Genomic DNA, 55,041 nt, shown 5'->3' with positions numbered 1-55,041 from the left:
CATCGCCACGGGCTGTGGTGGTGACCCCCCGAAGGAGCCCCTCTCCGTCGGCATCAAGTTCGACCAGCCCGGCATCGGCATGCGCGAGACCGACGGCACCTTCACCGGGTTCGACGTGGACGTGGCCCGGTACATCGGCAAGGAGCTCGGCTACAAGCCGAACGAGATCGTCTTCAAGCAGGTCTACAGCTCCGACCGGGAACTGCTGCTCCAGTACAACGAGGTCGACCTCGTCGCCGCCAGCTACTCGATCAACGACAAGCGTCGCGAGAAGGTGGACTTCGCCGGTCCGTACTTCCTGGCCCACCAGGACCTCCTCGTCCGCGCCGGCGACGGTTCGATCACCAAGGGCGAGGACCTCAACAGCAAGCGGCTGTGCTCGGTGACCGGTTCCACCTCCGCCGACAACGTCCGCCAGAAGCTCGCGCCGAAGGCGAGCACCCTGGAACTCCCCAGCTACTCCGAGTGCCTCGTCGCACTGGAGGGCAACATCGTCGACGCCATGACCACCGACAACTCGATCCTCGCCGGGTACGCGGCCCGCAAGGGCAACGAGGGGAAGTTCAAGCTCGTCGGGCTGAACCTGAGCAACGAGAGCTACGGCATCGGTGTGAAGAAGGGCGCCGCCGACCTCCAGCGCAAGATCAACACGGCGCTGGCGAAGATGGTCTCGGGCGGCGCCTGGGAAGTGGCCGTGAAGAAGAACTTCGGCACCGCCAACTACAAGTACGAGCCCGCGCCGCAGGTGACCACGGGCAGCTGACGCCCCCGGCCCCCGGACCCCCCGGGACGCGGCCGAGGTGGATCGAGGCCGACGGAGGGCCCCCGGGGCGTGTGCACCCGGGGGCCCTCCGTCGCGTCCCGGAGTCGGCTACGCGACGGGCGCCTTGGCGCGCAGGACCGTCAGGAACTCCCGCATCCAGGCGGAGTGGTCGGGCCAGGCGCGGGCCGATACGAGGGTGCCGTCGACCACCGCCTCGGAGTCCTCGAAGGTCGCCCCGGCCGAGGCCATGTCCGGCTCCAGCGCCGGGTAGGCGGTGACCCGGCGGCCTTCCAGGATCCCGCTCGCGGCGGTGATCAGCGGACCGTGGCAGATCTGGGCGATCGGCTTGTCGGAGCCCGCGAAGGCCGCCAGGATCCGCCGTACGTCGGGATCGTTGCGCAGGTACTCCGGCGCCCGTCCGCCGGGGACGACCACGGCCGCGTACTCCTCGGGGACGACCTCCGCGAAGGCGAGGTCGGCGGGCCAGGTGTAGCCGGGCTTCTCGGTGTAGGTGTCGAAGCCGTCCTCGAAGTCGTGGACCACGAAACGCAGCTTCTTGCGCGAGGGCGCCGCGATGTGGACCTCGTACCCCTCCTCGCGAAGGCGCTGGTAGGGATAGAGCACCTCCAGCGACTCCGCCGCGTCGCCGGTCACGATGAGGATCTTCACTGCCATGGGCTGCTCCCGTCGGGGCTGTTCACGGTCGGCGCGGCCGGGGCGGCGCCGACCGCTACAGTGCCCCTGCGCGAACGGCGGCAAACACCAGGGTTCCGCACTCCCGACACGTAGCCTTCACCTGTTGGGCGCATGACAATGTGACTCTCGCTCTGCCACCTGACACCCCACCAATTCCCCTGGTGGGCACGGTGCGTGTGGAGAGGCACCCCCACGTCATGAGAATCTCCCGAACGGCCCCCTGGGCCGGCGCCCTCGCGGCGGCCGCCCTGTTCCTGATACCCGCCACGGCCAGCGCCGGCCAACAGCGCGCGAGCGCTCCCGCGGCGACCGCGTCCGTGAGCGTGGACACCTACTACGCGTCCGCCGAGGGCAAGACCGGCGCGGCGCTCAAGACGGCGCTGCACGAGATCATCAAGACCCAGTCCAAGGTCACGTACGACGGCGTGTGGAACGCGCTGAAGGTCACCGACCAGGACCCGGCCAACTCGAACAACGTCATCCTGGTCTACTCGGGCCGCTCCCAGTCCAAGAGCACCAACGGTGGCGGGGTCAACGACTGGAACCGCGAACACGTCTGGGCCAAGAGCCACGGCGACTTCGGCACCGCCACCGGCCCGGGCACCGACCTGCACCACCTGCGGCCCGAGGACGTCACGGTCAACAGCACCCGGGGCAACAAGGACTTCGACATGGGCGGCGCCCCCGTCGCCGAGGCCCCGGGCAGCTACACCGACACCGACTCCTTCGAACCCCGCAACGCCGTCAAGGGCGACGTGGCCCGCATGCTGCTCTACATGGCCGTCCGCTACGACGGCGGGGACGGCTTCGCCGACCTGGAGCCGAACGACAAGGTCAACAACGGCAGCGCCCCGGCGATCGGTCGCCTGAGCGTCCTGAAGCAGTGGAACCTCCAGGACCCGCCGGACGCCTTCGAGCAGCGCCGCAACCAGGTCATCTACGACACCTACCAGCACAACCGCAACCCGTTCATCGACCACCCGGAGTGGGTCAACTCCATCTGGTAGCCCACCCCTTCACACCCCACCCCGTCACGGCCCGCGCCCCCACCGCGCGGGCCGTGACGGCGGTTGAGGCCGGCGGGACCCTGGACACAGGCGGCCCGATGTGCCTGTCGCGTCCTCGCCCCACCCGGCCCGGTCGGCCCTCCCGAGGTTGGCGAGTCCCGAGGCCGGACCGGTTACTCCCAGAGGCCGACCAGGTGGGCATGGAGGACGTCGTGTGCCTCTTGCGGGGCGAGGTGGCCGATGAGGACGTGCGCGGTGAGACCGTCCGCGAGGGCGAGGAGGGTGCGGGCCTCGCGTTGCGGGTCGAGGGGCACGGCGCGGTCGGCGTCCTCGCCGGCCTCCGAGATGAGGCGGGTGAACACCTCTTGCAGGGTTGCGTAGTTCGCCTTCAGCGTCGTCGCGAGCACCTTGCTGACCGTCGCCTGCGCGACGAAGGCGAGCCAGACCCTGGCCTCGGCGCGGCGCTCGTCCCGGAGCAGTGAGATCTCGGTGGCCGCGTGGCCGAGGGCGGTGCCGGCCGACTGGGCCGGGCTCCTGACGAGGCGGGCCCGTACGCGCTCCATGATCCGCTCGCCGATGTGCCCGAGAGCGAACACGAGCATTTCCTCTTTGGTGCGGAAGCACCGCTGAACGGCGCCCATCGACACCTGTGCGCGGGCCGCGACATCGCGAAGGGTCACACCCTCCAGCCCGCTTTCGTCGGCGAGATGGCAGACGGCCTCGGCGATGAGGCGTCGTCGGCCCACGTGATCCACCTGCCTGGGCATGCCCGGTCGCCTCCTCGTTCCACCACACTCTGCTCGCGCCGCACTTTATCCGATGCGTTCGCATCGGTTCCAGGGGTACGGTTCGGTTCCGATGCAAGCGCATCGGTACGGGACGGGGAGGGAAGAGCCATGCAGGATGCCCTGTGGAAGATGCCGGCCGCCGCGCAGGCCGAGGCTGTGCGCAGTGCGGAGGTCTCGGCCGTCGAACTGGTCGGCAGTCACCTGGAGCGGATCGCCGAGGTCAATCCGCGGGTGAACGCGGTCACGCAGCTCCTGGCGGAGCGCGCACGTGAGACCGCGGCGCAGCTGGACCGTCGGCGGGCCGCCGGTGAAACGCTGGGGCCGCTCGCGGGCGTTCCCTTCACGGTGAAGGAGAGCACCGCCATTGAAGGCGTGCCGACCACCTTCGGAACGGAGCGGTTCCGCGATCTGGTGGCACCGGCCGACGCACCCCCGGTGGCACGGCTGCGTGCGGCCGGGGCCATCCCCATCGGGCACAGCAACATCCCCACCCTGATCCTGGCGGGCATGCACACGCGCAGCGAGCTGTTCGGCGACACGGTCAACCCGTGGGACAGCGGCCGGACCCCGGGCGGCTCCAGTGGAGGCGACGCCGTGGCCGTGGCCACGGGCATGGCGGCACTCGGGCTCGGCAACGACTCCGGCGGGTCGGTGCGCATCCCGGCCCAGTTCTGCGGTGTGGCCGGGCTGAAGCCGTCCACGGGCCGGTTCCCCGCCGACCACCGCGTTCTCGGCCCGGACGACCCCGGTCCGGCGTCCCAGATGCTGGTCACCGACGGACCGCTGGCCCGGTGCGTGGGCGATCTTCGTCTTGCCTACGAGGTGCTGGCCGGGACCGACCCGCGAGATCCGCGCGCGGTGCCGGTGCCCGCCTACGGTGAACCGCTCGCCGGGCCGATCAAGGTCGCGGTCGTGGCGGACCCCGGCGGGCACGGCGTCCACCCGACGATTCGCGGAGCCGTCGCCACCGCGGCCGACGCGCTCCGCGACGCCGGGTACGACGTGCGCGAGGTGCGGGACGTGCCGCGGATGGACGAGGCCCTCGAGGCGTACGGCCGGATCACCGTGACCGAGTTCGCCCCGACCTGGCCGGTGGTGCGCAAGCTGCTCGGCAGGGGTGGGGACCGCTATGTCGAGATGATGATGGAGCAGACCCCGCCCGCAGGCGTGGACGAGTTCATGAAGTTGATGGGCACCTGGATGAACATCCGCCGCTCATGGGCCGAATTCCTCGACGCGTACCCGCTGTTGCTCGGCCCTGTCTTCACGGAGCCGCCGGTCGAGCCGGGGCTGGAGTCGCGTGACAGGGCCGGTAGGGACCGGGTCGGATCGGGAATGCGGCTGTGCACCGTGACCAGCTTCGTGGGCGTACCCGCTGTGGCCGTGCCGACCGGGGTGGTCGACGGACTGCCCTGCGGCGTGCAGATCGTCGGGCGCGCGTTCCGGGAAGACCTGTGCCTGGGTGCGGCCCAGGCGATCGAGGACCGGCTCGGAGTCCTCACACCGGTCGACCCGCGCGCGGGAGGCCGGGCCGATCGAGCCCTTGAGCCGTAGAGGGCGTGCGCTCTACGGCTCCCTGCGCGTAGATCCGGCGCGAGGGCGTGGCACCCGGGAGCGCACCCTCGACCGGCGGCGGCCCAGGCGGTTCTCCTGGACGGCCTAGGAGTGGTGGATTTCGGCGAGGGTGTCGATGGCACCCGCCGCGTTGAGGTGGTAGCGGAAGGGGAGGCCGGAATTCGGGTGGGCGAGCACCCACGCGACGAGTTGGTCGACGGTGATCGGCTTGCTCGCGGAGCCCGTGACGATCGGGGCCGTCGCGGTGATCTCGGCGCCGTCCGCGATCGGGAAGTAGGTCTCCTCGCCCACCGGGACGAAGGTGACCCCGGCCGCGTCGGGCGAGCCGCCACAGCTCCAATTGCCGTGCCTGACGATGAGGTTGTGCGAGCCGCCCTCGGGCGTGTAGCGGTAGAGCGCGATCAGGTCCGGGGCGATCGGCATGACGTGGTCGCAGGTCGGCTTGGGGGCCGCCGAGGTCGGCTTCTTCGTCGGGGTGCCGCTCGCCGAGGGTTTCGGGGCGGCCTTCGTGGGCGTCGGCGCGGGCGTGCTCGCCGGGGTGGGGACCGAGGGGCCCGACGGGCCGGCGGTGGGCTTCGAGCCCGCCGCCCCCGGGTCCGGCTCGTCGCCGCCCTGGCAGCCGGCCAGCGCCAGCACCCCGCACAGGGCGAGCGCGGCCAGTGCTCCGTGGGCCGGTCTGCGACTTCGTACCGTTCTCATGGCCGTCTCCCTCTGCCGCGATCCACCGTGTGCTCGTGAACGTAGCGCGCTGGTTTCGGCCAGGCGACGGCCGGATCCGGTTCGTCACCGGTCCGGGATCGGCTTGTTGCGGAGTGAGGACCTCCGTGACCGATCGGACGGAGATCGGACGGGCATCGGAGGCGGCCGACCCGTGTGCGTGATCACGCCGATGACATACGCTGCCGGATGCCGACGTGATCCGCGCGGCGAGCCCCGACCCGCCGCCGCACCACCGGCCGCAACGTCTAGATCGAACCGTTCACCCAGGCGCTCTACAACGCGCGCGAGCCGGCGATGGACCGCATGCGGGCGGAGGGCGAGGCCCTGGACGCCGAAGGGATCGTGGCGGTCCGACTGACGCAGCACGCCCACACGTGGGGGTCGCACACCACCGAGTTCTTCGCCATCGGGACGGCGATACGGCCGCTGCGCGACGACCATGTCATCGAACGACCGACGATGGTGTTGAGCCTCGATGCCTGAGGGCGAGGTGGAACGGTTGGCGGCGGCGCTGCGCCGGGACAGCGCCGATCTGAGGCTCTACGCCAACGTGCTGGCGTCGACGCTCGCCGACTCGCTGCCGCCCGGCGCGGTGCGGGTCGGCCGCCGGCGTTCCCTGACGGAACGGCTGGCCGGGCGCGAGGGTTCGGTCACCGAACTGGACGTCGCGCTCGGGGAGCAGCGGCTCTGGCTGCGGATGGACCGGGGGCGGTTGACCGGGGAGGTCCGCCACGAGGTACGGGGCGTCGTGCTCGCGCGGCGGCCGGTGGACCTGGACGAGTGGATCGAGGCCCTGGCCCGGTCCCTGGCCGACGCGGCTGCCTCGAACGCCCGCGCCCGCGAGGCCGTCGAGCGCTTCCCGGCCTGACCGGCGACGGCCTGGTGGACGGGGCCCGGGTCGTCTCTTAGGAGCCCAGGCGGTCGGCGAGGGACTGGAAGGTGGCCCACGGGGACTGCGGCGGGCGGGGGTCCCAGGTCTTCTGGGCGAGCGCGGCCATCGGGAGCCGGATGCCCGCCGCCACTTGGGCCGTGGTCTGGGCTCCGGCGAGGTCGCACCAGACGGCGAGGCGGGCGCCCAGTATCTGGGCGTCGTAGCGGGCGGGGACGGCGGTGGTGCCGCGCAGGACGAGCGGGGTCCACTGCTCGTAGATCCGCTTGCCGGTGGGGTACGTGAACTGGTTGGGCTCGCCGAGCACGTAGTAGAGGTACTCGTCGTTGAGGTTGACCACCTTGCGGCCCGCGCTCAGGTACTCCAGCGGCGGGCGCGCGCCGAGTTCCTTGCCGGTCCAGTACTCGGCCTGGATGTCCGGGGCGGCTTGGACGACGCCGCCCTTGAAGAAGCCGTCGTTCCAGGCCTTGAGGGCCTTCCCGGACGGGCGGACCACGTCGGCCCGGTCGTTGAGCCAGCCCGCCGCGAGGTCTTGGACCCGGGCGCCGGCCCCGTAGCGGGCCGTGGCGGCGGCGGCGAGTTGCGGGAAGGAGGCCTGCGGGTCGCGGACGACCAGGGCCTGGTACTCGTCGGCGCCCAGCTGCCAGGCCCCGGCGGGGAACAGGGGCAGGAACTCGCGGAGCAGTTCGTCGACGAGGGTGGCGGAGGCCGGCTTCGCTATGTCGACCACGCCCTTGACCGCCCGGCCGTTCACGTCCCGCAGTTGGAGGTCGGGGTGGGCCTTCAGGACGGCGCCGAGGTGTCCGGGCGAGTCGATCTCCGGGACGACGGCGATGTGCAGGCGGCCGGCGAGGGCGGTGATGCCGCGGACCTCGGCCTTGGTGAGGTGCGGGGTGGAGACGATCTCCGGGTGGCTGTCGGACTGGATCCGGAAGGCCTGGTCGTCGGAGAAGTGCAGGCCGAGCTGGTTGAGTTTGAGGTCGGCCATCTCGCGGAGCCGGTCCTCGATCCAGCCGGCGGTGAAGAACTTGCGGGCGATGTCGAGGTTGAGCCCTCGCTGCGGCTTCGCCGGGGTGTCGTTGACGGTGCCCTCGGGAGCCGAACCCGCCCCGCGTATCTCCTGCTTGAGGGTGCGGGTGCCGTAGAAGACGCCGGCCTCGTCGGGCGCGGTGATCGTGACCTTGCCGCCCCGGACCGTGAGGGTGTACGACTCCGGCGGGCCCGAGCCCTTGGTCCCGAGGGCCAGGCTCACGTCCCCGGGGCGGGCGTCGGTCGATTCCGCGTACCCGAGTTTCAGTTCCCCGGCGAGCAGCTTGCCCTCGTCGGCCAGGGCCGCCTTGTCGGCGGGCGCCACGAGCACGCGCGCCGAGGTGGCCGGCTTCCAGCCGGGGCCCCGAGCGGGTACGTGTTCCCGTACGGCCGGGACGGTGCGGGGGGCCGTGGAGAGGGGGAACGACTCCGGCGGGGTCGGGGGCGCGGTGGGCGTCGGCGGGGCGGGGGTGGCGGCCGACGGGGCCGGCGCGGTCGGGGAGCCGGGGGCGGAGCGGGAGGCCTCGGCTCCGGCCGAACAGGCGGGCACGGCGAGGGTGACCAGGGCGGCGGCCGCTGCCGTCGCGATGGCCCTGCCTCTGCGGAGATGCCCGGTCGTCTTCGTCATGGTGCTCCCGTGTCCCCCGTACCAACCTGGCACGGGGGACACCGGAGCGCGACCCGGGGCCGGAGCCCGGGGGATCAGACGAGTGCGCCCAGGGTGTCGAGGGCGGCGGAGGCGAAGCCGTGGTCCTGCTCGGGGGCGCCGCCGCCGACGCCGATCGCGCCGATGAGCCGGCCGTCGCGGTGGACGGGGAGCCCGCCCGCGATGAACAGCAGCGGCCGGTCGAGGGCGGTGGGGAGGGTGTGGAAGGGGGCTCCGGGCTGGACGGCGGCGACGAGGTCGGCGGTGGGGGCGTCGAGCTGGAGGGCGGTGTAGGCCTTGCGGGTGCTGGTCTCGCCGGAGATCAGGACGGCCCGGTCGTCGCGGCGGAAGGCCAGGAGGTGGCCGCCCGCGTCGAGGACGGTGACGCTGACCGGCACCCCGGCCGCTTCGGCGGCGGCGTGGGCGGCGCCGACGAGCAGTTCGGCGTCCTCGGTGGTCAGCGGGGCGACGGCGGCGCGACGGGCGGGGGCGGTGCCGGCGTTCGTGGTGTTCGTGGACATGCGGGTGCTCCTGGGCAAAGGGGGGTGGGAGTGGGGTGTGGAGTGGGTGGGCGTGGGGCGGGGTGTCAGTGCTGTCAGTGGTGCGCGGCCGCGGTGGCCGGGGCGGGTGCCCCGCTCGCCACGACGCGGCTCTCGGCGGCGCGGCGTCCCGTACGCCGTTCCAGGGCGCCGGAGAACAGGGCGAGGCCGAGCGCGGAGGCGGCGAGGGCGGCGCCGACCCAGTTCGGGGCGGTCCAGCCGAGTCCGGCGGCGATCACGAGGCCGCCGAGCCAGGCGGCGAGGGCGTTGCCGAGGTTGAAGGCGCCGATGTTGACGGCGGAAGCCAGGGTCGGGGCGCCGGCGGCCTGGTCGAGGACCCGCTTCTGGAGCGGCGGTACGGTCGCGAAGCCGAGGGCGCCGATGAGGACGACCGTGACGGCGGCGCCCGCTTTGGTGTGGGCGGTGACGGTGAAGAGGGCCAGCACCACGGCCAGCGAGCCCAGGGAGACGTACAGCATCGGCATCAGGGCGCGGTCGGCGAACCGGCCGCCGATCAGGTTGCCGGCGACCATGCCGAGGCCGAAGAGGACGAGGAGCCAGGTCACGGAGGTGTCGGCGAAGCCGGCGACGTTCGTCATCATCGGGGTGATGTAGGTGACGGCGGCGAAGACCCCGCCGAAGCCGAGGACGGTCATGGCCATGGCCAGGAGCACCTGGACGTTGCGGAACGCGGCCAGCTCGTGGCGGATCCTGACCCCTTCGGGGCGGGGCAGGTCGGGGACGAGGCGGGCGATGCCGAGCAGTCCGAGGACGCCGAGGGCGGCGACGCCCGCGAAGGTGACGCGCCAGCCGAGGTGCTGACCGACGAGGGTGCCGAGGGGGACGCCGACGACGTTGGCCACGGTCAGGCCGGTGAACATCATCGCGATGGCGCCGGCCTTCTTCTCGGGGGCGACCAGCCCGGCGGCGACCACGGAACCGATGCCGAAGAAGGCGCCGTGGGCGAGGGAGGCGAGGACGCGTCCGGCGAGCATGACGCCGAAGGCGGGGGCGAGGGCGGAGAGCACGTTCCCCGCGATGAACAGGCCCATCAGCAGCATCAGCATGCGCTTGCGGGGGACGCGGGTGCCGAGGACGGTCATCAGTGGGGCGCCGAGGACCACACCGAGGGCGTAGCCGGTGACCAGGAAGCCCGCGGTGGGGATGGAGACCCCGTAGCCGGCGGCGACCTCGGGCAGCAGGCCCATGATCACGAACTCGGTGGTGCCGATTCCGAAGGCCCCGATGGCGAGGGCGAGGAGGGCGAGAGGCATGAGGGGGTTGCCTTCCAGGGGTGGGGGGCGTGGGGCGGCGCACCGAAGGGGAACGATGCGTTCGCCGGTAGCGCTCGCCCACATTAATTGCAGACGCGGGATATTTGCAAGCGCGGGCTATTGCGCGAGTGGCCTATCCTGGCGGTACGCGCCTCCTGGTGGTGCGCGTCGAGGTCCCACCCCCTGGGACCGGCCCCGTGAACGCCCCTGTGACCACGAACGCCCCTGTGAACGCCCCTGGAGGAGCCCATGACGGCCACGGACAGCGCCCTGACCGCCCTCGCTCAGGGCTGGTGCGCCCTCTCCCTCCTGCACGGGCGCATCGAGACCCACATCGAGCGGGCCCTCCAGACGGGGCACGGGTTGAGCGTGCGGGAGTACTCGCTGCTGGACGTGCTCAGCCGCCAGCACAGCGGCCCGGGCGGCCACCTGCGGATGAACCAGGTCGCCGACTCCGTGGTGCTCAGCCAGAGCGCGACCACCCGACTGGTCAGCCGGCTGGAGGACCGCGGGCTGCTGAGCCGCTACATCTGCGACACCGACCGGCGGGGCATCTACACCGACGTCAGCGAGGCGGGCCTGTCCCTCCTGGACCTGGCCCGCCCCACCAACGACACCGCCCTGCGCGAGGCCCTCGACGAGGCCGCCCTCGACCCGGCGCTGGCCCCCCTGGTCGCCGTCATCGAAAACCCCGGCACGAGCGGGGCGTAGGCCCTGTCGTCAAAGCCCCGCCCGGCCCGCGGGGCCCGGCACCGCACCGCGCCTCGCGGCGTTGTCGGGCCGGCGAAGCGAGCGGGGGAAGGCACCCCTCCCATGGGTGGAGCCTTGGTCCACCTGGAGCGGGACCGGTGGGGGCTCAGGCGCCGGGGCCGGGCCGGCACATGACCCACCGCGGGGTCCGCGGCCACGGACCCGCGTGCACGACCACGGCGACGGCTACGGCTACGGGGTCGGTTGGGGGGCGCTGGAGGGTTTCGCGCCGGCGGGGCTCGCGCTCGGTCGGGCCGTCCCCGTCGGCGGGGTACCGGCGGAGGGCTCGCCCGTGTGCGGGGGTTCGCCCGCCGGTCGGGTCGACGGGGTGCGGGGCGGCGTGGGCTTGCCCGTGGCGGGGGCCGGCCCGGTGCCCGCGGTGGACGGTGACGCCCGGGGCTCCGACGGGCTCGGCTCCACGGAGGGCGCGGGCGCCGGCGAGAACACCCCGGGGGACGGCGTGGGCGTGGTCAGCTCCGGCGGGGCGGCGGGGGGAACGGGCCGCCCGTCCGGAAGCTGCCCGGGGCCGAGCACGAGGTAGCCGGCCAGGGCCGCCGCCGCCAGACCGCCGAAGCCCGCGAGGGTCCAGGCCGATCGGCGCCGCCACAGCGCCCGCGCCGAGAGCCGGCCCAGGTGTGGCCCGGGCGGGTCGGCCGGCCGCAGCAGGCGGACGGTGACCTCGTCGGCCCGCACGGACAGCGCCTCGCGCAGCAGGCGCTCCACCGGGCGTTCGCCGCCCGGCGGTACATCCGTAGAACCGCTCATACCCGTCCCTTCAGGATCTTCTCCAACGCGTCCAGCCCCCGGCTGGCGTTCGACTTCACCGAGCCCCGGCTGATGCCGAGGGTCTCGGCGATCTCCGCCTCGCTGAGTTCGGCCCAGTACCGCAGCACCAGCACCTGGCGGCGGCGCGGGGTCAGTCCGCGCAGGGCGACGAGCACTTCGCGGTGTGCCTCTCCGAGGACGACGGAGGCCTCGGCGGAGGGCATGTCGGCCGTCACCGGCGGGATCCAGGCGCGGGCCGTGCGCCGCCGGCGCAGCACGGAGCGCGAGGTGTTCACGACGGCCGTGCGCAGGTATCCCAGGGCGTTGTCGACCTCCGTGATGTGTTCCCCGTAGCGGCGGTAGAGGGCGGTGAAGGCGTCCTGCACCACGTCCTCGGCGGTGCCCAGGTCGTCGACGAGGAGCACCGCGAGGCGGACCATGGCCAGCCGGTGGGCGTGGTACAGCTCGGAGACGGTGGGCGTCTGCGGCGGCGGATCCGCGAGGACGCCCCCGTCGGCTCCGCCGCTTCCGTAGGTGTACGCGTACCGTGCGGGCCCCGCCGTGGAGCGGTCCGCGCGTGAGAGCCACCACCACAAGCCCCGCCACGCCCGGGCGAACCCGGGCGTGAGGGGGCTGGTGGACGGTGCGAGTGCGAGCACGGGGGTCCTCAGTTGGCGGCGCGGCGCCGCACGGTGTAGAGGGCTCCGGCGCCGACGGCGATCAGGCCGGCGGCTCCGCCGCCGAGGGCGATGGTGGTCGCCGAAGAGCCAGTATGCGCCAGCTCGGGGCCGCCGGCGGGCGAGGGGCTGCCCGACGGGGCGACGACGGACGGAGAGGAGGAGGGCTCGGCACCGCCCGGGGTGGCCGGGGCCGCGCTCGGCTGGGCGGTGCCCGTCCCCGGCATCACGCTCGGCTGGGCGGTGCCCGGGGTGGCGGGGGCCGAGCTCGGCTTGCTGCCGGCCGGGCCCGTGGGGCTGGAGCTCGGCTTCGTCCCGGCCGGGGTGGTCGGCGACACGCTCGGGGTGGCGGTCGGAGCGGAGGAGGGTCCCTGGGCGGCCAGGGCCGGTCCGCCCAGGGCGACGACCGCCCCGGCGGCGACGGCGAGGGCGACGGCCGCCCGGCGGGCGGACAGGGGAGCGCGCTTCAGGTTCTTCACGGTTGGTCTCTCCACTGCGGTCGGTTCGGGGGCGCGGAACTTCGCCCTTCACCCCCCACGACGCGCGACTCCCCCATCGGTTGTCGCCGTTGCCGAACTTTTCGAAAAAACTTCCGCCCGGCCGTCGGGGGCCCTGCTCAGCCGCGCGGCGGCGGCCAGGGCACCTCCTCCAACAGCGGGAGCAGGACCGCCTCCTCGTGGTCGAAATGGGCCGTCAGTTCCGCTGTCATCCGCGCGAGGCCGATGCGGAAGCGTTCGGGGTCCAGGTTCTCCAGACCGTCGAGGAGGGCGACGAGGTCGCCCTGGAGGCGGGCGACCGTGCGGTGTTCGGCGCGCAGCCGCTCGAAGGTCCCCGCCAGGTGCGGGTGGTGGTGGAGGGTGCCGGGGAAGACGTGCTCGTCCTCCCCGGTGTGGTGGAAGCGCAGGGCCTGGCAGAAGTCCAGGCAGCGCCGGCGGATCTGGAGTCCGAGGGCGGGCTTCGGGGGCGCGCCCTGGCCGTTCCAGGCGGCGCGGGCCGCGAAGTGCGCCTCGGTCTCGGTGCTGAGGTCGACGAGTTGGGCGCGGAGCCAGGTGTGGACCTCCAGGATCTTTCCGGCGAGCGTGCGGACCTCGCCGGGTGCCTGCCGTGCGTCGGGGCCGGCGGGCTCCAGGCGGACCACGGGCAGCGGGCGGGCGGTGCGGTCCTGGTACGCGCCGTAGCCGGGGGCGACGCGCAGCACGTGGGCGAACAGCTCCTCGCGTGCGCGCCCCTCGGTGGGCACGGCCAGCGCCTCGAAGGTGTCGGCGCCGAGTTCGACGCGGACCCGGGGGTGGGCGAGGAGGTTGTGGTACCAGCCCGGGTGCCGGGCGGAGCCGAGGTTCGAGGCGACGACGAGCGGTGTTCCGCGGTGGCGGACGTAGCCCAGTGGTGTGGTGCGCTCCGCTCCGGAGCGGGCACCGGTGGTGGTGAGCAGCAGCAGGTCCTGGCCTTCGAAGGGGCCTGCGACCTTGCCCTGGTGGGCGCGGAACTCCTCGATGACGGACCGGTTGAAGGGGTTGGGCACGTGTGTTCTCTCTCTGCGCGGACGGCGGCACGCCGAGGACGCCCGCCGGCCCGCGCGGCGAAGCGGTCGCCGGGGCGGGGCGGGGCGCGGTGGCGCTCGCCTGGGGAGGGGAATTGAAGGTGGGGGCACCGTCGAGGTGCCCGACGTGGGGCTCGGCCACAGGCGAAGTCGGAGCTTCGCGGATGCGGCCCGGGCGCTACGTCAACTGCGGGGCGCGGAGTGTGTGCTCATGGCGGTTCCTGGGGGTGAGGGGTGTTCCGCCCGACTGCCGGCCGGCCCACTGCTCAGTGGCCGGCGTCACGCGACACCGTCGCCCATCAGAACGCATCGGGCGCGGCGCTGTCAACGCCGTTGAGCGCGTGTCAGGTCCCCGAGGGCGTGGCGGTCAGGTCCCGGATGGCCCCGGCCGGCAGGGCGCGGAGGGCTTTGCCGTCAGGACGCGGAGGGCTTGGCCGAGGAGGGCCACTCCCTCCTCCGACTCCCCGGCGGGGCCGGCCGCGTAGCCCAGGATCAGGCCGGGCGGCCCCGGTCGCATCCGGTGCCAGGACAGGGGGTGCGCCTTGACCCCGAGTCCGAGGGCGGCGGTGGCGAGGTCGGTGTCGGCGAACCCGGCCCCGTCGAAGGTGACCATCAGGTGCAGACCGGCGGCCGCTCCGTGCACCCTGGCTCCGGGCAGTTCGCTCCCGATGGCCCGCAGCATCGCGTCGCGGCGGCGACGGTGGCGACGCCGGACGAAGCGGAGGTGACGTTCCAGTTCCCCGGACTCCATCAGGCGGGCGAGGACGAGCTGCGCGAGGACCGGGTTCCCGAGGTCGGCGAAGCGCTTCTCGGCGACGACCCGGTCCCGCAGCCGCTCGGGGACCAGCAGCCAGCCGAGCCGCAGGGCGGGGGCCAGCAGTTTGGACACGCTCCCGGCGTAGCAGACCTGTTCGGGCAGCAGGGCCCGCAGGGCGGGGACGGGCGCGCGGTCGTAGCGGTGCTCGGCGTCGTAGTCGTCCTCCAGGACCAGTCCCCCGGCCGCCGCCCAGGCGAGGAGTTCACGGCGGCGCTCCCCGTCGAGCACGACCCCGGTCGGGAATTGGTGCGCCGGCGTGACGAGCGCCGCCCCCGCCCCGCTCGCCCGCAGGGCCGCGACATCGAGGCCGGCCCCGTCCACGGGCACCCCCACGGTGTCCAGCCCGCTGTGCTCCAGCTGTTCGCGGGCTCCGAGCGAGCCGGGGTCCTCCACCGCGACCCGGCGTACGCCCGCCTCGGGCAGCACCCGCGCGAGCAGCCACAGGGCCTGGGCGACCCCGGCCACCACGATCACCTCGGCGGGGTCCGCGCGGATCCCCCGGTTGCGGGCGAGCCAGCCGGCCACCGCCTCGCGCAGGGCCGGAGCGCCCTGCGGGTTGCCGTAGCCGAAGTCGCCCGGGGTGAGGGCGGCGAGTACCCGGCGTTCGGCCTGGAGCCAGGCGGTGCGCGGGAAGGCGGTGAGGTCGGGCACGCCGGGCGAGAGGTCGATCCGGCAGGGCACGGCGCGCAGCGCGTCCACGAGCCCGCCCCGTCCGGCGGGGACCGTGGGCCCGGCCGGGTCCGTGGGGGCGGGGGGTGGGGCGGCGACGACGACCGTGCCGGCCCGGCCCCGTCCGGCGATCTGGCCGGTCTCGGCGAGGCGCTGGTAGGCCTCGGTCACCAGCCCGCGCGAGACCCGCAGCTCTGCGGCGAGGACCCGGCCGGCGGGCAGTCGGCTGCCGACCGGGAGGGTGCCGTCGGCGATGGCGGCGCGGAGCCGGGCGGCGAGCCATTCGGTGCGGGCGCCGCGCGGGGCTTGGCGGATGTCCAGCTGGAGGAAGTCGGAGCCGGCGGTGGGGTCGCCCGCGGGGCCGGCCACGGGGTCGGGCCGCTCTTTGGACCCCTCGTCGGCGTGCTCTTTGGACCTGCTCACCGGACCATTGTGCCTCCAGGCTGGACGGCATGACCACCTCTCCCCCGCCTGCCACGCACCGCCCGTCTTCCCTTCCGCCGTCCCCGTCCGCCTCCGCGACCCCGTCCGCGACCTCCCGCGCCGCCGGCTCGCCGCGCGATCTGGTGCCCGGCTGCGTCGGGATGGCACTGGTCGGCAGCAGCGTCACCGTCTCGCGTTCCCTCGTGGACGCTCCGCTGTTCGCCGCGCAGGCGGTGCGGTACGTGGCCGCCGCCCTGATCCTGCTCGCCGTGGCCCGCGCCGCCCGGGTCCCCCTGTCGTGGCCCCGGGGCCGGGAGTGGCTGTGGCTGGCGGGGATCGCGGGCACCGGGCTGGTCCTGTTCAACGTGGCCGTCGTACGGGGCGTCGCGCATGCCGAGCCGGCGGTGATCGCGGTGGCGGTGGCGTCCGTACCGGTGCTGTTGGGCCTGGTCGGACCCCTGTTGGAGGGGCGCGGGCCGAGCCGGCGGGTGCTGTGGGCCGCGCCCGTGGTGGTGGCGGGGGCCGTCCTGGTCGAGGGGACGGGGCGTACGGACGCCGCCGGGGTCGGCTGGGCGGCCCTGGCGCTGGCCTGCGAGGCGGGCTTCACCCTGCTGGCCGTGCCCGTGCTGCGGCGGCACGGCGCGTGGGGGGTGTCGGTGCACGCGGTGTGGTTGGGGGCGGTCATGCAGGCGGCGCTCTCCCTGTGCACGGAACGGCCCGACGCCCTGACGACGCTGACGGCGCGGCAGTGGGCGGCCGTCGGGTACCTGGCCGTGCTGGTGACGGCGGTGGCCTTCCTCCTCTGGTACCGCACGGTGGCCGCCGTGGGATCCGGCCGGGCGGGACTGCTCACCGGGATCGCCCCCCTCGCCGCGGCGGCGGCCGGGACGCTCACGGGCGGCGCGGTGCCCGGGCCCACGGTGTGGCTGGGCCTGGCGGTGGTGATCGTCGGCCTCGTCCTGGGGCTGCGGGACGGCAGGAACCGGGCCCCCGCGCCCCCTGCTTCCTCGCCCTGACCGTTGACGGCGGCAGTGGGGTGGAAGACCGGGCGCCGCCCCGGGCGGTGGTGTCGAGCGCCCCCTGCGGCAGCCGGCCTCCGGCCCGCGGCTCACCCCTCTCGTCCCCTCCGGATCACGCGGCTGGTCTTCGGCGCGGCTGGTCTTCGGCGCGGGTGCTCCGTCGACGCCTTCGGACCGCAGGACCCGGACGAGGTCCACGTGTTCCGACAGGCCCGCGGCCGACCTGGGCGAGCCCCGACGCGTGTGACGCATGAGGCTTTGGGACCTGTCTCCCCTCCGTGCGGCGGCTCCCTCGCGCCTCGGGTCGGAGACGGGAGTCCGGGCCCCCTTGAGCCGTCCGGGCTCGTGGATCACAATCCGCAGATGCCGACGCCCGCGCCGATCACCACCCAGGCCGCCACCCGGACCACTGCCGGGGTCTCCCCGCAGGCCACCCCCCGGGTATCCACTCGGGCCACCGGCCCGCCACCGTCGTACAGCAGTTGGATGCGGTACTTCTCCCCCACCGCCGGACACCGCCGGCTCGGTCTGGTCTGTCTGGGCGTGGGGGTGCAGCAGGGCGTGCTGCCGGTGGTGGGGCCGCGGGTGTTGGACCACCACGTGGCCGTCGTCGTCACCCGGGGGCGGGGGTGGTTCAGTCACGGCGGGCGCCCGCCCCAGCCGGTCGCGGCGCCCGCCCTGCTGTGGCTGGTGCCGGGCGTGGAGCACCACTACGCCCCCGACCCGGCCGGCGGCGGCTGGGAGGAGTGCTTCGTGGACTTCGCCGGCAGCAGCGTGGGCGCCTACACCGACCTGGGCTACGTGACCCCCGACCGACCGCTCGTGCCGCTCGGCGGGACGGCCGGGGTGCAACACGTGGTCGACGGGATCGTCCGCGCCGCCCGGCTCGGCGGGCCGCTGTTGGAGGTGGAGGCGGCCGCCTCCGTTCACGCCCTGCTCGTGGCCCTGCGCTACGCCCGGGCCGGGGTGTCGCGCCACGGGGACCCCGTGATGGACACCCTGACGCGGGACGCGCTGCTGCCGATCTCGGTCGCCCGGCACGCCGAACGGCTCGGCATGCCGCTGTCCGAGCTGCGCGGGGCGGTGCGGCGCAGCACCGGGGAGGGGGTCAAGGAGTACCTCCTCGGGATCAGGCTGAGCCGGGCCAAGGAACTCCTGGCCCGCACCGACCTGCCGGTCGCCGGGATAGCGCGGCGGGTCGGCTACGAGGACCCGGCCTACTTCAGCCGGCTGTTCAGCCGACGCGTCGGGATGGCCCCGATCCGCTTCCGCGCCCAGCAGGCGGGGCGGGGGCCGCTGTGTTGACGGCTCAGGCGGGTCGGCGCGCGAAGCAGAAGAGGTGCTCCTCGGGCTCGGCGAGGGGGTCGGCGGGCCGGTAGGGGGTGGTGTGGTGGGCGAGCACCTCCAGGCCGGCCGCCGCGAGGCGCTCCAGGTGGTCCTGTGTGGAGAGGCTGCTGACGGTGACCGGGTGGCCCATCCACTCGATGTCCAGGCCGCGGATGTCCCCCGGCACGGTGGCCAGCACCAGGTGGCCGCCCGGAGCGAGCCAGGACGCCATCCGGTCGAGGGACGCGGCGATCTCGGGCTGGTCCATGACCAGCAGGGGGAAGAAGGAACAGACCGCGTCGTAACCGTCCGGCCCGGGCTCGTACGTGCGCACGTCGGCCTGTTCGAAGCGGGCCCCGGGAACCAGGGCGCGGGCCGTGGCGACCATGGCCGCCGAGACGTCGATGCCGGTCACCTCGTGGCCGGCGGCGACGAGCTTCTCGGCGGTGGGCCGCCCGGTGCCGCTGCCCACGTCCAACACCCTCGCGCGGGACGGGAGTCGGGCCAGCAGCCAGTCGAGGGCGGCCACTTGGTCGGGAACCTCACCGAACAGTTCCTCGTAGCGCTCCCCCAGCGCGTCGAACACCTCTGCGGCGGTCTCGCGTCGCGTCATGACCCCTCCTCGTCCCGGGAGTCCACCGTACGGCGAACTCCCGACTCGGGAGGGGTCGTTGCGCCGGTCCGACCGTCAAAGCGTGTAGCCGATGTTGAGTTCCGCCAGGGAGGTCCAGGGGTTGCCGTTCACCTCCCGGGTGACCTTGAGCCGGACGTAGCGGGCGGCCCTCGGGGCGAAGGCGGCGTCCTGCTGGGCGGCGGTGTCGGTGAAGGTGCCGGTGGCGGCCGCCGCGCCCCAGGTGGTCCCGTCGGTGGAGGTGAACACCTGGTAGTCGGCGATGCGTCCGTTGCTCTGGGTCGGTCGGGGCAGGGCGTGCAGGGCGGAGACCGCGTACGTGGCGCCGAGGTCGAGGGTGATCTCGTGCGGCATCGGCGCGGTGGCCGCGTACCACTGGGTGTGCCAGAGGGTGGAGGCCTGGCCGTCGAGCACGTTGGCGGCGGCGCCGTTCTCGCCGTCCGTCTCCTGGCTGTCGACCGCCTGGACGCTCATCTGCCCCTGTGGGACGAGCTGTTCGCCGCCGCCGACGGTTCCGAGGTCGTCCACGGTGAGGTCGTCGAGGATCAGGTCGGCCTCGTTGTGGGAGTCCTCCGCCGTGATCTTGCGGACGCCGATCCAGGCGTCGGCCCCGGCGGTGAAGGTCTTGGTGAAGGCGGTCGCGGTGCGGGCCTGCCCGAGCCCGGTCGTGGTCTCCGTGCCGCCGGCCCCGGTGATGAACTGGTAGTCGCCCGCGAAGCCGTTCTCGTAGGTGAAGCCCACCTTGTACGCGTGGCCCTGGGTCAGCCGCAGCGTCTGCGGCAGCGTGCGGTAGACCAAGCCGGTGCGTTCCTCGTGGGACTTGAGGGAGTTCTGTCCGCCGATCACGTCGTCGACGAGCTTGCCGCTCCATCCGGCCTGCGTGTAGGGGGCGTTGCGCTGGGCGATGTGCGTACGGGGGTCCGTGGCCGATCCACCGGCGCCGCCGAAGACGAACGGGCCCCAGCCGGCGTCCACGTTCTCGAAGTCCTCGGCGTAGGTGTGGCCGCCGAGCGGGGTGCGGGCGGAGCGGACCACGCGGACGTCGTCCAGGTAGGCGGTTCCGGGTCCGCCGGCGGCCGAGAGCTTCAGCGTGGCGGTGGACTGTCCGGCGGGGACGTCGAAGAGCACCTTCATCCGTTGCGCCTTGGTGCCGTTCTTCTCGCTGCCGCCGAGGTTGTTCGTGAGCGGTGAGGAGTCGGCGTACACGGAGGCCGGGGCGCCGCCCGCCGGGGTGACGCTCAGGGTGGTGGCGCGTCCGGTGGGGGTGGAGACCCACACGGAGGCCGCGTAGGTGCCGGGGGTCAGGCCGGTGAGCTGTTGGGAGACGGCGGGGGCGCTCTGGGCGGCGAAGGCCAGCTCGTTCTGACCGGAGGCGTTGCGGGCGACGGCGGCGCCGCTCCCCGTCACGGTCCAGGCGTTGAGGTTCCCCGCGTTGAAGGAGGGGTCCTTGACGGGGGTGCCCTCGCCCCAGTTGGGGGCGGGCTGCGCGGGCGCGGCCCCGTTGGTGACCACGTAGGCGGTACGGGCGGTGGCGTTGATGGTGACCTTGCCGCCCGCGGCCACGGCGAGGTCGCCGACCACCTGTCGGCCGGTGTCGGTGAGCTTGTAGAGCTTGGGCGCGCTCCAGCCGGCCGGGAGGGTCCAGGTGGTGGAGCCGCCGGCGTCGTTCCAGTGGTAGAGCTTGCCGTCGCGCGGCAGGAGGTAGGCGGAGCCGTCGAGGACGGTGCGGCCGGCGGTGGTGATCCTCCGGGCGCCGCCGGCGGTGGTGACGGTGGTGCCGTCGGCGAGGGTGACGGTGTCGGCGGTCCACTTCACGATCGGGGACTGTTGGAGGTACTTGGTGGGGAGGTTGACGCCGAAGGTGCCGTTCAGGAAGGCCTGGTAGTCCTTCTTGCCCTGCCAACCCTCGTAGGCGGTGAGTTCGGCGCCACCGAGCAGCGGGTTGCGGGCGATCCAGTCGTCCTTGGTGTGGTTGGCGATGAAGCGGACGATGGTGGAGTTGATGCCCTTGAGGTCGCTGCCGCCGTAGTTGACGTCGGCGGCCCAGTGGTGCCAGAGGGACTGTTCGGTGAGGGTGTTGGGGAACTCGGTGGCGAGTTGGAAGCCGAGTCCGCCGATCTCCCGCTGGAGCTTGCGGGAGACGTAGCCATCGCCGTACCAGACGTCCACGTAGAGGAAGTCGAGGCCGGGCGCCGCCGCCTTGAGGTCCTGGAGGCGCTTGAGCCGCTCCCCCGACTGCCCGTCCTTTCGCGTGTCCACGTAGTACGACTGGTCGAGCCAGTCCCACCCGAGGCCGCCGCTCTGGTGCGCGGGGTCGAAGGTGGCCGAGACGGGGTACTCCTCGGTGGCGTTGATGTGGACGCCGAAGTCGGCGTTGTAGGCGTGGCCGGCGGTGGTGAGGGCGTTCAGGTCGGCGGCGCCGCCGAGCTTGGCGCCGATGTTCTTGTAGTCCATGTGGGCCGAGTCGTGGCCCTCGGAGGCGTACCCCTTGAGCAGGACGAACTGACCCAGGTTGTCGGTGGCCAGGCCGACCCGCTTGGTCTCGTCGAGGGTCTGGGCGAAGGGGTGCGTCGCCTGGGAGGCGAAGTTGAAGGGGATGCGCTGGACGACCCGGTTCGCGGTGTCCTGCCAACCCGTGGGCGGGGTCCAGATGTCGCGGTAGGCGACGGCCGCGTCCTGCCAGTCCACCGCGGAGTCGGCGTTGCGGTCGGCGGTGATCGCGACGCGGACGTAGGGCAGGGGCTCGGTGTCCGTGTCGGCGGCGCCCTGGGGCCGGTAGAGCCAGGCCCCGCTCCACAGGCCGGCGCGGCGCTGGGAGCCCCGGTCGGTCACCCGCTTGCTGATCCGCCCGTTCTCGCGGGCCGTGCCGCCGCTCGGGGCGTCGTAGAGGGAGTTGGAGTCGATGGCGGCGGCCAGCCCGCCGGTGTTGACGAGCCCGTACATCACGGTGGTGGCGGCGGCGTCCACGGGGGTGGAGGCCGTCACCGGAGTGAAGGTGTCACCGGTGCCGGTGGTCGCGGTGTACATGTTGGCGGTCGACAGCGCGGCGCCCGGCTGGTCGCTGCGGACGCTGACCAGGGTGTGCTCGGGGATCGCGAAGCTGCGCACGCGCAGGGCGGGCGTGTCCTCGATGGCGGTGACCTTGAACTCCACGACGGACCCGGACACCGCGAGGCGGGAGCGGATCGTCACGCCGGAGAAGGTCATCGTGTAGTCCACCCCGGACGCGGAGGGGGTGGAGGTGACCGTGGGGGTGTACGAGGTCCCGTTGACCAGGACCGCGCTCAGCGGGTCCGTGTTGCCGTCGAGGGTGTCCCCCGTCGCGCGCAGGGTGTAGCCGATGACGCGGGGGAAGGCGCTGTCGACGCCCACCGACAGCTCGGGCGAGGTGATGGTCAGGGGCGCGACGGTGGGGGCCGCCGGGGCGGCGGACACCGGGGCGGACACGAGCAGGGTGGCGATGAGGCCGGCGACCGCGGCTGCGGCCGGCCAGAGGGGGGTGCGCATCGGGCCTCCGGGAATCGGCGCTTCCTTGCGGGGAAGACCGCACGGCTCCGGAGCCCTGCGGTCCGCTCACTGACCAGTCAGCTTGCGGACAGCGGGGCGGCAGGCCCATGGACAAAGCGCGGGGGTGTCCTGGACTTACGTGTCCTGGCCTTACGTGTCCTGGACTTACGCGTCGGAGGATCGCGTGGGTCGGGGACCGTGTGTGCCGGGAGGGGGACCACATGCGCGGGGTCGGACCGATCAGCCCCCGATCGGCACCAGCACCACGGCCGTGCCGTACGCACAGACCTCGGTCCCCACGTCGGCGGCGTCGGTCACGTCGAACCGCATCGCCAGGACGGCGTTCGCGCCGCGCGCCTCGGCCTGTTCGATGAGGCGGTCCATGGCCTGGTTGCGGGTCGCGACCAGGGTCTTGGTGAGCCCCTTGAGCTCGCCGCCGATCATGGACTTCAGACCCGCGCCGATCTGGCTGCCGATGTGCCGGGAGCGGACGGTGAGGCCGAAGACCTCCCCGATCACCCGCTCCACCCGGTAGCCGGGGACGTCGTTGGTCGTCACCACCAGGACACCGGACTGCCGGGTGCCGGTCCCGCCGCCGTAATCGTCGATACCCATGGGCCCACTGTGGCCCCGGGCCCGGCCTCCCGCATCCGCACGACCCCGGCCCCACCTCGGCGGGGCCGGGGTCGTGGGGCCGCCCCCGTGGGGCCGGCCGGATCCCCGCGGCCCTGGCCGAACACCGTCGAGTGATTGGCAGGCCCCCCGGGCACTCCCTACCATGGGCCGATCCCGCACGACCGGGCCTGCCCGCAGGCCCCGAGGAGGGCACATGGAGTTAGGGCACAATCCACCGGCGCCGCAGTCCCCGCGCACCCCGCCGTCCCCGGCGATCGACATGCACACCCCGAGTGTGGCCCGGATGTACGACTGGCTCCTGGGCGGCGTGGAGAACTACGCCAGCGACCGGGACGCCTGCGGCCGGCTGCTGGAGATCGCTCCCAGCACCCAGCTCCTGGCCCGGAACAACCGGGCCTTCCTGACCCGGGTCGTCCGGATCCTCGTGGAGGACTTCGGAATCCGGCAGTTCCTGGACCACGGATCGGGCCTGCCCACCCAGGACAACGTGCACGAGGTGGCCCAGCGCGCGGCCGAGGGCTGCAAGGTCGTCTACGTCGACAACGACCCGATGGTCCTCGCGCACGCCCAGACCACCCTCCACGACAACGCCGACACCCTGGTCATCAGCCGGGACATGCGCGACACCGAAGCGATCCGCGCGGCCACCGACGGGTTCCTCGACTGGGAGCAGCCCATCGCGGCCCTGTTCGTGTCGGTGCTGCACTGCATTCCGGACTCGGGCGACCTGCCCTCGCCGGCGGAGGTAGTCGCCAGGACGGCAGAACTGCTGCCACCCGGCAGCTTCATGGTGATCTGTCAGCTCGTCAGCGACGACCCGGTGGTGCGTGAGGACGTGACCCGCCTCATGGAGGTGACCACGCACGGGCATTGGGGTCGGGTGCGCGAACCCCACGAGGTCCGGAAGTTCTTCGACCGGCTGGACATACTCGAACCGGACCTGGTCGACGTCGTGGACTGGCGCCCCGACGCCACCCCGCCCCCGCCGGAACTCCGCCCGAGGGACTGGGTCGAGTGGGGCGGCGTGGGCCGACTACGGGCCCGCTGAGGTCGCGCGGCCGCGCACGCCCCGGCTCCCCCGGGCCCGCTTCGACGGATGAGGCGGGCCCGGGGGCGGCGGGGGTGGTCCGGGGCGTCTACGGCGCGTCGGGGCCCTCGGTGAAGCGGTCCAAGGCCTCGTTGAGCAGGCCCCTGCTCTTGTCCCTGGACGACGCGGCGATGCGGAGGTTGCTCAGTGCGTTGCGGTGGTCGTCGAGGGCTCGGGGGCGGGTGACGTAGTTGGCTCCGTTGATGTGCTCCACGTAGGCCAGCTCGGCGGGACCGCCGTCGCGGAACTTCAGGTGCGTGATGGGGTACGGGGGCGCGGCGACGTACCCCGAGGTCATGTCGAGGACGCGGATGTTGACCTTGGCGGTGTCCTCGGCTTCCAGCAGGTAGGTGATCTGCTCCCGCATCACGCGGGCGTTCCCGCAGCGTCGGTGGAGAATGCCGGAGTCCAACAGCACCGTCAGTCGCGGCACTTCGCCGTCCATCAGTCGCAACCGCCGCTGTGTGCGCAGCTGGACGACGCGGTCGATCTCCTCGGCGGAGGCGCTGGGCATGACGGCCCTGACCATGTGGGCGGCGTATTCGGGGGTCTGTAAGATCCCGGGCACCACGAGGTTCTCGTAGACGCAGATCTCCTCGGCGTCGCCTTCCAGCTGGATCAGGCGCCTCAGGTAACTGGGCGTCACATCGCTGTAGTGCTCGAACCATTCGCAGTCCTGGGCGAATTCGAGGAGCCGTTCCACGGTCCGCATCTCCTCGGGGCCCAGACCGTAGTGGTGGGCGAGGTCGAGCACGTCACGGGCCTTCGGGGGGCTTTCCCCGCGCTCCAGGCGGCTGACCTTCGACACGGATCCGCGGATGATCGGCGCCACGTCGCGCAGGGTGAGTCCGCAGGCCTCGCGCCACCCCCTGAGTTCCTGCCCCAGCATGCGGCCGGCCGCCGCCCGGCCCGGCTCCCTTTCCAGCGGCAGGATGGAGGCGAGGCGATCGGGCAGCGGCGCGGGGAGGGCAGACATGTGTACTCCACGGTGACGGAGACGGAAATCGGTCTCCCAGAATGGAGCGTGACCCCTGCCCGTCCAAGCTTTGGCCTACGATATGACTGTCATCCGGTCAGTTGATCGAATTCCGAACGCTTGGCACCGTCGATGAACGCCTCGATCTCATCCGCCGTGAAGATCAGCGCGGGTCCTTCCGGGAAGCGCGAATTGCGCACCGCCACCGCACCCCCGGCGAGCGAGGCCAACTCCACACAATTTCCGTTGCCCACGCTGGCCCGGCTCTTCACCCAGACCGCACCGGGGATTTCGCTCGCGACGACACCATTGCGTAACTGCATGATCAGGACCTCTTCTCGTCGGACGCACATGATCACGCAATCCCATGTGGGATTGCATGACAAGGCGGTTACGAGAATGCTAGCCGGCCGCGCCGGGCTCCGGTGTCCCTCGAAAGGGTGTCACCTTCTCCGCGCGCGAATGATCCGATCATCGAACCGGCCTCCTTGCGCACCCGTTGGGCAGATCGGGCTACAGGGCGGTGCGCCGCCCGGACCTGCGGCAAGGGCCTCGCCATAGTCGTCCCTGGCAGCCCCCGGCTGCCACCCCGGGCCGCGGAGCGCGACCGGGCGGAAGTCTTCTCAGAGGAGCCCGCTCAATGCTGAAGCCCACCAGGACCGTCCTCGCCCTCGCCGCCGGAAGCCTGGCGCTCGGCCTGACCGGCGCGGGGTTCGCCGTCGCCGACGACGGTCCGCGGGACCACGAGTCCGCGCCGGAGTACGTCAACGGCGACGAGCCCGAGTACACCGAGCCGGGCGTCTACCCCAAGCCCCGCCACGCCCTGGGCAAGGTCGTCTCGCGCGGCCCGCTCAAGGTCCGCAGCCGCCCGACCACCCACTCGTCCGTGTTGGGCACGGTGCACCCGCACCAGAAGCTGACGCTGGAATGCAAGAAGCGCGGCCAAGAGGTCTCCGGCAACAACATCTGGTACCGCCTCGACACCGACGACCGCGAGCGGCCGAGCGACGGCAACGACGGCACGGATGGCTCCGACGGCCGTGACGAGATGGACGGAATGGACGGAATGAACGGGAGCGACGCGTCGGACGGCAAGCACGCCGCGAAGGACAAGCGGATGGTCGCCGACCGCAAGGACGCCTGGGTCTCCGCCCGTTACGTCAAGGACATCACCCCGGTGAAGTGGTGCCGCTGACTTTACCGGTCGGCCCGTGCGGGCGTACGGAGCCGGGGCCCGCGCCCCGGACCGTACGCCCGCATCCGTACGCGGGCATCCGTACGCCCCCGCCCGTGCGCGGGCTCAGAAGGCCCCGTAGTTGACCTGCCAGGTGGGCAGGCCCATGCGGCGCCAGATCGCCACCACCCGGTCCCGGTCGTCGAGCGAGACCCGCACCGCGAAGCGCTCGCGGACGTGCGCGTCGAACAGCTCCGCCTTCACCACGTCGTCGCGCCGGGTGTCGCCCGCCCGCCTCATCCACAGCTCGTCGTAGGGCACTTCGTGCGCCCGCAGCCAGGACTCCGTCTGCGGACGGTGCTCCTCACCGCGCCCCGACAGCAGCACGATCCGGTCCCCCGCGGCCTCCCGCAAGGCGTTCAGGACGTGCCGGACCGGCTCGTTCAACAGGTCCCGCTCGCAGCGCGTGAAGTCGTACGGTCCGCGGTCCCCGGTGAGCGCGAGGGTGCCGTCTATGTCGCAGAGGACGGCCGGCGGTAGGGCCGGGTCGGGCACGTAGGCCCGTACCGGCGGCTGGTCGTTGAGCCACTCCGCGGTGAGCCGCCAGCCGCCCTTGCGGGACCGGGCGTGCTTGTCGGCCAGGATCCGGATGATCTCCTCGCCGACGGATCGCTCCCGGGCGGCGTCACGGCGCAGGCACTCCTCCAGCGGCACGTCGGTGAAGTCGTGGACGACGAAGGTCGCGAGTCCGGCCACGGCCGCCTTGAGCCGCTTGGGGATGTGCGGGGTCAGGTGGGTGTTGTCGACGACCACGTCGAAGCCGTCCTCGACGGCCGCGCGGACCGCCGCGTCCTGCACGGCCAGCACGGTCTGTTCGTGCTTGAAGGAACGTTCGCGCTCCGGGTCGGGCAGGTCCATCATCGTGCGCAGGTCGTCGAGGTTGACCCGGCGCATCCGCCCGGCGGCCTCGCTCTGGAGGGCGCGGGCGGCGGTGGTCTTGCCCGACGCCGGCAGGCCCGTCATGACGTGCACCACCGGCAGTGCGGGCGGGGCGGGCTGTTCGGACACGGGTCAGTTCTCCTCGTCGGTGGTGAACGGCTGGGACGCCTCGGGCCGCAGCGCCCGCCAGCCGGTGAGCTCGGTCGACCGGCCGTCCAGCCGCAGGAACATGGCCGGGCGCACGTCCCGGTCGGGGATCTCGCGCACGGCCCGGGCGAACGCGCCCCGGTCGGCGGTGAGGTGCCCGAGCGCGGCGAAGGCCTCGTCGACGGAGCGCTCACGGCGCGCCGCGGCCTCCTCCAGGCCCGTGATGACCTCGCGCACCCAGGCGTCGAACTCGTCGGGCACCTGCTCCAGCAGGGCGTCGAGCGGCTTGCCGCCGGACTCCTCGATCTCCGCCACCGTGCAGTTCAGGCCCTGCGCGAGCTGCTTGACGGGCAGACCCGCGAAGCGCTGCACGCCGTGGGCGCGCCAGACGTCCCGCTCGGTGCACCGGGTGAGCACCCGGTGCAGGCGTACGTACTCGCTCAGCTTGGCCTTCGCGCGCACCCCGGAGGCGAAGCGCAGCACGTAGCCCTCGGCGTCGGTGCCACCGGCGCTACCACCGTCGGGGAGGGTGTTCGACTCGGCGAGCGCGAGGAGTTCGGCCAGCGGCATCGCCGGCCAGACGGAGACCACGGAGCCGATCGCGCCCCAGTGCCCGGCCGCCGCGGCGAGCGGGACCTCGGTCCCGTCGGGGCCGAAGGCCGCGAGCAGCACGAGGTCCTTGCGGTCGCCGTAGTCCACGACGATCCGGTTCTGCGGGTACAGGACCTCGGCGAGGTAGGTGGTGCCGGGCACGAGGCCCGCGGTGTCACGGGCGTCGAGGCGGCGCTGCGCCCAGGTGGCCTGGGTGCTGGTGAAGGAGGCCTTGGAGGCGGCCCGCCAGCGGCCGGCGTAGTGGTAGACCACGGCGAGGCTGCCGTCGACCTTGTCGTACACCTCGAACGGTTCGTCGGGCAGGGCCGGCGCGTAGGGGCGCCCGGACTCGTGCTCGCCGACGTTGAAGAACTTGGGCAGGGGCAGGGCGACGACGACGCCGGTGCCGTCCTCGGCGACCAGGCCACGACAGCGGGTGGTGACCCGGTTCCAGACCCCTTCGTACTGGGCCTCGCGCGTGTACGTGTAGATGGACAGCGGCAGTTCGGGGTGCGCCTTGCGGGTGACGTGCCCCGCTTCGATGGCTGCCGACAGTTCCTGCGCGGGCATCAGGTCGTGCAGAGTCAGGCGGTCCTGGCTCATGGGTTCCTCCCCGTTCGAGATGCTTCATCCTCTCGTGCGGGAGGCCGTGCGCGGTACCGAATTATGACTGGTCACGACCCTGGGCGGCAGCGCGGTTGATGTCCCGGGGGTGCAGGATCCGGGGCGCGGATCCGGCTGCCGCCGGGTGCCCGGGGGTGGCCACGTTGATCATCGCGCGGCCGATGGCCTCGGTGGTGGTGAGGCGGTCGGGCGCGATGCGCCGTACGAGGGGGAACAGCGGCAGGGTGAGGACGTACGCGACCCGGTAGAGCAGGGTGCGGGTGGGCATGCCGCTGACCGGCTGGACCAGACCGGGCCGGAACATGTAGGCGTGGAAGGGCAGTTGAAGGAGGTCGTTCTCGGTCTTGCCCTTGACCCGGGCCCACATGCTGCGGCCGTGCTCGGTGCTGTCGGTGCCTGCGCCGGTGAGGTAGGTGAAGGTCAGTTCCGGGTTGGCGGCGGCGAGGGGACGGGCCGCGGCGAGCGTGAGGTCGTACGTGATCCGACGGTAGGCGTCCTCCTTCATGCCGACGGAGGAGACCCCGAGGCAGAAGAAGCAGGCGTCGAAGCCGGGCAGCTCGTCGGCGAGGTCCGTGAGGTCGGTGGGGTCGGGCGTGATCCGCTCGCGGAGCTTGGGATGGCTCACGCCGAGGGGGGTCCGCCCGATGGCGAGGACGCTCTCCACGGAGTCGTCGCGCAGGCACTCGCGCAGGACTCCCCGACCGAGCATTCCGGTGGCGCCGAAGAGGATGATGTTCACGTCGGCAGCCTACGTCGGCCTAAGGGCTGTCCCGTCATCCGTGGTGGATCAGCGCGCGGCGTCGGATGCGGTGCATCGCAAGCCGGAGGGACGCCCGAATACCGGACGTATTCGGGCGTTCCGACAACGCGGCGAGGTGCCGTAGCCGGCGCCGCGCGCCCACCAGGGATCACGGGACAGCCCTTAGTGGGTGATGCAGAGTTCGTTGCCCTCGGGGTCGGTGAGGGTGGTCCAGGCGAAGGGGCCCTGGCGGACGTCGTGGAGGTGGGTGGCGCCGTGGGCGAGGAGGCGCGCCACGACCTCCTTGGGGTCGTCCTCGCCGATGCGGACGTCGAGGTGGACCCGGTTCTTGGCGCTCTTCGGTTCCGGTACGAGCTGGAAGAGGACCCGGGGCGCGCGTTCGAGGCCCTCGGGGTGACGGATGGCGGACCCGATCTTCCAGACGAGGGTGCCCCGGTGGGTGGTGGTGTCGTCCTCGCTCGCGTGGCCCGCCGCGACGAGACCGCGGATGAAGTTCTCGTCGCTGGGCTCCACTTCCCAACCGAGGGCCTCCGCCCACCAGTCGGCGAGGGAGTGCGGGTCGGCGCTGTCGACGGTCACCTGGAACGTGTAGGCCATGCCGCGACCCTACTGAGCCGGCCGGGGCGGCGCCACCGCGAGGGCCGCGCGGTGGAGGCCGGCGCGGGGGCGGGGTCATCGGCCCGTCGTACCGGCCTCGGGGGGAGGGTCGGCCGGGAGGTCCGGACGGGCGCCGGCGGGCGGGCCGGCGGGTGGGGCGCTCGGGCCGGCGGGCGGGTGGTGGGTGTGGCCGCGGGCCAGGGCGAGGGCCCCGCAGGTCAGCGCGCAGGCGGCGACGGCGATCCACAGCAGGGCCTCCCCGAGGGGGCGCAGCCAGGCGATCCCGGTGGCGGGGGCGGCGGAGAGGCAGGCGGTGGCCGTCATGCCGAGGGGGAACACGGTGGACCAGCGGCGGACGTCGTAGTGGGTGCGGGGGTTGCGCACCTCGGCGACGAGCAGGACCGCGTACCAGACGAGGGAGAGGCCGAGGGCGATCAGGGTGGTGACGCGCAGGGTGGCGTGCGTGGCGCCCGTCCACAGCGGGGCGGCGGTGAGCTTGGCCCCGGCGAGGGCGGTGATGGACAGGGCGCCCCCCGCCACCCAGTGGTCGCCCGCGCCGCCGGTCACCTCGCGGAGGTCGAAGCGGCTCAGGGCCACGAGGTACAGCGGGGTGCCGAGGCAGAAGCAGGCGAGGGCCGCCCGGTCGAGCCAGTCGAGGCGGTACGCGACGGCGAGGACGGCCGCGAGGATGGCGAGGCCCTGGGTGGCGACGCAGACGAGGAAGGCGGCGCCGGGCATCCGGCGGTGCCAGTGCCGTACGACGCTCCACAGGAGCCCGGGCCACAGGGCGGCGGCCAGGACCAGCAGGGCGGCGGCCGGCGCCGGCCGGCCCAGTTGGGCGAGCCGGGTGCCGAGGATGGTGGTCGCGGCGACGGCGGTGAGGGCGGCAGGGGTGTCGGCCTCCGCCCGGAAGCGGCCCCGGTCGCCGAGCAGGCGGAGGGCGAAGTCGGCGGCGAGGAGCAGCCACAGGGCGCCGGTGACGGCGAGGGCGGCCAGCGAGAGCGCGGTGCGGCCGATGAGGGCGAGGCCGACGGACAGGATCCCGGCGGCCATGACGGCGCCGCCCGCGGCGGGCGAGAGGGCGTCCCACCAACGCCTGGCGGCCCCGGCACCGGCGCCGACCCCGGCAGGTGCGGCCCCGGCCCCGGGGGCTGTGGCGGCGACCCCGTGGGGCGTGGCTCCGCGCGACCGCCGCGACCGCTCGGGGCGCGGGGCGCTCACATGACGCCCCGGGTGCGGAACTGGACGCTGATGCGGGGGCCGACGGCCCGCGTCGATTTGGGGACGGCGTGTTCCATGGTGCGCTGGCAGGAGCCGCCCATGACCACGAGGTCCCCGTGTCCGAGCGGCAGCCGCAGCAGGGTGGCGCCGCCGTCGCGCGGGCGCAGCACCAGGTCCCGGGGGGCGCCGACGGAGATGATCGCGACCATGGTGTCCTCGGTGGCGGAGCGGCCGGTCCGGTCGCCGTGCCAGGCGACGCTGTCGCGGCCGTCCCGGTAGAGGCAGAGGCCGGCGGTGGCGAAGGGTTCGCCGAGTTCTGCCGCGTAGTGCCGGTCGAGGGCGGTACGGGCCTCGGTGAGCGCCGGGTGCGGGAGTTCCTCGCCCTGCCCGTAGTGGGCGAGCAGCCGGGGCACTTCCACCTGGCGGTCGTACATCTGTCGTCGCTCGGCACGCCAGGGGACGTCGGAGGCCAGCCGTTCGAACAGGGCGTCGGCGCCCCGGAGCCAGCCGGGGAGGTGGTCGACCCAGGCCCCGGACCCGAGCGGGGTCCGCCGGACGGGGGCCAGGGGGCCCGGCCGGATCTCGTCGGCCTGGTCGAAGAGGGAGCCCTGGAGCGCGTGCATGGTTCCAGCGTACCTCCGTATCCGAACACCTGCTCGATTAACGCGGGAGTGTGGCCGACGCCGCCCTCTGGCCGGCCACGGCCCCTTGAGGGGATCATGGACCGCCTGCGCACCGGCAGCCACTCAAGGAGGTACGCGTGTCCGTCGAGCCGAGTCTGGCGTCCGGCAGCTCCGAGGTCCCGCTGCTGCGGGAGACGATCGGGGACAACCTCGACCGTACGGTCCGCGCCTTCCCCGACCGCGACGCCCTGGTCGACATGGCGGCGGGGCGTACGTGGACGTACGCGGAACTGGCCGAGGACGTGGACGTCCTGGCGCTGGGCCTGCTCGACCTCGGGATCACGCGGGGTGACCGCGTCGGCATCTGGTCGCCGAACCGGGCGGAGTGGACCCTGGTCCAGTACGCCACCGCGAAGATCGGGGCCGTGCTGGTCACCGTGAACCCGGCGTACCGCTCGCACGAGCTGGAGTACGTCGTGACGCGGGCCGGGATCCGGCTGCTGGTGGCGGCGGACCGGTTCAAGACCTCCGACTACGCGGCGATGATCGAGGAAGTCCGGCCGCGCTGCCCGGAGCTGGAGTTCACGGTCCTGCTGGACGGGCCGCAGTGGGAGGAGCTGTCACGGCGCGGTCGCCTCGCGGACCGGGCCGCGCTGGCCCGCGCGGGGGCGGCCCTGCACCCGGACGACCCGATCAACATCCAGTACACCTCGGGCACCACGGGGTTCCCGAAGGGCGCCACCCTCTCGCACCACAACATCCTCAACAACGGTTTCTTCGTGGGCGAGTTGTGCGGATACACCGAGCGGGACCGGGTGTGCGTCCCGGTGCCGTTCTATCACTGCTTCGGCATGGTGATGGGCAACCTCGCGTGCACCAGCCACGGCGCGACGATGGTGATCCCGGCGCCCGCCTTCGACCCCGCGGCGACGCTGGCGGCGGTGGAGGCGCAGGCGTGCACCTCGCTGTACGGGGTGCCGACGATGTTCATCGCGGAGCTGGCCGATCCCGCCTTCGACGACTACGACCTCTCCAGCCTGCGGACCGGGATCATGGCCGGCTCCCCCTGCCCGGTGGAGGTGATGCACGAGGTGATCGAGCGGATGGGCATGACGGAGGTCTCCATCTGTTACGGCATGACGGAGACCTCGCCGGTGTCCACACAGACCCGGGCCGACGATTCGATCGAGCGCCGGGTGTCCACCGTGGGGCGCGTGGGGCCGCACCTGGAGGTGCGCGTGGCCGATCCCCGGACCGGCGCGACCGTGCCGCGCGGCACCCCGGGCGAGCTGTGCACGCGGGGGTACTCGGTGATGCTCGGCTACTGGGGCGAGCCGGAGAAGACCGCCGAGGTCGTGGACCCGGAGGGCTGGATGCACACCGGCGACCTGGCGGTCATGGACGCGGACGGGTACCTGAGCATCACCGGCCGGATCAAGGACATGGTGATCAGGGGCGGAGAGAACGTCTATCCGCGCGAGGTCGAGGAGTTCCTCCACTCCCATCCCGACGTCCTGGACGTCCAGGTCATCGGGGTCCCCGACGTCAAGTACGGGGAGGAGCTGATGGCGTGGGTGCGGATGCGCGAGGGGGCCGAGCCGCTGACGGCCGACGCGGTGCGCGCGTACTGCGCCGGCCGGCTCGCCCACTTCAAGGTCCCCCGCTACGTACACGTGGTGGAGGAGTTCCCGATGACCGTCACCGGGAAGATCCGCAAGGTCGAGATGCGGGCGATGGCCCGGGAGCTGCTCGGCGGGGACCGGGCGGGCACACCGGACGTCAGACGGTGACGACGAGCTTTCCGCGCACCCGACCGTCCCTCAGGAACCTTATGGCGTCGGCCACTTGGGCGAGTGGATAGGCGCGGTCCACGGCGGGCACGAAGGCTCCGGAGTCGGCGAGGCGGGAGAGTTCGGCCAGGTCGGCGGCGCGCGGGGTGGACGCCAGTCCGCGCAGCCGGTGACCGACGAACGGGGAGAGGAGCAGGGCCCGCACCTGTCGGTCGGTACCGCCGAGCAGCCGTCCGTCGCTCTCGCCGCCCACGATCACGAGGGTGCCGCGCGGGGTCAGGGCCCGGCGCAGGCGGTGGATGGGATGGTTGCCGCCGGTGTCGATGACGAGGTCGTGGCGGTGCGTTCCGTCGGTGGGGTCGTCGCGGGTGTGGGCGAGGACCGCGTCGGCGCCGAGCGAGCGGACGAAGTCGGCCTTGGCGGGCGCGCATACCCCGGTGACGCGGGCCGCTCCGAGGGCCTTGGCGAGCTGGACCGCGTACGAACCCACCCCGCCCGAGGCGCCGATGACGAGCACGCTGTGGCCGGGGGCGAGCCGGCCCGCGTCGCGCAGGGCCTGGAGGGCGGTGCTCCCCGAGACCGGTACGGCGGCGGCCTGTTCGGCGGTGAGGCTCGCGGGTCGGGGCGCGAGGCGGTCCTCGCGGGCGGTGGCGTACTGCGCGAAGGCTCCGGAACAGGTGCCGTACACCTCGTCGCCGGGGCGGAAGCGGGTGACCTCCGGGCCGACGGATTCCACCCGGCCCGCGACGTCGAGCCCCCGGACGCGGGCGCGGGGGCCGCGCAGTCCGAAGCCGAGGCGCAGCAGGTAGGGGCGGCCGGCCATCAGGTGCCAGACGCCCTGGTCGACACCGGCGGCCCGGACCCGCAGGAGCACCTCGCCCCGGCCGGGCAGGGGCCGCTCGACCTCTTCGAGGCGCAGGACGTCGGGCGGACCGTAGGTGTCCTGGACGACGGCTCTCATGGGTTCCCTCCCTCGGCCGGCGGCTCCGCGGCGGACCCGTCGGCGGGTGCGGTCCCGGGCGGGGGCGCCCCGGGTCCGGAGTACTGGAAGACGCTGTCGATCGGTACCGAGAACACCCCGGCGATCTGGAAGGCCATCTCCAGGGAGGGCGAGTAGCGGCCCTGCTCGATGGCGATCACGGTCTGGCGGCTGACGCCCACGCGTCGGGCCAGTTCGGCCTGGGTCATCTCGCCGTGGGCGAAGCGCCGGGCGCGGATGGTGTTGGTGACCCGCGTCGGCTTCACCACGGGTGGAACCCGAGGCGGTAGGAGACGAGTTTGGCCGTCGATCCCAACACCGAGGACAGGACGAAGGCCAGGTAGATGGCGTTGGCGATCCAGAACGGCGCCGCCTCGGCCATCGCCAGGGCCAGGCCGGCGACCCCGCCGATCACCACGAAGGACTGCCCCACGTACTCGCCGAAGCGGTGGATCTCCCGGTCGCGCTGATCCTTGCCGTTCTCCTCGGCGGGCGAGGCGGCGGAGACCGCGATGTTCGCGGCGATCGACACGGCGATCGACAGCCCGATCGACCACAACAGGGCCGCCGCGTAAGGGGTTCGCGCCAGCGGCTCCCCTGCGGCGCTCGCGCCCAGTACGACGCTCAGGTACGCCGCGTACGCGGTGACCGCGACCACCAGCATGATCCAGACGCGTTTCTCCTCGGCCGCCATTGCGGCCACCCCCTCCGTGTAAAGAAGACCGAACAGGGGGAGTGTCAAACAGCTTCGACATTGTGTCAAGCATTCTTTACGTACGGGGGCCTCACATGCGCGGGGGCGCGCCCGTGGCGGCGTGCCGGATCCGGGCGAGCAGGAGGACCGTGTCGTCGGTCGCTGCGGCGGGCAGCAGGGCCGACAGGATGCGGTCCGCCGATTCCTCCAACGAGCCCGACTGCGCGGCGAGTCGCTCGCGCAGCGCGTGCAGACCGGCTTCGATGTCGCGGGTGCGGGTCTCGATCAGGCCGTCGGTGTAGAGGGCGAGCACCGCCCCGTCGGGCAGGTCGATCTCCGTCGACGGCAGGGCGACGCCGCCCACCCCGAGCGGGACGCCCAAGGCGCCCCCGAGCGTTTCGACGGCGCCGTCCAGGCGTCGCAACAGCGGCGGCGGGTGCCCGGCGTTGGCGAGGCGGGCGCGGCCGGTGCGGGGGTCGTAGAAGAGGCACAGGCAGGTGGCGAACTCGATGCCGGACTCTTGGGCGCAGGCGTCGAGTTCGGCGAGCAGCTCGCCTGGGTCGCGGGTGTGGCGGGCCAGCGCCCGGGCGGTGATGCGCAACCGGCCCATCGACGCAGCGGCGGGCACCCCGTGGCCCATCACGTCGCCGACGAGGAGGGCGATCCGGCCGCCCGGCAGGTCGATCACGTCGTACCAGTCGCCGCCGACCTCGGTGGCCCGGCTGGCGGGCAGGTACCGGTGGGCGAGTTCCACGTACGGGCCGCTCGCGAGGGCGCCGGGGAGCAGGGCGCGCTGGAGGGTGAGGGCGATGTCCTGGGCCCGGCTGAAGAGGCGGGCGTTGTCCAGGCAGAGGGCGGCGCGGGAGGCGAGTTCCCCGGCGAGGCTCAGGTCCGGGCCGGTGAAGGCCGGGCGGGCGCGGGAGCGACCGAAGGCGGCGACGCCCTGGACGGCGCCCCGGGCGATGAGCGGGGCGAGCAGGAGGTGCGCGAACCCGCTCCCGGGGAGCATCGACTCCCCCTCCCGCTCCGGTCCGCCGCCGCGCGGGGGCCCGGCCTCCTCGTCCGGGGTGACGTGGAGCGGGCGCCGGGTGCTGAGCATCCGGTGCAGGGCCGATCCGGGCGGGTACGTGGTCCGCTCGCCGCCCTCGGTCGGGTCGGGGGCAGTGGGGACGGGGCCGAACGGGCGGAGCGTGCTGCGGGCGGCGATCCGGCGCGTGATCAGGGGCAGGAGCGGGTCGAAGGCCTCGGCCGGGTTCATCCACTCCACCAGCTCGACGACGGCGCCGTCGCAGAACCCGGGTACGGCGACCCCGACCAGCTCCCGCGCGGTGGTCGGCACGTCCAGCGTGGTTCCGACGCGGGCGGCGGCCCGGTCGAGGAGGGCCAGGCGCTGACGGGCGGCCGTCGCCTCCAGGAGGGCGTGCTCGCGGTCGGTCACGTCCACCAGCAGCCCGCCGATGCCGGGGCGGGTGTCGCCCGCACCGGTGAGCGGGAAGAAGCTCACCGAACGCACCTGGTCCCGGTCGGGACGGCCGGGCGTCCGCATCCCCACCAGGGCGCTGACCAGGGGTCGGCCCTCGTCGGAGACGGCCCGCAGCATGCGCTGGAACTCGCCCCCGTCCGAGGTGAGCATGATCTCGGAGGTCGGGCGTCCGAGGTGCTCGCGGACGGGGAGCCCGTCCATGTCGGCCAGCACCTGGTTGAGGTGGACGTAGCGCAGTTGCCGGTCGAGCATCACCAGGCCGATGGGGCTGGTCTCGAAGAGGGCGTCGAGGAAGGAGAGGTTCGTCTTCACCCGGTCGAGTTCGTCGCCCCGGCTGGCGAGGCCCATCACCACGGAACTGCCGTCCGCACCCGTGATGCCGGCGGGGGGCGTGGGACCGGCGGGGGCCGCGAGGTCGGCGGGGGCGGTTCCGCCGGCGCCGGTCACGGGGAAGACCCGGAATCCGCAGCCGAAGACCGTGCCGTCCCGGTGCCGGGCGTTGAGCCGGACCCGCCAGTAGCCGAGGGCGCGGGCGCGTTCCGCGAGCCGGGCGGCGGAGTGGGCGGTGCCGGGCGGCGGCTCGGGGAAGAGGAGCGCGGCGGGCCGGAAGAGCGCCTCGGTGGCCTCGTACCCGAACAGCTCGCGCGCGCCGGGACCCCAGAAACAGATCCGGCCGGCTTCGTCCAGGCCGAAGACGGCCACGGACACGTGCTCCAGCAGGGAACCCGGCTCGGACCGGATCGGACCGCCGGCGAACGCCTCTCCCCCCGGCCGGTCCGGTGACACCAGTCGCCTCCTGTGCCCGCGTCACGCCACAGGCCCGCGTCCGCCCGGGCGGACGGAGGGCTCCCCTCCATACTGCCCGCCATCTGCGACCCCGGCGATGGCGGGCACGTCCCGCAGGGGAGCCCCAAGGCGTGTCCGCGCGGTGCCGGCGCGCGGAGCGACGGGCGCGCGGGCGATGTCCGGTGCGGTGTCCCGCACGCCGCGGGGGCGCCCGAGTACAGGGAGTGCTCGGGCGCCCCCGGGCCGGGCGCTCCTTCGGCGAAAAGGATCTAGCGGGCGCCGGGCGCCACCGTGTTGGAGGTGATGGCGCCGTCGGTGCCCGCGACGGTCACGCGGTGGCGGACGCCGTCCGGGCCCAGGACCACCGCGAGCCAGGCGCTGCCGCCGCCCTCCTGGGCGATCGCGCGCAGGGCCTCGACCTTGCCGTCCGGGACCGCGCCGGCGGCCTTCTCGGCCGCCTGGGCGATGGGCAGCGAGGGCACCGGGGCCGGGGCCTTGCCCCCGCCGGACCTGCCGCCCTCGGCCTTGCCCCCGCCGCCCGGACGTCCGCCGGGCCCGCCCCGCTCGCCCCCGTCGTGGTCGCGCACCTTCGGCTCGGCCCCCTGGGCGCGCTTGGCCCCGCCGAAGGGGCCGCCGTCGGCCCGGGCCATGACCGCGCGCCGGCCGTCGTGCCCGTCGTGGTGCTCGGCCACCGCCACCGCGGCCAGGCCGCCGCCGACGATCACCACGGCCGCTCCGAGGGCCGTCCACCGGGCGCCCCTGCTCCGGGGCACCACACGACGCAGGCCCCTGCGCTCGGGGGCGTCCCCCGGCTTCTCGGAAGACGGCGGGAAAGAATCAGACATATTGGTACTCCTCACCACAACCGGGCACACCACCCGGCTCGTTGCCTCGGCCCCGAGCATGGAACGGTGTTGCTGAAGCCCACCTGAAGCCGCCTGAAGACCTCTTCAGCAAGCCGCTCCGCCCGCCTGAGACCCTGGTCGGCATGCGCGTACTGGTGGTGGAGGACGAACGGCGGCTGGCCCTGGCCCTACAGCGGGGCCTGCGGTCGGAGGGGTTCTCGGTGGACGTGGCCCACGACGGGCCGCAGGGCCTGTGGATGGCCACCGAGCACGACTACGACCTGATCGTGCTGGACATCATGCTGCCCGGCCTCAACGGCTACCGGATCTGCGCCCGCCTGCGCGCCGCCGGCAACGAGTCCGGGATCCTGATGCTCACCGCGAAGGACGGCGAGTACGACGAGGCGGAGGCGCTCGACACCGGCGCCGACGACTTCCTCTCCAAGCCCTTCTCCTACCTCGTCCTCGTGGCCCGGCTCCGCGCCCTGGGCCGCCGTACGGGCCGCCGCGGCCCGCAGGTCATGGAGTACGGGGACCTGCGGCTGGACCCGGCCCGCCACTCCTGCCGGCGCGGGGACACCGAGATCCGTCTGACGGCCCGCGAGTTCGCGGTGCTGGAGTACCTGGCCCGGCGGGCCGGGGAGGTCGTGCCCAAACGGGAGATCCTGGAACAGGTCTGGGACAGCGCCTTCGACGGCGATCCGAACGTCGTCGAGGTGCATGTCAGCGCCGTGCGCCGGAAGATCGACGCCCCCTTCGGGCGCTCGGCCCTGGAGACGGTGCGCGGCGCCGGCTACCGACTGGCGGCCGACGGTGGCTGAGGGCCGGGGGCCGGCCGTGCGCTTGCGGGGCGCGCTCCGGCGCGCCGCACGCCCCTTGCGGCGTCGGGCGCGCCGGTTCTGGCCGACGACCGTTCGCGCCCGGGCGACCGTCGGCGCGGTGTCGGTGGTGGCGGTGGCCCTGAGCGTGGCCTCGTTCGCCCTGCTCGGGCTGCTGGAGGGCAACCTGCTGCGCAACGCCGAGCGCGACGCCGAGCAGCAGGCCGTGGTGGTCGCTCAGCTCGCCGCCGACGGGAACCTGGACCGGATGCGGCCGCCGGGCATCGGGGCCGAGTTCGTGCAGGTGGTCAACGCCCGCGGGCGGGTGCTGCGGGCGACGCCCAACCTGGCGGGCGCCGCCGCGCTGGCCCCCGTCAAGCCACTGCGCCCCGGTACGGAGTTCCACACCTGGCGGGTCCGCCCGCTGGGCGGGGAGCACCGCCAGCGGGTGGTGCAGCTGACCACGCAGACCCCGCAGGGGCTGGTCTCGGTGTTCGTGGGGACCTCGCTGCGCGACGTGGACGCCGCCGACGACACCACCACCGCCGCGCTCGCCGTCGGCGGGCCGCTGCTGCTGGCCACGGTCGCGCTGGTCACCTGGCGGGTCACCGGCCGGGCGCTCGGTCCGGTCGAGGCGATCCGCGCCGAGGTCGCGGAGATCACCGATCGGGACCTGCACCGCCGGGTGCCGGTGCCGCCCACGCGAGACGAGGTCGCGCGCCTGGCCGAGACCATGAACCGCACGCTGGACCGCTTGGAGTCCTCCGGGATCCGCCAGAGGCAGTTCATCGCCGACGCATCCCACGAGCTGCGGAGCCCGATCACGGTGCTGCGCACCCAGTTGGAGGTGGCGCTGGCCGTGCGCGATCCGGAGTCGTGGCCCGAGCTGATCGGCGGGGCCCTGGAGGACACCGAGCGGCTCCAGCGGCTCTGCTCCGACCTGCTGTTGTTGGCCCGGATCGACGCGGCGCAGCCCGTGGCGGCGGTCCGGCTGGACCTGGGGGACGTGGTCGACAAGGCCGTGCGCGCGCGCCTGGGCGACCGGGTCCCCGTACGCACCACGCTGGAGCGGGGCCTGGAGGTGGAGGGCAGCGAGCTGTGGCTGACCCGGGTGGTCACCAACCTCCTCGACAACGCCCAGCGGTTCGCCGACCGGCGGGTGGAGCTCGTCCTGCGGTCCGCCGGCGGGCCGGGCCACCGTACGGCCGTCCTGGAGGTGGGCGATGACGGGCCCGGCATCCCCGCCGCCGACCGGGACCGGGTCTTCGAGCGGTTCACCCGCCTGGACGATTCCCGCAGCCGTGACCACGGTGGCTCCGGCCTGGGCCTGGCCATCGCCCGCGACCTCACCGCCCACCACGGCGGCACCCTCACCGTCGGGGAGCGGGCGCACGGATCGGAGCGCGGGACGGGGCTTGGGACGGGGCTTGGGGCGGGGCCCGGGGCGGCGCACGGGGCCCTTCTGGTGGTCCGCCTCCCCCTGGCCCCGAACGGCGCGCCGCCCCGGGGGTGACCGCACGGACGGCCTCGCCGACTCCGGCGGCCCGGCGGTTCACCCAGATCCGCATCTGTGGCGTATTTGGGCGATGGGACAAGCATGTGCGAGGGCATATACGAAACATGGCTCGCGGATGCAAGATGCATGATGTAGGGCGCGAGGTACGGGACGCGTGGTCCCGAAAGCGCGCGGGTGACGGGGTCGGAGGGAGCCGGGATGACCACGGCAGGCGCGCGGCACGTGGACGGGGCGTGGCAGTGGCTGCGCGACCTGGAGGTCTTCGCCGGTCCGCTGCCGGCGTTCGATCCGGAATCGGCTCCGATCGAGCCCGTGCGGCTCTTCCTGTCCTGGCTGGTCGAGGCGGTGACGGACGGGGTGCGCGATCCGCACGCGATGACCCTGTCGACGGTGGACGCCGCCGGGGACCCGGACGCGCGCATGCCGATCCTCAAGGGTGTGGACGCCTCGGGCCGGCAGTTCGCCGGGCACGCGTTCAGCCCCAAGGGCGGCCGGCTCGCCTGCCACCCCCGGGCGGCCCTCACCTCCTACCGGCCCGAGCACGGCCGCCAGGTACGCGTCCGGGGCCCCGTGAGCCCCGGCTCGGCCGAGGCAGCGCCGCCGACTTCCTCGGGCGCTCGGCGACGGCCCGGGCCGAGTCCCTCCTGGCCCGCCAGAGCCAGTACCTGACGGACCCCGACGACCGGGACGGGCGCTGGGACGGTCGCCGGCCCTGATCGCTCGCGAACCCTCGCTCGTCGACTCCGCCCGGACCCTCTACACCCTGGACCCGACCGAGGTGGAGTTCTGGCAGGCCGCACCGACCCTCGTCGCACCTCCCGACCTCCACCCTCCCGACCTCCACCCGACTCCCCACCCGCCCCCACCCGCCCCCACCCGCCCCCACCCGCCCCCCACCCGATCACCTGCTCACGAGGCGAGGCCAGGACCCCATGGACGCACTCATCCACGACGCCGATACCGCCGTCGGCATCCGCCGCCGGCCCGACACCCGCATCGCGGGGTTCATCGCCCGGGCCCTCGACGGCGCCGACGCCGTCTTGAACGTCGACGCCCTCACCGAGGAACTGCCGTTCGCGGACGGCGCCTTCGACGGGGCGATGAGCCTGTTCGGCGTGCACCAGTGGGGCGATGTCGCGGCCGGCCTGCGCGAGGTGCGGCGCGTCACCCGGGGCCCGGTGGTCGTGGTGACCTGCGACCCGAAGCTGGTGCGCGACTTCTGGCTCTCCGCGTACGCGCCCGAGGTGCTCGACATCGAGGCCCGCCGCCACCCTCCCGTGGAGGACATCGCCGCGGCTCTCGGGGGCGCGAGCAGCGTCCACACCGTCCCGATCCCGCTGGACTGCACCGACGCCTTCAACGAGGCGTACTACGGCCGCCCCGAGTTGCTCCTCGATCCGGCCGCCCGGCAGGCCGGTTCGGCGTGGAGCTTCGTCGACGACGGCGTGCGCGAGCGCTTCGACGAGAGCCTGCGCCGCGACCTGGCGTCCGGGGTCTGGGACGCGCGGTACGGACATCTGCGCACGCGGGCCACATACGAGGGCTCCCTCGTGATCGTCCGGGCGACCTCGTAGAGAACGGGAATCATCTCTCCATACTTGCGAGGCCAATTCAGCATGTGCCTTGCATCTGCCCAACCTCTTGCCCTCATAGGCTCTCAGGTGATTCACTGCACCCAGACAGGTCGCCACGACTTGTGTACGCCCACCCCCGGGTCTGCCGGACGGCTCTCGCAGCCCCGAGGCGGCGTGGCGAAGGAAGCCCCTGCGTGCCGATCGCGGTGTTCGGAACGTGGGGGCTCCGTCATGCCCGGAGGCGGCGGGGCTCGGCCGGGGTGGGGCCGCCGAGGCGACGGAAGGGCCCGCCCCTACGATGGGCCGATGGAGTCGATCAAGCAGTTCCAAATCACCTTCGACTGCGCGAATCCCGAGCGCGTCGCACGTTTCTGGCGCGAGGCGTTGGGACACGTCGTACCGCCGGCGCCCGAGGGGTTCGCCACCTGGGCCGATTTCGATCGCGCGCAGTCGCCCGAGGACCAAGGCCCCGCGTACGCGGTCATCCCCCACCCGGACGGGGGCCCGCGGATGTACTTCCAGCGCGTTCCCGAGGGCAAGGTCGTCAAGAACCGCCTGCACCTGGACATACGGGTCGGCACCGGGCTCGTCGGAGAGGAGCGCTTGGCCGCGCTTGAGGCCGAATGCGCGCGACTCCTCCCCCTGGGAGCCTCACGCGTACAGCTCTTGCTCGCCGATGACGAGAACGAGTCGTGCCTCGTGATGCAGGACGTCGAGGGCAACGAGTTCTGCCTCGACTGAGGCCGCCGACGCGGCCCACCGCTCCCGATACCCAGAGCGGGTTGAGTAGGGCGACTCATGTCGGGGCGGGCGGGCGGCGCCACTGTGGGGGCACGAAGTCCGCGCACCCTGGAGGGTTCCATGATCAGCCGTATCGCCGCCGCCCTGGCCCCGGTGTTCGGTCGGACGACCGTCACGACGGACGCGGCCGGCCCCGTCGAGGGCGGGACCATCCTGGTCGCCAACCACACCAGCCTTGCCGACCCGGTCATCGTGGTCGCCGCGCTGCGCCGGCTCGGCGTGGACCCCGTGGTGATGGCCACCGCCGGGCTCTGGAAGGTGCCGGTGCTCGGGGGCGCGCTGGCGCGCGGCGGGCACATCCCGGTGCACCGGGGGACCGCCCGCGCGGCCGAGGCCCTCGACGCCGCCGCGGCGGCGCTCGCGGCGGGCCGCTGCCTGCTGATGTACGGCGAGGGCGCGATCCCCGTACGGCTGGATTCCGGCGAGGCGGCCCCCCTGCCGTTCCGCAGCGGCCTGGCCCGCCTCGCCCGCGCCACCGGCGCACCGGTCCGCCCCGTCGGTCAGGCGGGGGCCCGGCGCATCAGTTCCGGGACGACCTCCAAGCAGATCGCCGGGTTCCTCACGGCGCCCGCCCGGCGGCCCCGCCTCCACGTCCACGTCGGCGCGCCCCTGTTCCTGCCGGAGCGGGTCTGCGAGGCCACGACGGTGGCCCACGGGGCGGTGACCTCTGCCTGGCGGACGGCGGTGGCCGGCCTCGCCGCCTGAGGAGCGGGCGGGAGCGGGCGGGAGGGCGCGGCGGGCGGAGCACGGTGGATGCGCAGGGCCGTTCGGCGCAGTCACGGCCTGATCGGGCGGCCGCGGAGGGGCGGACGGGATACGGATGTCCGTACCAGCGCACGTCCGGCCGTCACGGGAGACTCCGATGAGCTGCATCAACCGACGCGACCTCGCCCTGCTCGCCCTGCGCACCGGGACCGGGGCGGTGTTGATGGCGCACGGGACGCAGAAGCTGTTCGGGTGGTTCGGCGGCGGGGGCCTGGAGGGGACCGGCGCCGCGATGGAGCACATGGGGTTCACCCCGGGACGGCAGAGCGCCCTCGCCGCCGGCCTCGGCGAGGCGGGCGGCGGGGCGCTGCTGGTGCTGGGCCTGGCGACGCCCGCCGCCGGGGCGGCGGCGGCCGGGGCGATGGCGGGGGCCGTGGCCGTGCACGCGCCGGCCGGGTTCTTCGCCCAAGGGGGCGGTTTCGAGTACCCGGCCTTCCTGGGGTTCACGGCTGCCGCCATCGGTCTGGCGGGCCCGGGCCGCTACTCCCTCGACCACGCCACGGGCCACGCCCTCGACCGGCCGTGGACCCTCGCGCTGGCCTTCACGGGCAGCGCCCTCGCCGCGGCGGCCGTGGTCGGCAAGCGGGCGAGGGCGCAGGCGCAGGCCGCGGCGGCCGAGGAGGCCGCTGAGCGGTGAGGCCCCGGGCGGTGAGGCCCCCCGGAAGGTGAGGCCCCCGGGCGGTGAACGGCTCAGCCGTGCCGGGCGCGCAGGAGCCGGAAGGCCGCGTGGAGCAGGATCGCGGTCAGGGCCAGGACGATGCCGGATTCGATGAGTTGCGTCGTCCAGTAGTGCGAGCTCGGGTGGAAGTCCGCGTACCGTTCGGTGACGTTCGGAGCGGCGCCGCAGCCGCTGAGCGCCTGGCCGGCCTCGGCGCAAGCGAACTCCGGCAGGCGCCCGCCGGTGCCCAGGCCCCGCTTCGCCTCGACGAGCCCTTCGCGTTCCAGCTCGCGGTAGGCCTTGAGGACGGTGTTCGGGTTGATGGCGGTCCGGCGGCTCGGGCTCGGGGGCTCAGGCCCCGGCGCACCTCTTGCCGGCGCCGGTGTCGGGGGCCGGTCCGGCCGGCAGGGAGAGGTCCACGGCGAGGCCGTCGGCGGTGGCGCGCGCGCCGGTGATCTCGGCGCCCTCCGGGAGTCCGGTGACGGGCAGGGTGCGGGGCGCGAGTCGGTCGGCGAAGCGGGCGGCGCCGGGCAGGGAGGTGACGCTGCCCACCGGAATCCGTTGGCCGAGGACGGTGAGGGTGGCGGGGGTGACCGTGACGCTGTTCGAGGTGGTGGTGAGGTCGGCCGTCACGGTGACCGGCAGGCCGCCGCCGCCCGCCCCGCCCGTACTGCCGGTGAGGGTGAGGTGGGCTCCGTCGGTACCGGCCTTCAGGCCGGCCAGGCCCGGGTCCCGGCCGGCCTGGCCGGCCGCGAGCTGGTCGTAGGGGGCGGTGGCGGTGGCGGCGCCGCCGGAGGTGCTGCCGTCGGTGGAGACCCCGTGCAGGACGGCGGTGACCTTGAGGTCCATGTCCTGGCGGCGCACTCCGTCGGCCTCGATGCGGACGGTGCCGACGCTTCCGGTCAGAGCCCTGAGGCCGGCCAGCGGCTCCGTGAGGTCGACGTGGACCCCCTTGGCGGCGTCGAGGCGGCAGCCGGCGGCGTCGGCGACGCGGCGCTCCGCCCTGCCTTCGACGACGGTGTCGGTCACCCCGAGGGCCGCCACCGCGACCAGGCACGTCGAGGCGATCAGGGCGATGCGGCGGCGCTTGTTCACGAGCTGGTGGTTCCGATCCGGGAGAGGACGTCGAAGGCCTGCGGGAGCAGCGTCGCGGGTTCCACGGTGACACCCGCCTTGCGGCGTGCGCGCAGGGTGCGCAGCACCGCGCGACCGGTGGCCAGGGCGGCTCCGGAGACGACGGCGGCCTGGAGGTCGGCGTCGGGGGCATCGGCGGGCAGGCGGCGCAGGACGAGTTCGCCGAGGCGGTCCTCGAACTCGCCGAACTGCCGGGTGAGGCCGGCCCGCGCCTGGTCGCGGACCTCCTCGAAGGGGTGCGCGAGGGCGCTCAGGCTGCTGCCGGCGAAGTAGGCGACCGCCTCCAGGATGGCCCCGTAGGCGGCTTCGAGAGGGGTCTCGTGCGGGGGCCGCGCGAGGAACGCGGACTCTATCCGGGCGTACAGCTCCAGGCTGTCCGGCAGCAGGAGGGACTCCTTGCTGTCGAAGTAGCGGAAGAAGGTGCGCTCGGAGACGTTCGCGGCGGCCGCGATGTCGGCCACCGTCGTCTCCATGAACCCGTGGACGGCGAAGAGCCGTGCGCCCGCGTCGCGCAGGCTCTGCCGGGTCTGTTCCTTCTTGCGTTCCCGCAGCCCCGGGGCGCCCGCGTCGAGGGGGTCGGGTGTGGTTGCCATGGCGCCACCCTCCGATACCGCGCCGGTCCCTGTCAATTGACACCTCCGACAATTGACAGCCCTGCCACTTCTGGGGTTTGTTTCATGGCAGCGATCGTGTCAGTCCTGCCACTTTTCCCGCAGTACGGAGCCCCTCACCGTGTCCTCACCCCGCCTCACCGCTCCCCCGGAGCCCCCGGCCGCACCCGGAGCGCCCTCCCTCCTGCACCGCACCGGAGCCTTCTGCGCCCGGCATCCCGTGTGGGTGATCGCCGCCTGGCTGGTGATCCTCGCGGGGACCCTGCTGGGCCGGCAGACGACCGGCGCGGACTACAGCGACGGGGTCAGCCTCCCGGGCAGCCGGACGGCCGCCGGCGCCGAACTGCTGGACCGCTCCGCCCCGGCGGCGGGCGCACCGGCCGGCAAGGTGGTCTTCCACGTGGACTCGGGCCGGGTCTCCGACGAGGGACCGGCCCTGGACCGGACCCTGGAGGAGTTGCGCCGCCTCCCCCACGTCTCGGCCGTCTCCACCCCGCTGACCAGCACCGACGGCGCCACCGCCGTCACCACGGTCTCCTTCGACAAGGACCTCCGGTCCCTGGGACACGGCTACGCCCAGCGCCTCGACGGGGCGACCGGGCCCGCCCGGGAGGCCGGCGTCCACATCGGCTACGGCGGCGACCTGCGCGAGGTGGTGCGCGCCCCCGCGAACGACGTCACCGCCGAAGCCGTCGGCGTGGCCGTCGCCCTCCTCGTGCTGCTGCTCGCCTTCGGATCGGTCGCGGCGGCGCTGATGCCGCTGGTGACCGCGCTGATCAGCGTGGCCGTCGGTCTGGGGGTGGTGGGGATCGTGGCGGGCGTGATCACCTTCGCCACCTCGGCACCGACCCTGGCGACGATGATCGGCCTCGGGGTGGGCATCGACTACGCGCTCTTCCTGATCACCCGCTTCCGCCAGGACCTGATCGACGGGCACGATCCGCTGACGGCCGCCGGCCGCACCACCGCGAGCAGCGGCAAGGCGGTCCTGGTCGCCGCCGTCACCGTGGCGGTGGCGCTGCTCAGTCTCTACGCCTGCGGCCTGAGCATGATCGGCCGGATCGGGCTCGCGGCCACCGTCGCCGTGCTGGTCACGGCCGCCTCCGCGCTGACCCTCGTACCGGCGGCGATGGGCATGGTGGGCCGTCGCACGGACCGGCTGCGAGTGCGCCGACCGGTCGCCGAGTCCTCGGGCGACCACGACGGCTGGCACCGGTACGCGGGGCTGGTGGCCCGACGCCCGTGGAGGTTCTTCGCCGCCGGCGCGGCCCTGATCGCACTCTGTTCCGTACCGCTGTTCTCGATGCGGCTGGGGCACATCGACGACGGGGCCGACCCCGCCGGCAGTTCCACGCGCCAGGCCTACGACTGGATCGCGCGGGCCGAGGGGCCCGGCTTCGGCCCGGGTGCCAACGGGCCCTTCACCCTGGTCGTCGACCTCGACGGCGCGCGGAAACCGGCCGACGAGATCTCCCGCGACCTCGCCCGGGGCCTGTCCGCCACGGAGGGGGTCGCGCGGGTCGACCCGCCGCGCACCAGCCCGGACGGCAGGGTGCTGATCACGGCCGTCACCCCGACGACCGGCCCCCAGACGGCGCGGACCGACGCCCTGTTCCGACGACTCACCGACCGGGCCGTGCCCGAAGCCTTGGAGGGCAGCGGGACCACCGGCCACCTGACCGGGAGCACCGCCGGACAGCTCGAATTCCGTGACACCGTCACCGAACGGCTGCCCCTGATCATCGCCCTCGTGCTGGTCGCCGCGTTCCTGCTGCTGATGGTGGTGTTCCGCAGCGTGGTGATCCCGCTCAAGGCCGTCGTGCTCAACCTGCTCACCACGGCGGCCTCCTACGGGATTTTGGTGGCTGTCTTCCAATGGGGCTGGGGAAGCGCTCTGTTGGGGATGAGCGAACCCGTGCCGATCGAGTCCTTCGTGCCGATGATGATGTTCGCGATCGTCTTCGGCCTCTCCATGGACTACGAGATCTTCCTGCTCTCCCGGATCGCGGAGGAGTACCGCGCCTCGGGGGACAACCGGCGGGCCGTCGGCACGGGCCTGTCCCTGACCGGGAGGGTGATCTCCAGCGCCGCGCTCATCATGACGGTCGTCTTCCTGTCGTTCACCGCCTCCCCCACGGTGGTGGTGAAGATGCTCGCCCTCGGCCTGGCCGTCAGTGTCATCCTCGACGCGACCGTGGTGCGCCTGGTGCTCGTCCCGTCACTGATGTTCCTCATGGGCCGCGCCAACTGGTGGCTCCCCCGGTGGCTGGACCGGATCCTGCCGAGGATCGACGTCTGACGGCCGGGGTACGTGGCGCCGGGGGGCGGGATACGTCGCCGCGGCAAGGCGGGGTACGGGCGGCGTCAGGCGCGGGCGCGCCGTGCGGTCAGCTCCGCGGCGCCGGCCGGGGTGGGCGCCCCGTGCAGCCGCAGCCGGGCCAGTCCGCCGTCCGGGTAGACGTCGAGCCGGGCGTGGGTGGCGGTGGCGAGGGCGGGGAGGGGGAAGCGGTGGAGGGCGTCGGGCTGGAGCGGCGTCCGGGGCAGCACCTCGCGCCACGCGCCGTTCTCTCCGTCCTTGACCGACAGCGCCACCCAACCGGCCGCGTTCCCCTTGAGGTTGGCCGTGTCCACCTCGACCGCCCGGATCTCGCTCTGGGCGGCCAGCCGGTAGACGATCCAGTCGTTGCCCCGGTCGCGCCGGCGACGGGTCTCCCAGCCGTCGTCCTGCTTCGCGGAGAGTCCCGGCATGATCGTGTTAGCCGGCGAGGAGTAGAAGCCGTCCGAGGCGTCCTCCACGCTTCCGCCGTTGCTCACGCAGGCGACGTCGACGGACCCGAGGAGGGTCGACCAGGCGGGGTCGGGCAGCACCTCGCCGTGGACCCGCAGCCGCGCGATGCCACCGTCGGGGTGCTGGTTGATCCTCAGGTGGGTCCAGCGGCGCTCGGAGGTGAGGGCGAAGCCGTTGGCGGCGTGACCGCGCACGGGGGTGCGGGGCAGGATCTCCTCCCAGTCCGCGCTCTCGCGCCGCAGCCGGTCGGCCGAGGGCGTTCCCTCGTACACGGCGGCCAGGACGCTGACCTGGCGGGGGAAGTTGCCCCGGAAGTGCGCGGTGTCCACGACGATCCCCCGGACGATGCCGGCCGCGCCCAGGCGCACGAGGGCCCAGTCGTGTTCCGGGTCGGCGGGGAAGGGGTCGGCGGCGTCGGCCCCGCGTCGCCGGCGGGTCTCCCAACCGTCCATCACCTTGCCCTTGTTGCCGTAGGCGTGGACGTCGAAGACGGCGGGGGTGCGGGAGAGGAGGTTCTCGCGGTCGGCGAAGAACTCGTCGTTGGCGGCGATGACCGCGCCGCCGAGCCGACGGTCGGCGAGGTCGACGAGCCGGGTGAAGGGGAAGTCGCCGTGCCGGTAGTCGGCGTAGGGGTCGCCGGAGGTGTACGGGGCCGCGTAGGCGTCGTCGAGCAGGGCCGCGGGGACGGTTGCGAGGGCGGTTGCGGGGAGGGAGGTTTGCATGGCGGGAGGGCCCTTCTTCCTGGGGAGGACGGGTGGTTGGTGGCTCCCTTCGACTCTCACAGCCCGTGCCCCCCGGGTCCATCGACGTTTTTCGACGACACTGTTCAGTCGGTGCGAACGGTCCGGCGGCCGAGCGGGACGAGGTACTGGAGGGGTTGGGCCAGGTCGTCCAGGCCGAGCAGTTCGTGGGCCAGGTCGTCGTGGAAGCCTCCCAGCGGGGTGCCGCCCAGCCCGAGGGCGGAAGCGGTCAGCAGGAGGGTCTGCGCCATGTGGCCGGTCTCCAACAGGGACAGGCGCAGGGCGCGCAGGCCGTAGCGGCGGCGCAGGAGCCCGAGGTCCGCGTAGAGGGCCAGCACGACCGGGGCCCCGTCGATGCCGATGGCGTCGGGGTCCTCGGCGGGCCGGGACAGGTACGTGGAGAGCGCCTTGACCGCCGACAGCGGCGCGGCCGGGCCGATGGGCCGCAGGGTGCGCCGTTCGGGCTCGCACGCGTACGTGCCCGCCGGGACCCCGTCGACGTCGAGGACGAGCAGGCGCACCCGGGCCGTGTGGAGGGCGCCCGCGCTGGGGTAGGGCCGGTGGGCCCCGGTCGGGGAGAGGGAGTGCCACAGCAGGGAGCCCAGGGTGGCGGCGTCCAGGGGGCCGGTGAGCGGGCCGCGCAGCGAGGAACGCTCCGCCAGGACGGTGGCCAAAGGGATGTCCGGGAGCGGTGGGGCGGGCAGCGGGAGTTCGGGGCCGAACTCGCCTACGCGTGACGCGCGTTCGGGCCGTCCGGTGGCGGCGGGCGCGGGCTCCGGCGGCAGGAGGCGCAGGGCCGTGTCCTGGCCCCGGCCGATCTGGAACTTGCTCCGCTCCAGGTACTGGACGTCGGCCGCCGTGTGCCCCGCGGGGAAGAAGCCGGGCGCGTCCGGCGTCTCCAACAGGGTCCGGGCGGCCAGTCGGCACACGGCCCGCTCCTCGTCGGGGGTGATCCCGAGCCGGTTGAAGAGCATGTGCAGCTGTGAGCCCCACACGCGGGCCGACTCCGCCTCGGAGAGGTCGGGGCCGTCCGGGGCGCGCAGCCGGGCCTCGGCCGCACGGACCTGCTCCGCCCAACGGGTGATCCACGGTTGGGCGTTGCCCTCCGCGAGCCGTTCCCGTACGGTCCGAGCGCGTCGGGCGAGGCCCGCGCGCTGGGCGGCGTAGACGGAGTTGACCCGGCTGTGCACGGACGCGCCGGGCAGGAGTTCCACCTCGGTGACCCAGCGCCAACCCGACGCGTGGCCGCGCAGTCGGCGGGCCGCCGTGAGCCGGTCGAGGCCGAGGGCGTCCGTCGTGGCGTGGGCGAGGTCGACGCCGAGCATCAGCCGGGCGGCGGCCCGCCCGGGCCCGACGGTGGACAGGGCCGGCTCGCCCAGGGCTCCGAGGGCGGCCCGGGTGGAGTCGGCGAAGACCTCCTCGGCGAGCGGCAGGGCGCGCGGGCCCCCGTACCGGTCGGTCTCGGGCGCGTACGCCACCGCGCGGACCTCCCCGTGCCGCGAGGGCCAGGGCCCGGGCACGGCGGGCACGGCGGCGGCGGCCCCGGCGAGCTGCCCGGATAGCCGGGCGGCGGCGTCCGCGCCGAGGCCCCGCACGCGCAGGCGCAGGTGCGGGCCGCCTTCGGCGTAGCGGATGAAGAACCACGAGGAGGCCTCGCCGGCGGCGACCAGGCCGTCGAGGAGGGGGGTGACGACGCCGGTCAGGAAGGCGTCGGTGTCCTCGGTGGTGGAGTGCAGGAAGAGGTGCCGGCCCTGCCAGGTGTCGGTCTCCGGCGCGGTCGTGGTGGTCGCCTGCTGTCGCGTGGTCATGTGGGGTCCTCGGGGCGTCAGGGGAAGGGGTGCGGGTGGAGCGCCAGGTCGGCGTGACGCAGGGGACGGTCCGTGCGCCCGAGCCGGTGGGGGACCTCCAGCAGCCGGGGCAGCCCGTCGGTGCGGCGATTGACGTGCCCGAACGTCATCGGGAGCGAGCCGGGGACGATCACCTTCACGCAGTGCAGGCCCAGTCGGGCGCGCACACCCGGCTCGCTCTGGTCCACGGCGATCACCTCCAGACCCGCTCGGGCGAGCCGCTCCACGGTGCGGGCGAGGAGGTCGGAGAGGTCCTCGACGGGTGCGGGCGCACCGGGAAACGCCCGCGCGAGCGGGACGATAGGGGTGTCGGCGTAGAGGAACTCCAGGCGCGGGGCTGCCTCGGGGAGGGTGTTGAGGCCGACGTGGTCGTCGAGGGTCTCCACCAGGTCGGGCCGGTCGAGCAGGGGGCGCAGCCGGAGCGGATCGCGCGGGCGGCCCTCGGCGAGCGAACGGTGGGGCGCGTCCAGGACGTTGGTGACGACCTCGGCGACGGCGGAGCGGATCGCCGCGCGCGGGTCGTGGTGGGCTCCGGCCGCCAGGAACATCCGGGGCGCGTCCGGGTGGGCACCCTCGTACCGACAGACGGCGATGACCGCCGGGATGCCGAAGTCGTTCGTCGCGTCGCGGAGTTCGAGCCGGTATCCGGCGAGGGTCGCACGGTCGACGAGGAGCGCGGTGTCGGGGTCGTCGGTCGGTGCCTCCAGCCGGCGCAGGGGGGTGGCCGCGTACCAGGCCATCAGGAAGGCGTCGCGTTCCGCGATCTCGAACAGGCCGTACAGGGCGGCCTCTTCGGGGCTGTTGCCGAGTCCACAGCCGTTCGAGGACTCGTAGACCACGCGGGGGCGGCCCGGTCCGGGCACGTCCCAGTAGGCGGCGTGCTCGGGGACGGCGGTCTCCCGCCGTCGGGTGAGCGACCAGGCCCGCACCCAGTCCAACCGCAGGTCGGGGGTGTAGGGGACGGTCGGGGAGGCCGGATGTCCCTGGTGGGCGGGGTCGGGGAGGCCCAGCCGCGCGGGGTCCAGCGCCCGGTCGGGGCCGAGTTCGGCGTAGGAGGCGGTCAGGTCGGTGCGGCGGCCGGTGGGGCGCATGCTCGCGTGGCGCTCGGCGCCCTCGAACAGGGCGATCCGCTCGCTGTCGGGGAAGTCGTGGGCGCGGCCGTAGCCGCCGTCGTCGACGAGCCGTCCGTCCGTGACGAAGGCGGTGGTCAGGCAGAACGCCGAGTCCTCCGAGCGCAGCAGTCGACGGACCGGGCCGAAGCGTTCGTCGTGCAGGGCGTCACGCAAACCCGTGTTACTCGTATGGGAGTTGGGCTGCCGCAATACGTACGGGTCGGGGAGCGGGCGGGGCGCGGAGGGCAAGGGGGACGGGGCGGACGCGGAGTCCGGCGGCAGCGGGGAGCAGACCTCGCAGCCGCCGACGGGGCGGACGCGGTGGGTGGTCCAGGTACCACGGCCCTGGTGCACGAGGTGGACGGTGGCCGTGGGCGGCGCGACGGGCTCGGCTTCGGCCTCGGCCTCGGCCTCGGCCTCGGCTTCGGATGTGGATCGGGCCGGGGGTCGGGGGTCCCGGTCCTCCTCCAGGAGGTCGAGGGCGAGGGCGCCGAGGGACTCGGTGAGCGCCGGGGAGAGCACGCCGCCGAGCGCGAGTTCCGGGCTCCGCCAGGGCACCCGGCCGCCCGCCGTGGCCAGCCGCTGGTACTCGGTGCAGCACAGGCAGGCCGCCGCACCGGGGCGCAGTACGGGCCCGATCACGGCGAGGGGTCCGTCGAGGCGTACGGGGACCAGGGCCACGGGGTGGCTCAGGGCGTGCCGGCTCAGTTCCTCGGCGAGGCCCAGGGTCCACCGGGTCATGAGCACCACGGCGGGGCCGGCGGTGGTGGCGGTCGCGGCGGCGGTGTCGAGCAGCGGGACGGGCGTCGCGGGGGGCGACACCGGGAACGCCGCCAGGGCGTCGAGGAGTCCGGGCGGGCCGGACCTGGCGGGGGCGGTGGTCATCTCGGCTCCTCGGGGGCGTAGAGGACGGTGAACCCGAACGCGGTGAGCAGGTCGGCGAGTTCACCGCGCGGGGCGGGGAGGTGGGTGAGCCCCGTCAGCCGGAGCAGCGCGTCCTGGAAGGGCTCCTCGCGGCCCGCCAGGTCCGCCAACCAGCGCCCGGTCCCCCCGAGCCCCTCCCAGGGGGCCGTCCGGGCACCGGCCGTGGCCAGCCGTGCGGCGGCGCCGCCGGAGGGGCGGACGGGACGGTCCGGGGCGGCGCGGACGGCCGCCACGGCGGCGAGGCAGGCGAAGGCGGCGGCATCGGCCGGGGTCGCCTCGACGGCCTCACCGAGCGGCAGGGCTCCGGGTCCGGCGGGAGCGGCCGGGCCGGTGCGGCGCACGACGGCCCGGTAGACCTCCGCCCCGGGGGACCGGGTGACCTCCAGGTGGGCGGGCACATCGAGGCGTACGGTCAGCGTCGCCCACCAGTGACGGGCCTGCGGGTGCCCGGACCACCGCTCGGCGGGTACGGGAGACCGGCCGTCGAGGAGGTCGGGCCGGTGGGCGGCGGCCCGGCGCAGGGCTCGGCCCCGGGCGTGTCCGGGATCGGCTCCGACGGTGAACCGCGCTCCGCCCAGCAGGAGTTCGGCCGCGCGGCAGAACACCTCCAGGCGCGCCAGGTCCAGCCGCGGCGCCCCGCCGGTCAGCGTGCCGACCGTCCCGCCGGGCCCCGGGAGGACGCAGCCGGCGAGCGGGACCGGGAGCTGGCGCAGTTCCCCGGGGAGCGGGAGCGGGAGAGGCCCGCAGCGTTCGTCCCCGAGGGCGGCCACTCGGCGCAGGGCGGAGTCCAGGGTGTCGGCGGGGTCCAGGGCGGTGCGCCGGTCGGGGTCGTGCCGCCGGGGCCCGAGCCAGGTGTGGTAGGCGGCGCGGGGCGGACGGGCGTCCGCGAGGAGCACGGCGGGGAGCCCGGGCGGCAGCGGCCCGGCGCCCCCTTCGAAGGCCGGGTCGGGCAGCGCGGCCACCGCGCACAGCAGCCGGTGCGCGGCGGCCCCGGCCAGGAGGGCGACGGAGGCCCGGGATCCGGTGAACTCCGGCGGTTCGGAGGCCACTTCGTCCTCGGTCGCTTCTTCGCCGGAGGCTGCGCCCCGGTCCCCCGTCAGCCGCGCTTCCAGGGCCCGGGCGTCGGCGCGGACCTGGGCGGCGCCGCCCGGGGCGGTGGCGTAGCCGCTCGCGCCCCGGAATCCCAAGGCGATCCCCCGCTCCGAGGTCCCGGTGCGGGCGTGGAGCAGCACCCGGTGTGCCGGCAGGGTCGGGTCGGGGGTGTACGTGACGCTCAGCCCGCCCCGCTCCAACGCCCGTCCGGCGGCCCGCGCGAGGGGGTCGTCCGGGCTCGCGGCCAGCACCTCGGCCCGCCCCGCGACGAGGGCCCCGGCGGCGGCGCGGGCGTCCGCCGCGGTGGCGGCCGGCCCGATGTCGGCCCCGGTCCACTCCGTCACGGACTCCGCCCCGGTCCACTCCGTCACGGGGCCGGCCCCGGGGGCGGTCCCCGGTCCCACGTCCGGTCCTCCGGGCAAGAGCAAGTCGTGCGCCTCCAGTTGGCCGAGGAGCGTGTCGAGGGCTCCGCGCAGGGGCGAGGCCGGATCGACGCCGTCCAGGAGTTCTTCGAGCCGGCCCTCGCGGAGCGGCCCCTCCAGCGACCGCCACAGCGCGGGCAGGGCGGCACTGCCCTCCAGGGTGAGGTTGCCGCGCCGGCCGCGCAGGTGCAGCCCTTCGCGCAGGGGGGTCACGGCGACGCCCGGACGCAGCCTCCG

52 protein-coding genes (2 of these 52 cut by a window edge) are annotated in these 55,041 nt (G+C 73.9%); 19 read left to right on the top strand and 33 right to left on the bottom strand.

Going from position 1 to position 55,041, the window contains the following annotated elements; genetic code table 11:
• On the top strand, positions 1-763 hold the 3' portion of the coding sequence (locus tag ACIOD1_RS07985; protein WP_401900948.1) for a glutamate ABC transporter substrate-binding protein. It extends 50 nt beyond the left edge of the window; 763 of the gene's 813 nt are visible here — the last part of the coding sequence; its start codon lies off the left edge, out of view; its stop codon occupies positions 761-763.
• A 108-nt stretch (positions 764-871) separates the two neighbouring features.
• Here the strand turns inward: ACIOD1_RS07985 and ACIOD1_RS07980 are convergent, their stop codons facing one another.
• Complete coding sequence (locus tag ACIOD1_RS07980; protein ID WP_365617261.1) at positions 872-1,438, bottom strand: DJ-1/PfpI family protein; 567 nt, start codon at positions 1,436-1,438, stop codon at positions 872-874.
• Positions 1,439-1,656: 218 nt separating this feature from the next.
• On the opposite strand from ACIOD1_RS07980, the gene ACIOD1_RS07975 reads away from it, so the two are divergent.
• The gene (locus ACIOD1_RS07975; protein ID WP_365617263.1) at positions 1,657-2,466 is read left to right on the top strand and encodes an endonuclease; all 810 of its coding nucleotides are present in this window, start codon (positions 1,657-1,659) and stop codon (positions 2,464-2,466) included.
• 173 nt (positions 2,467-2,639) lie between these two features.
• On the opposite strand, the gene ACIOD1_RS07970 is transcribed toward ACIOD1_RS07975, so the two are convergent.
• A complete protein-coding gene (locus tag ACIOD1_RS07970) occupies positions 2,640-3,233 on the bottom strand; it encodes a TetR/AcrR family transcriptional regulator (protein WP_365617265.1) in 594 nt (197 codons plus the stop codon).
• Between the two features lie 129 nt (positions 3,234-3,362).
• Between ACIOD1_RS07970 and ACIOD1_RS07965 the strand changes: the two genes are divergently transcribed.
• Entirely contained in the window at positions 3,363-4,808 is a 1,446-nt protein-coding gene (locus ACIOD1_RS07965; RefSeq protein WP_401900945.1) for an amidase, read from the top strand.
• A gap of 105 nt (positions 4,809-4,913) precedes the next feature.
• Here the strand turns inward: ACIOD1_RS07965 and ACIOD1_RS07960 are convergent, their stop codons facing one another.
• Positions 4,914-5,528, bottom strand: a complete 615-nt coding sequence (locus ACIOD1_RS07960) for a hypothetical protein (protein ID WP_401900943.1) — start codon at positions 5,526-5,528, stop codon at positions 4,914-4,916.
• A 270-nt stretch (positions 5,529-5,798) separates the two neighbouring features.
• Here ACIOD1_RS07960 and ACIOD1_RS07955 point away from each other — a divergent pair, with 270 nt between their 5' ends.
• Both ACIOD1_RS07955 and ACIOD1_RS07950 read left to right on the top strand, forming a co-directional pair.
• A complete protein-coding gene (locus ACIOD1_RS07955; protein WP_365617537.1) occupies positions 5,799-6,032 on the top strand; it encodes a heavy metal-binding domain-containing protein in 234 nt (77 codons plus the stop codon).
• The gene (locus ACIOD1_RS07950) at positions 6,025-6,417 is read left to right on the top strand and encodes a hypothetical protein (RefSeq protein ID WP_401900940.1); all 393 of its coding nucleotides are present in this window, start codon (positions 6,025-6,027) and stop codon (positions 6,415-6,417) included. Before ACIOD1_RS07955 ends, ACIOD1_RS07950 begins: the two co-directional genes overlap by 8 nt.
• A 37-nt stretch (positions 6,418-6,454) precedes the next feature.
• Here ACIOD1_RS07950 and ACIOD1_RS07945 read toward each other — a convergent pair whose 3' ends face one another.
• From ACIOD1_RS07945 to ACIOD1_RS07935, 3 genes are all read right to left on the bottom strand, one after another.
• Complete coding sequence (locus ACIOD1_RS07945) at positions 6,455-8,095, bottom strand: glycoside hydrolase family 20 protein (protein WP_401900938.1); 1,641 nt, start codon at positions 8,093-8,095, stop codon at positions 6,455-6,457.
• 74 nt (positions 8,096-8,169) lie between these two features.
• Entirely contained in the window at positions 8,170-8,634 is a 465-nt protein-coding gene (locus tag ACIOD1_RS07940) for a heme-binding protein (protein ID WP_401900936.1), read from the bottom strand.
• Positions 8,635-8,708: 74 nt separating this feature from the next.
• Entirely contained in the window at positions 8,709-9,926 is a 1,218-nt protein-coding gene (locus ACIOD1_RS07935; protein WP_401900934.1) for an MFS transporter, read from the bottom strand.
• Between the two features lie 249 nt (positions 9,927-10,175).
• Here ACIOD1_RS07935 and ACIOD1_RS07930 point away from each other — a divergent pair, with 249 nt between their 5' ends.
• Entirely contained in the window at positions 10,176-10,637 is a 462-nt protein-coding gene (locus tag ACIOD1_RS07930; RefSeq protein ID WP_365617275.1) for a MarR family transcriptional regulator, read from the top strand.
• 231 nt (positions 10,638-10,868) lie between these two features.
• Here ACIOD1_RS07930 and ACIOD1_RS07925 read toward each other — a convergent pair whose 3' ends face one another.
• The 5 genes from ACIOD1_RS07925 to ACIOD1_RS07905 form a co-directional block, all read right to left on the bottom strand.
• The gene (locus tag ACIOD1_RS07925) at positions 10,869-11,441 is read right to left on the bottom strand and encodes a hypothetical protein (protein ID WP_365617276.1); all 573 of its coding nucleotides are present in this window, start codon (positions 11,439-11,441) and stop codon (positions 10,869-10,871) included.
• Complete coding sequence (locus tag ACIOD1_RS07920; RefSeq protein ID WP_365617278.1) at positions 11,438-12,100, bottom strand: SigE family RNA polymerase sigma factor; 663 nt, start codon at positions 12,098-12,100, stop codon at positions 11,438-11,440. Before ACIOD1_RS07920 ends, ACIOD1_RS07925 begins: the two co-directional genes overlap by 4 nt.
• Positions 12,101-12,108: 8 nt before the next feature.
• Entirely contained in the window at positions 12,109-12,597 is a 489-nt protein-coding gene (locus tag ACIOD1_RS07915; protein ID WP_365617280.1) for an LAETG motif-containing sortase-dependent surface protein, read from the bottom strand.
• A 137-nt stretch (positions 12,598-12,734) separates the two neighbouring features.
• Complete coding sequence (locus ACIOD1_RS07910) at positions 12,735-13,640, bottom strand: nitroreductase/quinone reductase family protein (RefSeq protein WP_401900930.1); 906 nt, start codon at positions 13,638-13,640, stop codon at positions 12,735-12,737.
• A gap of 385 nt (positions 13,641-14,025) precedes the next feature.
• The gene (locus ACIOD1_RS07905) at positions 14,026-15,513 is read right to left on the bottom strand and encodes a PLP-dependent aminotransferase family protein (RefSeq protein WP_401901392.1); all 1,488 of its coding nucleotides are present in this window, start codon (positions 15,511-15,513) and stop codon (positions 14,026-14,028) included.
• An 83-nt stretch (positions 15,514-15,596) separates the two neighbouring features.
• Here ACIOD1_RS07905 and ACIOD1_RS07900 point away from each other — a divergent pair, with 83 nt between their 5' ends.
• Together ACIOD1_RS07900 and ACIOD1_RS07895 are read left to right on the top strand one after the other, a co-directional pair.
• Positions 15,597-16,583 carry a DMT family transporter gene (locus ACIOD1_RS07900; protein ID WP_401900928.1) on the top strand — a complete coding sequence of 329 codons (987 nt, stop codon included), beginning with the start codon at positions 15,597-15,599 and terminating at the stop codon, positions 16,581-16,583.
• 489 nt (positions 16,584-17,072) lie between these two features.
• Positions 17,073-17,891 (top strand): AraC family transcriptional regulator, encoded by an 819-nt coding sequence (locus tag ACIOD1_RS07895; RefSeq protein ID WP_365617540.1) that lies wholly within the window; start codon positions 17,073-17,075, stop codon positions 17,889-17,891.
• 4 nt (positions 17,892-17,895) lie between these two features.
• Here the strand turns inward: ACIOD1_RS07895 and ACIOD1_RS07890 are convergent, their stop codons facing one another.
• The 3 genes from ACIOD1_RS07890 to ACIOD1_RS07880 all read right to left on the bottom strand — a co-directional run bounded on the left by ACIOD1_RS07890 (position 17,896) and on the right by ACIOD1_RS07880 (position 22,665).
• Positions 17,896-18,525 carry a methyltransferase domain-containing protein gene (locus ACIOD1_RS07890; RefSeq protein WP_365617286.1) on the bottom strand — a complete coding sequence of 210 codons (630 nt, stop codon included), beginning with the start codon at positions 18,523-18,525 and terminating at the stop codon, positions 17,896-17,898.
• A gap of 75 nt (positions 18,526-18,600) precedes the next feature.
• Complete coding sequence (locus tag ACIOD1_RS07885; RefSeq protein ID WP_401900925.1) at positions 18,601-22,050, bottom strand: endo-alpha-N-acetylgalactosaminidase family protein; 3,450 nt, start codon at positions 22,048-22,050, stop codon at positions 18,601-18,603.
• A 240-nt stretch (positions 22,051-22,290) separates the two neighbouring features.
• Positions 22,291-22,665 (bottom strand): YbjQ family protein, encoded by a 375-nt coding sequence (locus ACIOD1_RS07880; protein ID WP_365617289.1) that lies wholly within the window; start codon positions 22,663-22,665, stop codon positions 22,291-22,293.
• Between the two features lie 214 nt (positions 22,666-22,879).
• Between ACIOD1_RS07880 and ACIOD1_RS07875 the strand changes: the two genes are divergently transcribed.
• Entirely contained in the window at positions 22,880-23,734 is an 855-nt protein-coding gene (locus ACIOD1_RS07875) for an SAM-dependent methyltransferase (protein ID WP_365617291.1), read from the top strand.
• 88 nt (positions 23,735-23,822) lie between these two features.
• Here the strand turns inward: ACIOD1_RS07875 and ACIOD1_RS07870 are convergent, their stop codons facing one another.
• A complete protein-coding gene (locus ACIOD1_RS07870) occupies positions 23,823-24,749 on the bottom strand; it encodes a helix-turn-helix domain-containing protein (protein ID WP_401900922.1) in 927 nt (308 codons plus the stop codon).
• Between the two features lie 89 nt (positions 24,750-24,838).
• Complete coding sequence (locus ACIOD1_RS07865) at positions 24,839-25,072, bottom strand: DUF397 domain-containing protein (protein ID WP_365617295.1); 234 nt, start codon at positions 25,070-25,072, stop codon at positions 24,839-24,841.
• A gap of 317 nt (positions 25,073-25,389) precedes the next feature.
• On the opposite strand from ACIOD1_RS07865, the gene ACIOD1_RS07860 reads away from it, so the two are divergent.
• A complete protein-coding gene (locus ACIOD1_RS07860) occupies positions 25,390-25,944 on the top strand; it encodes a hypothetical protein (RefSeq protein ID WP_401900920.1) in 555 nt (184 codons plus the stop codon).
• Positions 25,945-26,049: 105 nt separating this feature from the next.
• On the opposite strand, the gene ACIOD1_RS07855 is transcribed toward ACIOD1_RS07860, so the two are convergent.
• The 6 genes from ACIOD1_RS07855 to ACIOD1_RS07830 form a co-directional block, all read right to left on the bottom strand.
• Entirely contained in the window at positions 26,050-26,991 is a 942-nt protein-coding gene (locus ACIOD1_RS07855; protein WP_365617299.1) for an AAA family ATPase, read from the bottom strand.
• 3 nt (positions 26,992-26,994) lie between these two features.
• Entirely contained in the window at positions 26,995-28,203 is a 1,209-nt protein-coding gene (locus ACIOD1_RS07850) for an RNA ligase (protein ID WP_365617301.1), read from the bottom strand.
• 61 nt (positions 28,204-28,264) lie between these two features.
• Positions 28,265-28,963, bottom strand: a complete 699-nt coding sequence (locus ACIOD1_RS07845; RefSeq protein WP_365617303.1) for an epimerase — start codon at positions 28,961-28,963, stop codon at positions 28,265-28,267.
• A 183-nt stretch (positions 28,964-29,146) separates the two neighbouring features.
• Positions 29,147-29,581, bottom strand: a complete 435-nt coding sequence (locus ACIOD1_RS07840) for a VOC family protein (protein WP_401900917.1) — start codon at positions 29,579-29,581, stop codon at positions 29,147-29,149.
• Between the two features lie 75 nt (positions 29,582-29,656).
• Positions 29,657-30,802 (bottom strand): tellurite resistance/C4-dicarboxylate transporter family protein, encoded by a 1,146-nt coding sequence (locus ACIOD1_RS07835; RefSeq protein ID WP_401900915.1) that lies wholly within the window; start codon positions 30,800-30,802, stop codon positions 29,657-29,659.
• Positions 30,799-31,425 carry an alpha-ketoglutarate-dependent dioxygenase AlkB gene (locus ACIOD1_RS07830; RefSeq protein WP_365617308.1) on the bottom strand — a complete coding sequence of 209 codons (627 nt, stop codon included), beginning with the start codon at positions 31,423-31,425 and terminating at the stop codon, positions 30,799-30,801. Before ACIOD1_RS07830 ends, ACIOD1_RS07835 begins: the two co-directional genes overlap by 4 nt.
• A gap of 137 nt (positions 31,426-31,562) precedes the next feature.
• Here ACIOD1_RS07830 and ACIOD1_RS07825 point away from each other — a divergent pair, with 137 nt between their 5' ends.
• A complete protein-coding gene (locus tag ACIOD1_RS07825) occupies positions 31,563-33,215 on the top strand; it encodes an AMP-binding protein (protein WP_365617309.1) in 1,653 nt (550 codons plus the stop codon).
• Here ACIOD1_RS07825 and ACIOD1_RS07820 read toward each other — a convergent pair.
• The 5 genes from ACIOD1_RS07820 to ACIOD1_RS07800 all read right to left on the bottom strand — a co-directional run bounded on the left by ACIOD1_RS07820 (position 33,205) and on the right by ACIOD1_RS07800 (position 38,002).
• Positions 33,205-34,176: an NAD(P)-dependent alcohol dehydrogenase gene (locus tag ACIOD1_RS07820; RefSeq protein ID WP_365617310.1), complete on the bottom strand. Its 972-nt coding sequence runs from the start codon at positions 34,174-34,176 to the stop codon at positions 33,205-33,207. The two genes, ACIOD1_RS07825 and ACIOD1_RS07820, sit on opposite strands and share 11 nt — an antisense overlap.
• Positions 34,173-34,433, bottom strand: coding sequence for a helix-turn-helix transcriptional regulator (locus ACIOD1_RS07815; RefSeq protein ID WP_365617542.1), 261 nt, complete (start codon positions 34,431-34,433; stop codon positions 34,173-34,175). The genes ACIOD1_RS07820 and ACIOD1_RS07815 overlap by 4 nt, the downstream gene beginning before the upstream one ends.
• Before the next feature lie 23 nt (positions 34,434-34,456).
• Positions 34,457-34,888: a hypothetical protein gene (locus ACIOD1_RS07810; RefSeq protein WP_365617312.1), complete on the bottom strand. Its 432-nt coding sequence runs from the start codon at positions 34,886-34,888 to the stop codon at positions 34,457-34,459.
• Between the two features lie 91 nt (positions 34,889-34,979).
• Positions 34,980-37,157 carry a SpoIIE family protein phosphatase gene (locus tag ACIOD1_RS07805; protein ID WP_401900912.1) on the bottom strand — a complete coding sequence of 726 codons (2,178 nt, stop codon included), beginning with the start codon at positions 37,155-37,157 and terminating at the stop codon, positions 34,980-34,982.
• Between the two features lie 269 nt (positions 37,158-37,426).
• Entirely contained in the window at positions 37,427-38,002 is a 576-nt protein-coding gene (locus tag ACIOD1_RS07800; protein ID WP_365617316.1) for a hypothetical protein, read from the bottom strand.
• 143 nt (positions 38,003-38,145) lie between these two features.
• Here ACIOD1_RS07800 and ACIOD1_RS07795 point away from each other — a divergent pair, with 143 nt between their 5' ends.
• From ACIOD1_RS07795 to ACIOD1_RS07765, 7 genes are all read left to right on the top strand, one after another.
• Positions 38,146-38,823, top strand: coding sequence for a response regulator transcription factor (locus ACIOD1_RS07795; RefSeq protein ID WP_365617318.1), 678 nt, complete (start codon positions 38,146-38,148; stop codon positions 38,821-38,823).
• Between the two features lie 118 nt (positions 38,824-38,941).
• Positions 38,942-40,333, top strand: coding sequence for a sensor histidine kinase (locus ACIOD1_RS07790; RefSeq protein WP_401900910.1), 1,392 nt, complete (start codon positions 38,942-38,944; stop codon positions 40,331-40,333).
• Positions 40,334-40,534: 201 nt separating this feature from the next.
• Positions 40,535-41,005 (top strand): pyridoxamine 5'-phosphate oxidase family protein, encoded by a 471-nt coding sequence (locus ACIOD1_RS07785; protein ID WP_401900907.1) that lies wholly within the window; start codon positions 40,535-40,537, stop codon positions 41,003-41,005.
• Between the two features lie 263 nt (positions 41,006-41,268).
• A complete protein-coding gene (locus ACIOD1_RS07780; protein WP_401900904.1) occupies positions 41,269-41,910 on the top strand; it encodes a class I SAM-dependent methyltransferase in 642 nt (213 codons plus the stop codon).
• A 306-nt stretch (positions 41,911-42,216) separates the two neighbouring features.
• Positions 42,217-42,651: a VOC family protein gene (locus ACIOD1_RS07775; RefSeq protein WP_365617326.1), complete on the top strand. Its 435-nt coding sequence runs from the start codon at positions 42,217-42,219 to the stop codon at positions 42,649-42,651.
• Between the two features lie 120 nt (positions 42,652-42,771).
• On the top strand, positions 42,772-43,416 hold the full coding sequence (locus tag ACIOD1_RS07770; protein ID WP_365617328.1) for a lysophospholipid acyltransferase family protein: 645 nt from the start codon (positions 42,772-42,774) through the stop codon (positions 43,414-43,416).
• A 157-nt stretch (positions 43,417-43,573) separates the two neighbouring features.
• Positions 43,574-44,113, top strand: a complete 540-nt coding sequence (locus ACIOD1_RS07765) for a DoxX family membrane protein (RefSeq protein WP_365617330.1) — start codon at positions 43,574-43,576, stop codon at positions 44,111-44,113.
• Between the two features lie 372 nt (positions 44,114-44,485).
• Here ACIOD1_RS07765 and ACIOD1_RS07760 read toward each other — a convergent pair whose 3' ends face one another.
• Together ACIOD1_RS07760 and ACIOD1_RS07755 are read right to left on the bottom strand one after the other, a co-directional pair.
• Positions 44,486-45,229, bottom strand: coding sequence for an LmeA family phospholipid-binding protein (locus ACIOD1_RS07760; RefSeq protein ID WP_365617332.1), 744 nt, complete (start codon positions 45,227-45,229; stop codon positions 44,486-44,488).
• Positions 45,226-45,861, bottom strand: a complete 636-nt coding sequence (locus ACIOD1_RS07755; protein ID WP_401900899.1) for a TetR/AcrR family transcriptional regulator — start codon at positions 45,859-45,861, stop codon at positions 45,226-45,228. Before ACIOD1_RS07755 ends, ACIOD1_RS07760 begins: the two co-directional genes overlap by 4 nt.
• Positions 45,862-46,000: 139 nt before the next feature.
• On the opposite strand from ACIOD1_RS07755, the gene ACIOD1_RS07750 reads away from it, so the two are divergent.
• Entirely contained in the window at positions 46,001-48,178 is a 2,178-nt protein-coding gene (locus tag ACIOD1_RS07750; RefSeq protein WP_401900897.1) for an MMPL family transporter, read from the top strand.
• A gap of 65 nt (positions 48,179-48,243) precedes the next feature.
• Here the strand turns inward: ACIOD1_RS07750 and alc are convergent, their stop codons facing one another.
• From alc to ACIOD1_RS07730, 4 genes are all read right to left on the bottom strand, one after another.
• Positions 48,244-49,389, bottom strand: coding sequence for an allantoicase (gene alc, locus ACIOD1_RS07745; protein WP_365617338.1), 1,146 nt, complete (start codon positions 49,387-49,389; stop codon positions 48,244-48,246).
• A gap of 104 nt (positions 49,390-49,493) precedes the next feature.
• Positions 49,494-51,215 (bottom strand): thiopeptide-type bacteriocin biosynthesis protein, encoded by a 1,722-nt coding sequence (locus ACIOD1_RS07740; RefSeq protein WP_365617340.1) that lies wholly within the window; start codon positions 51,213-51,215, stop codon positions 49,494-49,496.
• A 17-nt stretch (positions 51,216-51,232) separates the two neighbouring features.
• On the bottom strand, positions 51,233-53,251 hold the full coding sequence (locus ACIOD1_RS07735) for a TOMM precursor leader peptide-binding protein (RefSeq protein ID WP_401900895.1): 2,019 nt from the start codon (positions 53,249-53,251) through the stop codon (positions 51,233-51,235).
• Positions 53,248-55,041, bottom strand: the 3' portion of a protein-coding gene (locus ACIOD1_RS07730) for a hypothetical protein (protein ID WP_401900894.1). 9 nt of this gene lie beyond the right edge of the window; only the last 1,794 of its 1,803 coding nucleotides appear in the window; its start codon lies off the right edge, out of view; its stop codon occupies positions 53,248-53,250. Before ACIOD1_RS07730 ends, ACIOD1_RS07735 begins: the two co-directional genes overlap by 4 nt.

The organism is Streptomyces sp. NPDC088097, assembly GCF_044741845.1.
Taxonomy (GTDB): domain Bacteria; phylum Actinomycetota; class Actinomycetes; order Streptomycetales; family Streptomycetaceae; genus Streptomyces.
The sequence above is the reverse complement of the archived record's forward strand: the minus strand, read 5'-3'. Positions and strand labels throughout refer to the sequence as shown.

What these genes read in the sequence shown, in the direction of transcription:
- ACIOD1_RS07950 (WP_401900940.1), top strand. Translation starts at nt 6,025, where the DNA reads ATGCCTGAGGGCGAGGTGGAACGGTTGGCGGCGGCGCTGCGCCGGGAC.
- ACIOD1_RS07965 (WP_401900945.1), top strand. Translation starts at nt 3,363, where the DNA reads ATGCAGGATGCCCTGTGGAAGATGCCGGCCGCCGCGCAGGCCGAGGCT.
- ACIOD1_RS07960 (WP_401900943.1), bottom strand. Translation starts at nt 5,528, where the DNA reads ATGAGAACGGTACGAAGTCGCAGACCGGCCCACGGAGCACTGGCCGCG.
- ACIOD1_RS07765 (WP_365617330.1), top strand. Translation starts at nt 43,574, where the DNA reads ATGAGCTGCATCAACCGACGCGACCTCGCCCTGCTCGCCCTGCGCACC.
- ACIOD1_RS07850 (WP_365617301.1), bottom strand. Translation starts at nt 28,203, where the DNA reads ATGAGCCAGGACCGCCTGACTCTGCACGACCTGATGCCCGCGCAGGAA.
- ACIOD1_RS07870 (WP_401900922.1), bottom strand. Translation starts at nt 24,749, where the DNA reads ATGTCTGCCCTCCCCGCGCCGCTGCCCGATCGCCTCGCCTCCATCCTG.
- ACIOD1_RS07935 (WP_401900934.1), bottom strand. Translation starts at nt 9,926, where the DNA reads ATGCCTCTCGCCCTCCTCGCCCTCGCCATCGGGGCCTTCGGAATCGGC.
- ACIOD1_RS07755 (WP_401900899.1), bottom strand. Translation starts at nt 45,861, where the DNA reads ATGGCAACCACACCCGACCCCCTCGACGCGGGCGCCCCGGGGCTGCGG.
- ACIOD1_RS07940 (WP_401900936.1), bottom strand. Translation starts at nt 8,634, where the DNA reads ATGTCCACGAACACCACGAACGCCGGCACCGCCCCCGCCCGTCGCGCC.
- ACIOD1_RS07860 (WP_401900920.1), top strand. Translation starts at nt 25,390, where the DNA reads ATGCTGAAGCCCACCAGGACCGTCCTCGCCCTCGCCGCCGGAAGCCTG.
- ACIOD1_RS07735 (WP_401900895.1), bottom strand. Translation starts at nt 53,251, where the DNA reads ATGACCACCGCCCCCGCCAGGTCCGGCCCGCCCGGACTCCTCGACGCC.
- ACIOD1_RS07975 (WP_365617263.1), top strand. Translation starts at nt 1,657, where the DNA reads ATGAGAATCTCCCGAACGGCCCCCTGGGCCGGCGCCCTCGCGGCGGCC.
- ACIOD1_RS07930 (WP_365617275.1), top strand. Translation starts at nt 10,176, where the DNA reads ATGACGGCCACGGACAGCGCCCTGACCGCCCTCGCTCAGGGCTGGTGC.
- ACIOD1_RS07740 (WP_365617340.1), bottom strand. Translation starts at nt 51,215, where the DNA reads ATGACCACGCGACAGCAGGCGACCACCACGACCGCGCCGGAGACCGAC.
- ACIOD1_RS07820 (WP_365617310.1), bottom strand. Translation starts at nt 34,176, where the DNA reads ATGAGAGCCGTCGTCCAGGACACCTACGGTCCGCCCGACGTCCTGCGC.
- ACIOD1_RS07880 (WP_365617289.1), bottom strand. Translation starts at nt 22,665, where the DNA reads ATGGGTATCGACGATTACGGCGGCGGGACCGGCACCCGGCAGTCCGGT.
- ACIOD1_RS07840 (WP_401900917.1), bottom strand. Translation starts at nt 29,581, where the DNA reads ATGGCCTACACGTTCCAGGTGACCGTCGACAGCGCCGACCCGCACTCC.
- ACIOD1_RS07830 (WP_365617308.1), bottom strand. Translation starts at nt 31,425, where the DNA reads ATGCACGCGCTCCAGGGCTCCCTCTTCGACCAGGCCGACGAGATCCGG.
- ACIOD1_RS07810 (WP_365617312.1), bottom strand. Translation starts at nt 34,888, where the DNA reads ATGGCGGCCGAGGAGAAACGCGTCTGGATCATGCTGGTGGTCGCGGTC.
- ACIOD1_RS07945 (WP_401900938.1), bottom strand. Translation starts at nt 8,095, where the DNA reads ATGACGAAGACGACCGGGCATCTCCGCAGAGGCAGGGCCATCGCGACG.
- ACIOD1_RS07885 (WP_401900925.1), bottom strand. Translation starts at nt 22,050, where the DNA reads ATGCGCACCCCCCTCTGGCCGGCCGCAGCCGCGGTCGCCGGCCTCATC.
- ACIOD1_RS07900 (WP_401900928.1), top strand. Translation starts at nt 15,597, where the DNA reads ATGACCACCTCTCCCCCGCCTGCCACGCACCGCCCGTCTTCCCTTCCG.
- ACIOD1_RS07795 (WP_365617318.1), top strand. Translation starts at nt 38,146, where the DNA reads ATGCGCGTACTGGTGGTGGAGGACGAACGGCGGCTGGCCCTGGCCCTA.
- ACIOD1_RS07890 (WP_365617286.1), bottom strand. Translation starts at nt 18,525, where the DNA reads ATGACGCGACGCGAGACCGCCGCAGAGGTGTTCGACGCGCTGGGGGAG.
- ACIOD1_RS07775 (WP_365617326.1), top strand. Translation starts at nt 42,217, where the DNA reads ATGGAGTCGATCAAGCAGTTCCAAATCACCTTCGACTGCGCGAATCCC.
- ACIOD1_RS07875 (WP_365617291.1), top strand. Translation starts at nt 22,880, where the DNA reads ATGGAGTTAGGGCACAATCCACCGGCGCCGCAGTCCCCGCGCACCCCG.
- ACIOD1_RS07970 (WP_365617265.1), bottom strand. Translation starts at nt 3,233, where the DNA reads ATGCCCAGGCAGGTGGATCACGTGGGCCGACGACGCCTCATCGCCGAG.
- ACIOD1_RS07800 (WP_365617316.1), bottom strand. Translation starts at nt 38,002, where the DNA reads ATGTCTGATTCTTTCCCGCCGTCTTCCGAGAAGCCGGGGGACGCCCCC.
- ACIOD1_RS07925 (WP_365617276.1), bottom strand. Translation starts at nt 11,441, where the DNA reads ATGAGCGGTTCTACGGATGTACCGCCGGGCGGCGAACGCCCGGTGGAG.
- alc (WP_365617338.1), bottom strand. Translation starts at nt 49,389, where the DNA reads ATGCAAACCTCCCTCCCCGCAACCGCCCTCGCAACCGTCCCCGCGGCC.
- ACIOD1_RS07785 (WP_401900907.1), top strand. Translation starts at nt 40,535, where the DNA reads ATGACCACGGCAGGCGCGCGGCACGTGGACGGGGCGTGGCAGTGGCTG.
- ACIOD1_RS07865 (WP_365617295.1), bottom strand. Translation starts at nt 25,072, where the DNA reads ATGCAGTTACGCAATGGTGTCGTCGCGAGCGAAATCCCCGGTGCGGTC.
- ACIOD1_RS07895 (WP_365617540.1), top strand. Translation starts at nt 17,073, where the DNA reads ATGCGGTACTTCTCCCCCACCGCCGGACACCGCCGGCTCGGTCTGGTC.
- ACIOD1_RS07780 (WP_401900904.1), top strand. Translation starts at nt 41,269, where the DNA reads ATGGACGCACTCATCCACGACGCCGATACCGCCGTCGGCATCCGCCGC.
- ACIOD1_RS07770 (WP_365617328.1), top strand. Translation starts at nt 42,772, where the DNA reads ATGATCAGCCGTATCGCCGCCGCCCTGGCCCCGGTGTTCGGTCGGACG.
- ACIOD1_RS07980 (WP_365617261.1), bottom strand. Translation starts at nt 1,438, where the DNA reads ATGGCAGTGAAGATCCTCATCGTGACCGGCGACGCGGCGGAGTCGCTG.